Annotated in this window: 47 protein-coding genes (1 of these 47 running past the window's edge); 15 read left to right on the top strand and 32 right to left on the bottom strand. The window is 71.3% G+C overall.

Annotated features, from left to right (window positions below):
- From OG485_RS14350 to OG485_RS14340, 3 genes are all read left to right on the top strand, one after another.
- On the top strand, positions 1-205 hold the final stretch of the coding sequence (locus OG485_RS14350; RefSeq protein ID WP_328668707.1) for a carbohydrate ABC transporter permease. It extends 800 nt beyond the left edge of the window; the window shows 205 of its 1,005 coding nt (coding positions 801-1,005); its start codon lies off the left edge, out of view; its stop codon occupies positions 203-205.
- A gap of 13 nt (positions 206-218) precedes the next feature.
- On the top strand, positions 219-1,127 hold the full coding sequence (locus OG485_RS14345; protein ID WP_328668706.1) for a sugar ABC transporter permease: 909 nt from the start codon (positions 219-221) through the stop codon (positions 1,125-1,127).
- Positions 1,128-1,363: 236 nt separating this feature from the next.
- The gene (locus OG485_RS14340; RefSeq protein ID WP_326788176.1) at positions 1,364-3,043 is read left to right on the top strand and encodes a glycoside hydrolase family 13 protein; all 1,680 of its coding nucleotides are present in this window, start codon (positions 1,364-1,366) and stop codon (positions 3,041-3,043) included.
- A gap of 278 nt (positions 3,044-3,321) precedes the next feature.
- Here OG485_RS14340 and OG485_RS14335 read toward each other — a convergent pair whose 3' ends face one another.
- Positions 3,322-4,107 carry a hypothetical protein gene (locus OG485_RS14335; RefSeq protein WP_328668705.1) on the bottom strand — a complete coding sequence of 262 codons (786 nt, stop codon included), beginning with the start codon at positions 4,105-4,107 and terminating at the stop codon, positions 3,322-3,324.
- 310 nt (positions 4,108-4,417) lie between these two features.
- Between OG485_RS14335 and OG485_RS14330 the strand changes: the two genes are divergently transcribed.
- The 3 genes from OG485_RS14330 (at position 4,418) to OG485_RS14320 (ending at position 11,844) form a co-directional block, all read left to right on the top strand.
- Entirely contained in the window at positions 4,418-5,800 is a 1,383-nt protein-coding gene (locus tag OG485_RS14330; RefSeq protein ID WP_328668704.1) for an alpha-amylase, read from the top strand.
- A 144-nt stretch (positions 5,801-5,944) separates the two neighbouring features.
- Positions 5,945-11,344 (top strand): pullulanase-type alpha-1,6-glucosidase, encoded by a 5,400-nt coding sequence (gene pulA / locus OG485_RS14325; RefSeq protein ID WP_443048914.1) that lies wholly within the window; start codon positions 5,945-5,947, stop codon positions 11,342-11,344.
- A 143-nt stretch (positions 11,345-11,487) separates the two neighbouring features.
- Positions 11,488-11,844 (top strand): 5-carboxymethyl-2-hydroxymuconate Delta-isomerase, encoded by a 357-nt coding sequence (locus OG485_RS14320; RefSeq protein WP_328668702.1) that lies wholly within the window; start codon positions 11,488-11,490, stop codon positions 11,842-11,844.
- Positions 11,845-11,868: 24 nt separating this feature from the next.
- On the opposite strand, the gene OG485_RS14315 is transcribed toward OG485_RS14320, so the two are convergent.
- From OG485_RS14315 to OG485_RS14295, 5 genes are all read right to left on the bottom strand, one after another.
- On the bottom strand, positions 11,869-12,570 hold the full coding sequence (locus OG485_RS14315; RefSeq protein WP_328668701.1) for a TetR/AcrR family transcriptional regulator: 702 nt from the start codon (positions 12,568-12,570) through the stop codon (positions 11,869-11,871).
- Positions 12,571-12,627: 57 nt separating this feature from the next.
- Positions 12,628-13,677, bottom strand: a complete 1,050-nt coding sequence (locus tag OG485_RS14310) for a PDR/VanB family oxidoreductase (protein ID WP_328668700.1) — start codon at positions 13,675-13,677, stop codon at positions 12,628-12,630.
- Entirely contained in the window at positions 13,677-14,588 is a 912-nt protein-coding gene (locus OG485_RS14305; protein WP_328668699.1) for a metal-dependent hydrolase, read from the bottom strand. The genes OG485_RS14310 and OG485_RS14305 overlap by 1 nt, the downstream gene beginning before the upstream one ends.
- Before the next feature lie 111 nt (positions 14,589-14,699).
- Positions 14,700-16,628 (bottom strand): hypothetical protein, encoded by a 1,929-nt coding sequence (locus OG485_RS14300; RefSeq protein ID WP_328668698.1) that lies wholly within the window; start codon positions 16,626-16,628, stop codon positions 14,700-14,702.
- Between the two features lie 63 nt (positions 16,629-16,691).
- Complete coding sequence (locus OG485_RS14295; protein WP_328668697.1) at positions 16,692-17,201, bottom strand: tetratricopeptide repeat protein; 510 nt, start codon at positions 17,199-17,201, stop codon at positions 16,692-16,694.
- A gap of 156 nt (positions 17,202-17,357) precedes the next feature.
- Between OG485_RS14295 and OG485_RS14290 the strand changes: the two genes are divergently transcribed.
- Positions 17,358-17,819 carry a hypothetical protein gene (locus OG485_RS14290; RefSeq protein WP_328668696.1) on the top strand — a complete coding sequence of 154 codons (462 nt, stop codon included), beginning with the start codon at positions 17,358-17,360 and terminating at the stop codon, positions 17,817-17,819.
- A gap of 85 nt (positions 17,820-17,904) precedes the next feature.
- On the opposite strand, the gene OG485_RS14285 is transcribed toward OG485_RS14290, so the two are convergent.
- From OG485_RS14285 to OG485_RS14260, 6 genes are all read right to left on the bottom strand, one after another.
- Positions 17,905-19,461: a DUF1996 domain-containing protein gene (locus OG485_RS14285; RefSeq protein ID WP_328668695.1), complete on the bottom strand. Its 1,557-nt coding sequence runs from the start codon at positions 19,459-19,461 to the stop codon at positions 17,905-17,907.
- A gap of 460 nt (positions 19,462-19,921) precedes the next feature.
- Positions 19,922-20,908, bottom strand: coding sequence for an NAD-dependent epimerase/dehydratase family protein (locus tag OG485_RS14280; RefSeq protein WP_328674437.1), 987 nt, complete (start codon positions 20,906-20,908; stop codon positions 19,922-19,924).
- Between the two features lie 130 nt (positions 20,909-21,038).
- A complete protein-coding gene (locus tag OG485_RS14275; RefSeq protein ID WP_328668694.1) occupies positions 21,039-21,644 on the bottom strand; it encodes a winged helix-turn-helix domain-containing protein in 606 nt (201 codons plus the stop codon).
- A gap of 453 nt (positions 21,645-22,097) precedes the next feature.
- The gene (gene glnII, locus OG485_RS14270; RefSeq protein WP_326788189.1) at positions 22,098-23,126 is read right to left on the bottom strand and encodes a glutamine synthetase; all 1,029 of its coding nucleotides are present in this window, start codon (positions 23,124-23,126) and stop codon (positions 22,098-22,100) included.
- Positions 23,127-23,563: 437 nt separating this feature from the next.
- On the bottom strand, positions 23,564-24,250 hold the full coding sequence (locus OG485_RS14265) for a hypothetical protein (RefSeq protein ID WP_328668693.1): 687 nt from the start codon (positions 24,248-24,250) through the stop codon (positions 23,564-23,566).
- Positions 24,251-24,388: 138 nt separating this feature from the next.
- Positions 24,389-24,748: an arsenate reductase family protein gene (locus OG485_RS14260; RefSeq protein ID WP_328668692.1), complete on the bottom strand. Its 360-nt coding sequence runs from the start codon at positions 24,746-24,748 to the stop codon at positions 24,389-24,391.
- Between the two features lie 156 nt (positions 24,749-24,904).
- On the opposite strand from OG485_RS14260, the gene OG485_RS14255 reads away from it, so the two are divergent.
- Positions 24,905-25,219: a hypothetical protein gene (locus tag OG485_RS14255; protein ID WP_328668691.1), complete on the top strand. Its 315-nt coding sequence runs from the start codon at positions 24,905-24,907 to the stop codon at positions 25,217-25,219.
- Between the two features lie 164 nt (positions 25,220-25,383).
- On the opposite strand, the gene OG485_RS14250 is transcribed toward OG485_RS14255, so the two are convergent.
- Positions 25,384-26,634 (bottom strand): winged helix DNA-binding domain-containing protein, encoded by a 1,251-nt coding sequence (locus OG485_RS14250; protein WP_443048692.1) that lies wholly within the window; start codon positions 26,632-26,634, stop codon positions 25,384-25,386.
- Positions 26,635-26,777: 143 nt separating this feature from the next.
- On the opposite strand from OG485_RS14250, the gene OG485_RS14245 reads away from it, so the two are divergent.
- The gene (locus tag OG485_RS14245; RefSeq protein ID WP_328668689.1) at positions 26,778-27,308 is read left to right on the top strand and encodes a hypothetical protein; all 531 of its coding nucleotides are present in this window, start codon (positions 26,778-26,780) and stop codon (positions 27,306-27,308) included.
- Positions 27,309-27,313: 5 nt separating this feature from the next.
- A complete protein-coding gene (locus OG485_RS14240) occupies positions 27,314-28,672 on the top strand; it encodes a DUF2252 domain-containing protein (RefSeq protein WP_328668688.1) in 1,359 nt (452 codons plus the stop codon).
- Positions 28,673-28,684: 12 nt separating this feature from the next.
- Here OG485_RS14240 and OG485_RS14235 read toward each other — a convergent pair whose 3' ends face one another.
- From OG485_RS14235 to glnA, 5 genes are all read right to left on the bottom strand, one after another.
- The gene (locus OG485_RS14235; protein ID WP_328668687.1) at positions 28,685-29,458 is read right to left on the bottom strand and encodes an alpha/beta hydrolase; all 774 of its coding nucleotides are present in this window, start codon (positions 29,456-29,458) and stop codon (positions 28,685-28,687) included.
- Positions 29,459-29,555: 97 nt separating this feature from the next.
- Positions 29,556-30,200 (bottom strand): DUF1269 domain-containing protein, encoded by a 645-nt coding sequence (locus OG485_RS14230; protein WP_328668686.1) that lies wholly within the window; start codon positions 30,198-30,200, stop codon positions 29,556-29,558.
- Between the two features lie 143 nt (positions 30,201-30,343).
- The gene (gene pspAB, locus OG485_RS14225) at positions 30,344-30,928 is read right to left on the bottom strand and encodes a PspA-associated protein PspAB (protein ID WP_328668685.1); all 585 of its coding nucleotides are present in this window, start codon (positions 30,926-30,928) and stop codon (positions 30,344-30,346) included.
- 4 nt (positions 30,929-30,932) lie between these two features.
- Complete coding sequence (gene htpX, locus OG485_RS14220) at positions 30,933-31,877, bottom strand: zinc metalloprotease HtpX (protein WP_328668684.1); 945 nt, start codon at positions 31,875-31,877, stop codon at positions 30,933-30,935.
- Between the two features lie 212 nt (positions 31,878-32,089).
- On the bottom strand, positions 32,090-33,499 hold the full coding sequence (glnA, locus tag OG485_RS14215; RefSeq protein WP_326788200.1) for a type I glutamate--ammonia ligase: 1,410 nt from the start codon (positions 33,497-33,499) through the stop codon (positions 32,090-32,092).
- 199 nt (positions 33,500-33,698) lie between these two features.
- On the opposite strand from glnA, the gene OG485_RS14210 reads away from it, so the two are divergent.
- Positions 33,699-34,166 (top strand): RDD family protein, encoded by a 468-nt coding sequence (locus tag OG485_RS14210; protein WP_328668683.1) that lies wholly within the window; start codon positions 33,699-33,701, stop codon positions 34,164-34,166.
- A 771-nt stretch (positions 34,167-34,937) separates the two neighbouring features.
- Here the strand turns inward: OG485_RS14210 and OG485_RS14205 are convergent.
- The 4 genes from OG485_RS14205 to lipB all read right to left on the bottom strand — a co-directional run bounded on the left by OG485_RS14205 (position 34,938) and on the right by lipB (position 38,161).
- The gene (locus tag OG485_RS14205) at positions 34,938-35,636 is read right to left on the bottom strand and encodes a DUF4191 domain-containing protein (protein WP_328668682.1); all 699 of its coding nucleotides are present in this window, start codon (positions 35,634-35,636) and stop codon (positions 34,938-34,940) included.
- Between the two features lie 102 nt (positions 35,637-35,738).
- Positions 35,739-35,933, bottom strand: coding sequence for an SCO2195 family GlnR-regulated protein (locus OG485_RS14200; RefSeq protein WP_326788203.1), 195 nt, complete (start codon positions 35,931-35,933; stop codon positions 35,739-35,741).
- Between the two features lie 291 nt (positions 35,934-36,224).
- Complete coding sequence (gene lipA, locus OG485_RS14195; protein ID WP_328668681.1) at positions 36,225-37,190, bottom strand: lipoyl synthase; 966 nt, start codon at positions 37,188-37,190, stop codon at positions 36,225-36,227.
- Between the two features lie 164 nt (positions 37,191-37,354).
- Positions 37,355-38,161, bottom strand: a complete 807-nt coding sequence (gene lipB, locus OG485_RS14190; protein ID WP_328668680.1) for a lipoyl(octanoyl) transferase LipB — start codon at positions 38,159-38,161, stop codon at positions 37,355-37,357.
- Positions 38,162-38,491: 330 nt separating this feature from the next.
- On the opposite strand from lipB, the gene OG485_RS14185 reads away from it, so the two are divergent.
- Positions 38,492-39,964 (top strand): regulator, encoded by a 1,473-nt coding sequence (locus OG485_RS14185; RefSeq protein ID WP_328668679.1) that lies wholly within the window; start codon positions 38,492-38,494, stop codon positions 39,962-39,964.
- 233 nt (positions 39,965-40,197) lie between these two features.
- Here OG485_RS14185 and OG485_RS14180 read toward each other — a convergent pair whose 3' ends face one another.
- Both OG485_RS14180 and OG485_RS14175 read right to left on the bottom strand, forming a co-directional pair.
- Positions 40,198-41,592 (bottom strand): NAD(P)/FAD-dependent oxidoreductase, encoded by a 1,395-nt coding sequence (locus OG485_RS14180; RefSeq protein WP_328668678.1) that lies wholly within the window; start codon positions 41,590-41,592, stop codon positions 40,198-40,200.
- 254 nt (positions 41,593-41,846) lie between these two features.
- The gene (locus OG485_RS14175; RefSeq protein WP_328668677.1) at positions 41,847-42,764 is read right to left on the bottom strand and encodes a TIGR01777 family oxidoreductase; all 918 of its coding nucleotides are present in this window, start codon (positions 42,762-42,764) and stop codon (positions 41,847-41,849) included.
- Positions 42,765-42,834: 70 nt separating this feature from the next.
- Here OG485_RS14175 and OG485_RS14170 point away from each other — a divergent pair, with 70 nt between their 5' ends.
- Positions 42,835-43,326 carry a GNAT family N-acetyltransferase gene (locus OG485_RS14170; RefSeq protein ID WP_328668676.1) on the top strand — a complete coding sequence of 164 codons (492 nt, stop codon included), beginning with the start codon at positions 42,835-42,837 and terminating at the stop codon, positions 43,324-43,326.
- A gap of 58 nt (positions 43,327-43,384) precedes the next feature.
- Here the strand turns inward: OG485_RS14170 and OG485_RS14165 are convergent, their stop codons facing one another.
- Positions 43,385-44,569 (bottom strand): MarP family serine protease, encoded by a 1,185-nt coding sequence (locus OG485_RS14165; protein WP_328668675.1) that lies wholly within the window; start codon positions 44,567-44,569, stop codon positions 43,385-43,387.
- Between the two features lie 428 nt (positions 44,570-44,997).
- On the opposite strand from OG485_RS14165, the gene OG485_RS14160 reads away from it, so the two are divergent.
- Positions 44,998-45,690, top strand: coding sequence for a peptidoglycan recognition protein family protein (locus OG485_RS14160; RefSeq protein WP_328674435.1), 693 nt, complete (start codon positions 44,998-45,000; stop codon positions 45,688-45,690).
- 182 nt (positions 45,691-45,872) lie between these two features.
- The gene (locus OG485_RS14155; protein ID WP_328674433.1) at positions 45,873-46,109 is read left to right on the top strand and encodes a hypothetical protein; all 237 of its coding nucleotides are present in this window, start codon (positions 45,873-45,875) and stop codon (positions 46,107-46,109) included.
- A gap of 21 nt (positions 46,110-46,130) precedes the next feature.
- Here the strand turns inward: OG485_RS14155 and OG485_RS14150 are convergent, their stop codons facing one another.
- The 7 genes from OG485_RS14150 to OG485_RS14120 form a co-directional block, all read right to left on the bottom strand.
- Positions 46,131-46,652, bottom strand: a complete 522-nt coding sequence (locus OG485_RS14150; protein WP_326790983.1) for a DUF4240 domain-containing protein — start codon at positions 46,650-46,652, stop codon at positions 46,131-46,133.
- 217 nt (positions 46,653-46,869) lie between these two features.
- On the bottom strand, positions 46,870-47,841 hold the full coding sequence (locus OG485_RS14145; RefSeq protein ID WP_328668674.1) for a helix-turn-helix transcriptional regulator: 972 nt from the start codon (positions 47,839-47,841) through the stop codon (positions 46,870-46,872).
- 134 nt (positions 47,842-47,975) lie between these two features.
- Positions 47,976-50,675 carry a pyruvate dehydrogenase (acetyl-transferring), homodimeric type gene (gene aceE / locus OG485_RS14140; protein ID WP_328668673.1) on the bottom strand — a complete coding sequence of 900 codons (2,700 nt, stop codon included), beginning with the start codon at positions 50,673-50,675 and terminating at the stop codon, positions 47,976-47,978.
- A gap of 295 nt (positions 50,676-50,970) precedes the next feature.
- Positions 50,971-51,594 (bottom strand): GntR family transcriptional regulator, encoded by a 624-nt coding sequence (locus OG485_RS14135; RefSeq protein WP_328453254.1) that lies wholly within the window; start codon positions 51,592-51,594, stop codon positions 50,971-50,973.
- A 444-nt stretch (positions 51,595-52,038) separates the two neighbouring features.
- A complete protein-coding gene (sucB, locus tag OG485_RS14130; protein WP_328668672.1) occupies positions 52,039-53,844 on the bottom strand; it encodes a 2-oxoglutarate dehydrogenase, E2 component, dihydrolipoamide succinyltransferase in 1,806 nt (601 codons plus the stop codon).
- Between the two features lie 148 nt (positions 53,845-53,992).
- Positions 53,993-55,381, bottom strand: a complete 1,389-nt coding sequence (gene lpdA / locus OG485_RS14125) for a dihydrolipoyl dehydrogenase (protein WP_328668671.1) — start codon at positions 55,379-55,381, stop codon at positions 53,993-53,995.
- A gap of 320 nt (positions 55,382-55,701) precedes the next feature.
- Complete coding sequence (locus OG485_RS14120; RefSeq protein WP_328668670.1) at positions 55,702-57,228, bottom strand: leucyl aminopeptidase; 1,527 nt, start codon at positions 57,226-57,228, stop codon at positions 55,702-55,704.
- Between the last annotated feature and the right edge of the window lie 284 nt (positions 57,229-57,512).

Here is a 57,512-nt window from a genome sequence, read left to right as displayed (position 1 = left end):
CGCCGTGATCTTCCTGCTGTTCGGCAGCACGGCACCGGACGCGCAGATCCTCGTCACCTGGGCCTACTACCTCGGCTTCGGACAGCAGCCGCGTGACTTCGCTCAGTCGGCGGCCTACGGCATGCTGCTGCTGGCCATCCTGATCGTCTTCACCTCCTTCTACCGCCGCTGGCTGAACCGCAATGACCAGCAGCTCGCGATCTGAGGCAGGAGTCTCCATGAGTACCACCACACTTCAGACGCCTCCGGCCGACCAGGCCACCAGGTCCGTCGAGCCGCCCCGCCCGGCGCGCCAGCGGGGTCGGCGCAGCCTTGCCGGCTCGCTCGTCTCCCACGGCATCCTGACCGTCGCGAGCCTGGTCGCGCTGTTCCCGATCGCCTGGCTGGTCTACCTGTCCCTCGGTCCGGACAAGGACGACTACCTGCACCCCGGACGCATCTGGGACACGATGACGTTCGACAATTACACCTTCGTGCTCCAGAACACGAACTTCTTCGAGTGGATGAAGAGCTCGCTCATCGTGTCGCTCGGCACCACGGTCGTCGGCGTGATGGTCGCGGCCACCACCGGCTACGCGGTCTCGCGCATGCGCTTCCCCGGCTACAAGAAGTTCATGTGGGTCCTGCTGGTCACCCAGATGTTCCCGATCGCCGTACTGATCGTGCCGATGTACCAGATCCTCTCGGACCTGCAGCTCATCGACAGCTACTTCGGTCTGATCCTCGTCTACTGCTCGACGGCGGTGCCGTACAGCGCCTGGCTGCTCAAGGGCTACTTCGACACCATCCCGTTCGAGATCGACGAGGCCGGCCGGGTCGACGGACTGAGCCCCTTCGGCACCTTCTTCCGGCTGATCCTGCCGCTCGCCAAGCCGGGTCTCGCGGTGGCGGCCTTCTACAACTTCATCACCGCGTTCGGTGAGGTCGCCTTCGCCTCGACGTTCATGCTGGACGACTCGAAGTACACCTTCGCCGTCGGACTCCAGAGCTTCGTCAGCGAGCACGACGCGCAGCGCAACCTGATGGCGGCCACCGCCGTGCTGGTCGCGATACCCGTCTCCGCCTTCTTCTACCTCGTGCAGAAGAACCTGGTGACCGGACTCACCGCGGGCGGCACGAAGGGCTGATCCGCCAGGACGCCCCAGAACGCCCCAGACTCCCGCGCGCTCCTCGCGCGCGGGTGGCGGCCGCGGTGCCCATCCGACCCCGCCGGTACCGCGGCCGCCTCATCTCTTCCCCCGCCCCGAAGCCTTCCGCCCCGTGCTTCCGGCCTCGCGCGAGCAGGGGTCTGCCCCCACAGCCGATTTCCTCCCCATGCCCGGCAGCGCCCGGACGCGGGGACCCTCATCGCATCAAGGACGCCATGAGCCAGCACTCCGCCGACCAGGCCCCGAACTCCGTTCTCGCCACCGTCGCCGCGCATCGCGACTGGTGGCGCGACGCGGTGATCTACCAGGTCTATCCGCGCAGCTTCGCCGACAGCAACGGCGACGGCATGGGCGACCTGGAGGGCGTACGTTCCCGACTCCCGTACCTGCGCGACCTCGGCGTGGACGCCGTGTGGCTCAGCCCCTTCTACGCCTCGCCGCAGGCCGACGCCGGCTACGACGTGGCGGACTACCGGGCCGTCGACCCCATGTTCGGCAACCTGCTGGACGCCGACGCCCTGATCCGCGACGCCCACGGTCTGGGGCTGCGCATCATCGTCGACCTCGTGCCCAACCACTCCTCGGACCAGCACGAGTGGTTCAAGCGCGCGCTGCGCGAGGGCCCCGGCTCCTCGCTGCGCGACCGCTACCACTTCCGTCCCGGCAAGGGCGAGAACGGCGAACTGCCCCCCAACGACTGGGAGTCCATCTTCGGCGGCCCGGCCTGGACCCGGGTCACCGAGCCCGACGGCACCGCCGGCGAGTGGTACCTGCACCTCTTCGCGCCCGAGCAGCCCGACTTCAACTGGGAACACCCGGCCGTGGGCGACGAGTTCCGCTCGATCCTGCGGTTCTGGCTGGACATGGGCGTCGACGGCTTCCGTATCGACGTCGCGCACGGCATGGTCAAGGCGGAGGGTCTGCCGGACCTCGGTGACAGCGACCAGCTCAAACTGCTGGGCAACGATGTCACGCCGTTCTTCGACCAGGACGGCGTCCACGACATCTACCGGCAGTGGCGCACGATCCTCGACGAGTACTCGGGCGAGCGCATCTTCGTCGCCGAGGCGTGGACGCCCACCGTCGAGCGCACCGCGAACTACGTGCGCCCCGACGAGCTGCACCAGGCCTTCAACTTCCAGTACCTGGGCTCCCACTGGGACGCGGCCGAGCTGCGTGCGGTGATCGACCGCACGCTCGACGCGATGCGCCCGGTCGGCGCCCCCTCCACCTGGGTGCTGTCCAACCACGACGTGACCCGGCACGCCACCCGGTTCGCCAACGAGGCCGGCCTCGGCACCCAGATCCGCACCGCGGGCGACCGGGAGCTCGGGCTGCGCCGGGCCCGGGCGGCGAGCCTGCTGATGCTGGCGCTGCCCGGCTCCGCCTACGTGTACCAGGGCGAGGAGCTCGGCCTGCCGGACGTCGTCGACCTGCCGGACGAGGTGCGTCAGGACCCGGCCTACTTCCGGGGCGCCGGACAGGACGGCTTCCGCGACGGCTGCCGGGTGCCGATCCCGTGGACCCGTGCCGGCTCCTCGTACGGCTTCGGCGACGGCGGCAGCTGGCTGCCGCAGCCCGCAGAGTGGGCCGAGCTGAGCATCGAGGCGCAGACCGGCGTGGCCGGTTCCACCCTGGAGCTGTACCGCGACGCGCTCGCCGTCCGGCGTGAGCGTGCCGACCTCGGCGCGGGCGACGGCGTCACGTGGCTGACCGCACCCGAGGGCGTTCTCGCCTTCCGGCGCGGTGACTTCGTCTGCACCGCGAACACGGGGAACAAGGCCGTGACCGTTCCCGCGTACGGCCGGGTGCTCGTCTCCAGCGGCGAGGTGACCCTGTCGAAGGACGGCGAGGCGAAGCTGCCCGCCGACACGACCGTGTGGTGGGCCGTCTGACATACGCCTGAGCGGTGCTCCGGTCCTGACCACCGGAGCACCGCTCGTCCGACGGGCGGTCGGCACACGTACGGAAAGCGGTGCTCCGGGACCTGACGGCCGGAGTACCGCTTCCGTGTGTCCGCCTGCTTCCGGGTCGCTCATGACGTACTCGGCGCCCGAGCCCGTGGTGTGGGCGCGGTTGCCCCCGGACTCCCCGTCGTACGCGGACGACGTGCCGCGCCCGCGGAAGTCGCCGCCGTCATCGGCCGAAGGCATCAAGAAGACATCGGAACGCGTCAGATCCGCCGGTGACCAGGGTCGCCCGCCGCCGGGCCGCCCTCCAGCACCGGGCGCCCGTGCAGCTGTACGGCGTTGAGTATGTGTTCGCCCATGGGATCGGAGTCCAGGTGGGGATGGGCGTCGATCCGGAGGCGGCGCCCGCCATGGGAGATCACGTGGTAGGCGAGCACCTTGCCGCCGAAGAGCTTGGTTCCGTGGATCTGCCGTGAGAGCACGAGGCGGTCGACGTCGCCCCAGGTCACGGCGAGAGGACGGCCGTAGGAGGTGTACACGACACCGTTGGTGTACAGATGCGTGCGGACGAACCCCTTGGGCATTCTCCACAGCATGACCGGAAGCGCGATGATCGACAGGAAGAGCGCCGCGAGCAGGCAGAGCACCAAGGTGGTCACCAGCTTCTGAAGGCCCGGGATGCCGGTCCCGGTCTTGCTCAGGACCCAGTTCACGCCCCACAGCGCTCCTACGATCAAAGCGCCGACGGCCACCGTGGCGACCACGATCTCCAGCGGGCTGGTGTTCTTGCGGGTGAGGACGTGATCGCCCAGGGAGCGCTCAGCCGCAAGGCGGGTGACGCGGGCGGACGGGGCGTACCCCTTCATCTCCGCGGCATCGGGGAACCGCTTGATGACGGCGACACCCAGGACCGTGACGGCCAGACCCGCGAGAAGGACGGTGGCGGCGGACAAGGCCGGGGTGTCGCCGAAGACCAGCACTCCCAGGCCGTACAGCATCGTTGCCAGCCCGCCGCACACCACCAGCAGCATTAGGCAGCCCAAGTTCAACAGGGGCCCCTCGGAGTGTTGTTGCGCTTCGTCCGTCATGGCGCCCCCAGGGAAATCGTGGATGTCGACGCCGAATGTAGCCGTTCTCCGGCGGCCGGCCGGGCTTCCTTCCCCTCGGCGACAGTGGCTCCGGCACCGTCCGCTGTTTGGCCGCGGGGGCGCGGGGAGGTGACCTATGTGGAGCGTGGGACCGCTGAAGGGGGCGCGTCAATAAGGGAGTTGGAAGTTCTTTCGACATCTTGCTGAAACATGATTGCAAGCGGTACGTTCCGATCCCCCCACCCGCACGACGAAGTGCAGGAGTACACACATGGCAAGGAAGACGCTTGCCGCCTCGTTCGCCCTCGTGGCGGGCCTGGCGGTCTCGGTGACCGTTCCCCCCGGTTCGGCGGCGGCCTCGCCGCCCGGCACCAAGGATGTCACCGCCGTCCTGTTCGAGTGGAAATTCGACTCGGTCGCCAAGGAATGCACCAACACACTGGGCCCCGCCGGATACGGCTACGTCCAGGTCTCCCCGCCCGCCGAGCACATACAGGGCTCGCAGTGGTGGACCTCGTACCAGCCCGTGAGCTACAAGATCGCCGGACGGCTCGGCGACGCCACCGCCTTCAAGAACATGGTCACCACCTGCCATGCGGCCGGTGTGAAGGTCGTGGCGGACACCGTCATCAACCACATGGCGGCCGGATCCGGCACCGGCACGGGCGGCTCTTCGTACACGAAGTACAACTACCCGGGCCTCTACTCCTCGGCCGACATGGACAACTGCACCTCCTCCATCAGCGACTACACCAACCGCGCCAACGTCCAGAACTGCGAACTCGTCGGACTCGCCGACCTGGACACCGGCGAGGAGTACGTCCGCTCGGCCATCGCCGGCTACATGAACACCCTGCTCGGCTACGGCGTCGACGGCTTCCGCGTCGACGCGGCCAAGCACATGCCGGCCGCCGACCTCGCCAACATCAAGTCCCGGCTGAGCAACCCGTCCGTCTACTGGAAGCAGGAGGCCATCTACGGCGCGGGCGAGGCCGTCCAGCCCACCGAGTACACCGGCAACGGTGACGTCCAGGAGTTCCGCTACGCCTACGACCTGAAGCGGGTCTTCAACAACGAGAACCTCGCCTACCTGAAGAACTACGGCGAGGGCTGGGGCTACATGAGCAGCTCGGTCTCGGCCGTCTTCGTCGACAACCACGACACCGAGCGCAACGGCTCGACGCTCAACTACAAGGACGGGGCGAACTACACCCTCGCCAACGTCTTCATGCTCGCCTACCCCTACGGCGCCCCCGACATCAACTCCGGCTACGAGTGGTCCGACGCGGACGCCGGACCGCCCAACGGCGGCACGGTCAACGCCTGCTGGCAGGACGGCTGGAAGTGTCAGCACGCCTGGCCGGAGATCAAGTCGATGGTCGCCTTCCGCAACGCCACCCGGGGGCAAGCGCTCTCCAACTGGTGGGACAACGGCAACGACGCGATCGCTTTCGGCCGGGGCGGCCAGGGCTTCGTGGCCATCAACCACGAGACCTCCTCGCTGAGCCGGACGTACAGCACCTCGCTGGCCGCGGGAACGTACTGCAACGTCCAGAACAACACGAGCATCACGGTGAACAGTTCGGGCCAGTTCACGGCGACGCTGGGTGCCAACACGGCACTTGCCATCTACGCGGGCAAGTCCAGCTGCTGAAAAGCCTTTCCGTATGTTGCAAGACTCTTGCTGTAAACCTTGCGTGAGCGATACGGTCACGCGGGCGTTCGGCATCGTGGCCGAAACGCTGCGCGGGGTCGGACCCGAGTACGCCGTAATCGCTAGGAGTTCACGACTGTGGACCTGATACCGAGAGGGTCGGCGAGCCGCTCCAGCCGTCCCAGGCTGCGTGCAGCCGTCCTCGCCGCCGCACTGGCCGTATCGCTTGCGCAACCCCTTGTGGCGCGGGCCCAGACCCCGCCCGCACCGCCGTCGGACGCGAAGCTCGCCGCCGAGCCGTCACGGCACGACTCCACCCGTGACCAGTTCTACTTCGTGATGCCGGACCGCTTCGCCAACGGCGACACGTCCAACGACAAGGGCGGACTGACCGGTTCGAGGCTGTCGACCGGGTACGACCCCACCGACAAGGGCTTCTACCAGGGCGGCGACCTCAAGGGCCTGACGAAGAGGCTCGACTACATCAAGGGCCTCGGCACCACCGCCATCTGGATGGCGCCGATCTTCAAGAACCAGCCCGTCCAGGGCACCGGCAAGGACGCCTCGGCCGGCTACCACGGTTACTGGATCACGGACTTCACCAAGGTCGACCCGCACTTCGGCACCAACAAGGACCTGGAGACGCTGATCTCCAAGGCCCACGCCAAGGGCATGAAGGTCTTCTTCGACGTCATCACCAACCACACCGCCGATGTCGTCGACTACGAGGAGAAGTCCTACAACTACCTCTCCAAGGGTGCCTTCCCGTATCTGACCAAGGACGGGAAGCCGTTCGACGACGCGGACTACGCGGACGGCCGCCACGGGTTCCCGTCGGTGGACGCCGACTCCTTCCCCCGCACGCCGACGGTTCCCGCCGCGAAGAAGAACGCCAAGGTCCCGTCGTGGCTCAACGACTCGACCGTGTACACCAACCGCGGTGACTCCACCTACGCCGGCGAGTCCACCACGTACGGCGACTTCTCCGGCCTCGACGACCTGTGGACCGAGCGTCCCGAGGTCGTCAGCGGCATGGAGAAGATCTACGAGAAGTGGGTCGAGGACTTCGGCATCGACGGCTTCCGGATCGACACCGTGAAGCACGTGAACATGGAGTTCTGGACGCAGTGGGCGACCGCCCTCGACGCGTACGCCGCCAGGCACGGGCGCAAGAACTTCTTCATGTTCGGCGAGGTCTACTCCGCCGACACGTCGATCACCTCCCCGTACGTGACCCAGGGCCGCCTCGACGCCACGCTCGACTTCCCGTTCCAGGACGCCGCCCGCTCCTACGCCTCGCAGGGCGGCAGCGCCCAGAAGCTGGCGTCCGTCTTCGGCGACGACTACAAGTACACGACCGACAAGGCCAACGCCTACGAGCAGGTCACCTTCCTCGGCAACCACGACATGGGCCGCATCGGGTACTTCCTGGACCAGGACAACCCGAAGGCGACCGACGCCGAACTGCTGAAGAAGGACAGGCTCGCCAACGAGCTGATGTTCCTCAGCCGCGGCAACCCCGTCGTCTACTACGGCGACGAGCAGGGCTTCACCGGCTCCGGCGGCGACAAGGACGCCCGGCAGACGATGTTCGCCTCCGAGGTCGCCGACTACCTCGACGACGACGAGATCGGCACCGCCCGCACCCACGCGAGCGACGCCTACGACACGAGCGCGCCGCTGTACAAGACGATCAGTGCTCTCTCCAAGCTGCGCAAGGACAACCCGGCCCTCACCGACGGCGTCCAGACCGAGCGGTACGCCGCGGACGGCGCCGGCGTGTACGCCTTCTCCCGCACGGACGCCAGGACCGGCACCGAGTACGTCGTCGCCGTGAACAACGCCGACGAGGCGAAGTCGGCCACCTTCGCGACGGGCTCGGCGGACATGAGCTTCCGCGCCGTATACGGAACGTCGGACCCGGCGAAGAGCGACGCGGACAAGAAGGTCACGGTCACCGTGCCGGCCGGTTCGGCGATCGTCCTCAAGGCCGCGGGCAAGCTCGCCGCCCCCGCGACCAAGCCCACGCTGACGCTGAAGGCCCCCGCCGCGGGCGCCACCGGCACCGTCGAACTGTCGGCGGACGTCACCGGCGGACAGCTCGACCGGGTCGTCTTCGCCGCCCAGACCGGCAACGGCGCCTGGCGCACCCTCGGCTCGGCCGACCACGCCCCGTACAAGGTCACCCAGGCCATCGGCGAGGACGTACCGGCCGGAACCGCCCTGCGCTACAAGGCCGTCGTCGTCGACTCGGCCGGACGCACCGCGAGCGCGACCGCGGAGTCCACCACCGGCACCGCGCCCGCCGCGGAGATCCCGACGGCCTCCTCGCGCGACTACGCGGTCGTCCACTACAAGCGCACCGACGGCGACTACACCGACTGGCGCCTGTACACCTGGGGCGACATCGCCGACGGCGAGTCCACCACCTGGCCGGCCGGCCACGACTTCATCGGCCGCGACGCCTACGGCGCCTTCGCCTACGTCAAGCTGAAGCCCGGGGCCTCCAGCGTCGGCTTCCTGGTCATCGACAAGGACGGCAACAAGGACGTCGCGAGCGACCGCACGATCGACGTCACCAAGACCGGCGAGGTCTGGGTCGAGCAGGGCAAGGACACCGTTCTCACCGAGCAGCCCGACCTGCCCGCCCAGGACAAGGCCAAGGCGGTCATCCACTACCACCGCGCCGACGGCGACTACACCGGCTGGGGTCTGCACACCTGGACCGGGGCCGCGACGCCCACGGACTGGACGAAGCCGCTGGAGCCGGTGCGCACCGACGCCTACGGCGCCGTCTTCGAGGTGCCGCTCGCCGAGGGCGCCGGCAGCCTCAGCTACATCCTCCACAAGGGCGACGACAAGGACCTGCCCACCGACCAGTCGCTGGACCTCACGGCCAACGGCCACGAGGTGTGGCTGCTCGGCGGCCAGGAGAAGTACCTGCTGCCGCAGCCCAAGGGCAGCGCGGCCGCGCTCGACCTGACCACCTCCAAGGCGGTCTGGATCGACCGCTACACGGTCGCCTGGAACGGCTCCGACGCCGCCGTCTCCACCCAGCTCCTCTCCTCCCGCGACGGCTCGATCGCCGTCAAGGACGGCGGGCTGACCAGCGACGACGAGCGCTGGCTGCGGCTGGGGAAGACCACCCTCACCGACGCCCAGAAGGCGAAGTTCCCGCACCTGAAGGCGTACACCGCCTGGTCGATCGACCCGCGCGACCGCGACCGGGTGCGCTCCGCTCTCGGCGGCCAGCTCGTCGCCTCGCAGCGGGCCGCGAACGGCGCCGTGCTCGCGGCGACCGGCGTGCAGATCGCCGGAGCCCTCGACGACCTGTACCCCGCGACGAAGGCGCACCTCGGGCCGGTCTTCCACGACGGTGTCCCCACCCTCTCGGTGTGGGCCCCGACCGCGCAGTCGGTCGGCCTCGACCTCGACGGCTCCACCGTCGCCATGAAGCGCGACAGCGCCAGCGGCGTCTGGTCCGTCACCGGCAAGCGGTCCTGGACGGGCAAGCCCTACCGCTACGTGGTGAAGGTGTGGGCGCCGACCGTCCGGAAGATCGTCACCAACAAGGTGACCGACCCGTACTCGGTGGCCCTGACCACCGACTCGAAGCGCAGCCTGGTCGTCGACCTCGGCGCCAAGTCCCTCGCCCCGTCCGGCTGGTCCTCGCTCAAGAAGCCCAAGGCCGTGCCGCTCAAGGACGCGCAGATCCAGGAACTGCACGTCCGTGACTTCTCGGTGGCGGACAAGACCGTCCCCGCGAAGGACCAGGGCACCTACCTCGCCTTCACCGACAAGAACAGCGACGGCTCGAAGCACCTGAGGAAGCTGGCCGCGTCCGGTACCTCGTACGTGCACCTGCTGCCCGCGTTCGACATCGCCACCATCCCCGAGAAGAAGGCGGACCGGCAGAGCACCGACTGCGATCTGGCCTCCTACGCCGCCGACTCCGAGAAGCAGCAGGAGTGCGTGGCGAAGACGGCCGCCAAGGACGCCTACAACTGGGGCTACGACCCGTACCACTACACGGTCCCCGAGGGGTCCTACGCCACCGACCCCGACGGCACCGGGCGCACGGTCGAGTTCCGCAGGATGGTCAAGTCGCTGAACGAGGACGGCCTCAGGGTCGTCATGGACGTGGTCTACAACCACACCGCCGCCAGCGGCCAGGCCGACACCAGCGTCCTCGACAAGGTCGTCCCCGGCTACTACCAGCGGCTCCTCGCCGACGGCAGCGTCGCCAACTCCAGCTGCTGCTCCAACACGGCGACCGAGAACGCCATGATGGGCAAGCTGGTCGTCGACTCGATCGTCACCTGGGCCAAGGAGTACAAGGTCGACGGCTTCCGCTTCGACCTCATGGGACACCAGCCCAAGGCCAACATCCTCGCGGTCAGGAAGGCCCTCGACGGGCTGACCATCGCCAAGGACGGCGTCGACGGCAAGAAGATCATCCTGTACGGCGAGGGCTGGAACTTCGGCGAGGTCGCCGACGACGCCCGTTTCGTCCAGGCCACCCAGAAGAACATGGCGGGGACGGGCATCGCGACCTTCTCCGACCGTGCCCGTGACGCCGTCCGCGGCGGCGGCCCCTTCGACTCCGACCCCGGGGTCCAGGGCTTCGGCTCCGGCCTGTACACCGACCCCAACTCCTCCACCGCCAACGGCACCCCGGCCGAGCAGAAGGCCCGCCTGCTGCACTACCAGGACCTCATCAAGGTCGGTCTGACCGGCAACCTGGCGGCGTACCGCTTCACCGACACCGCGGGCAAGGAGGTCAAGGGCTCCGAGGTCGACTACAACGGTCAGCCCGCCGGCTACGCGGCCGCGCCCGGCGACGCGCTCGCCTACGCCGACGCGCACGACAACGAGTCGCTGTACGACGCGCTGACGTACAAGCTGCCCGCGACGACGAGCGCCGCCGACCGGGCCCGGATGCAGGTCCTGGCGATGGCGACGGCCACCCTCTCGCAGGGGCCGTCCCTCTCCCAGGCCGGCTCCGACCTGCTGCGCTCCAAGTCGCTGGACCGCAACTCCTTCGACAGCGGCGACTGGTTCAACGCCGTCCACTGGAACTGCCAGGACGGCAACGGATTCGGGCGCGGGCTGCCGATGGCCGCGGACAACACCTCGAAGTGGCCGTTCGCCAAGCCGCTGCTGACCTCCGTCACGGTGGGCTGCGAGCAGATCGACGGCACCTCGGCCGCCTTCCAGGACCTCCAGCGGATCCGTACGGGCGAGAAGGTCTTCTCGCTCTCCACGGCCGCCCAGGTGCAGTCGCAGCTCTCCTTCCCGCTGTCGGGCAAGGACGAGACCCCCGGAGTGATCACGGCGCGCCTCGGCGACCTCGTGATCGTCTTCAACGCGAGCCCGGAGAAGCAGAAGCAGACCGTCGGTTCGCTGGCCGGTTCGGCGTACGCGCTGCACCCGGTGCAGGCGAAGGGCGCGGACGCGGTCGTCAAGTCCTCGTCCTACGCGAAGGACACGGGCTCCTTCACCGTTCCGGCCCGCACCGTGGCGGTGTTCACCCGGACCCCGTGACAGCGACCCCGTGACAGGGGCCTGACCCGATGGGGCGGCCCCGGACACCCTGAGCACGACGGGTGTCCGGGGCCGCCCTCATCAGTCTGCGGGGCCGGCGCTGCGGCTAGGGTGATCACGACTGTCCCTGAACAGGAGTGCTCATGCCGCAGATCACCGTCGACTACTCCGCACCGCTCGAAGACGCCTTCGACCGGCGCGGATTCGCCCTGGCGCTGCACGCGGAGGTGGTCGAGACGGCCGCCGCGAAGATCGGCGCGTGCAAGACGCAGTTCCGCCCGACCGAGGACACCGTCGTCGGCGCGGACACCGGCGGACACGCCGTCGTCCATGTCACCCTCGGCCTGCTCGCCGGGCGGACCGAGGAGGTCAAGGCGAAACTGACCGAGGCCGTACTGGAGCTGCTGAAGACTCATGTGAAGCCCGCCGAGGGGCTGGAACTGCACGCCTCGGCCGAGGTGCGCGACCTCGACCCGTCGTACCGCAAGTTCGAGGCGTAACGCCCTGGCCCCTGGCCTCGGGTCTCAGGCCTCGGGCGGCGCGGCGAGCGCGAGCAGCCGGACGACGAGGTCGGTGAACGGCCCGTCGCCCGGCTCGCCGCTGAGGCCCTTGCGTAGCAGCGCGGCGACCTCCGGGTCGTAGGCGGCGCTCACCGACGCCAGGGCCGCGAAGTCGTGCACGAGCTGCACCTCCAGCTCGCCGCGCGGAATCCGCCGGCCGTCCAGCCAGATCAGGGCGGTCGACTCGACGAGCGAGATCCAGGAACGGATCACCAGCTCCAGCCGGGCGGGCGGGTCCTCGACCTCCAGATGCGACAGGATCTGGAGGTAGGCCGCCTGCCGTACGGCGTCCACGAGCGCGTTGGTGGTCGACGAGCCGACGGCCGGGCCGCCCCGCATCAACGCGGCGAAACCGGGCCCGTGGTCGTCCACGAAGTCGAAGAAGCGGCGCATCACCCGCAGCAGCCGCGCCCCCAGCGGACCTTCGCGGGACTCCACGAACCGGCCCGCGAGGTCGTCCGCCGCGCGCTGCAACGCCGCTTCGTACAGGCTGAGTTTGCCCGGGAAGTAGTGGTACACCAGCGGTCGGGAGATGCCCGCGGCCGAGGCTATCTCGTCGATGGAGACCTCGTCGGGCGAGCGTCGGCTGAACAGGTCGAGGGCGACGCCGATGAGCTGCTGCCGTCGCTCCTCGACACCCATCCTGCGGCGTACCCCGGTTGTCATGCGGACACTTTACCGATCGGATCCGGCCCGGATCGGGCCGGGACGGGCGGCGGATGTTCACATGTCCAGCACGATTCGCTCACCTCGTGTCCGCGAGACGCAGATGAGCATCGAGTCGTCACGTTCCGCGTCCGTCAGCAACTCGTCCCGGTGCTCGATCTCCCCCTCCAGGACCCGCTGCCGGCAGGTTCCGCAGAATCCCTGCTCGCAGGAGTAGAGCGTGCCGGGCAGCTCGGCGCGGACCGCGGCGAGGACCGTCGAGCCGGCGGGCACGGTCACCGTGCGTCCGCTGCGCCGCAGTTCGACCTCGAAGGCGGTGTCGCCCCCGTCCGGCGCGCGGGCGGTGAACCGTTCCAGGTGCAGCGTCGCGTTCGCCGGGATCCGTGCCTCGACCGCCGCCGTGAGCCCGTCCGGTCCGCAGCAGTAGACCGCCGTGCCCGGGACGAGATCCGCGAACAGCGCGTCCAGGCCGGGCAGTCCGTCCTCGTCCTCGGCGACGACGGTGACCTTCGAGCGGTCCAGTTTCCGGATCTCCTCCAGGAACGGCATCGAGGCGCGTGTCCGGCCGCCGTACAGCAACCGCCAGTCGGTGCCCTCCGGGAGGGCCCGCAGCATCGGCAGGACCGGGGTGATCCCGATCCCGCCCACGACGAAGACGTACGCCGGCGCGTCCACGAGCGGGAAGCGGTTGCGCGGTCCGCGCACCTCGACCCGCATGCCCTGACGGAGATGTTCGTGCACCTCGCGCGATCCGCCCCGGCCGTCCTCGACGAGCCGGGTCGCGAGGGTGTAGGAGGAGCGGTCCTCCGGGTCCCCGCACAGGGAGTACTGCCGGACGAGTCCCGAGGGCAGCACCAGATCGAGATGGGCTCCCGGCTCCCAGGGCGGCAGCCCGGCTCCTTCCAGGCGCAGCAGGACGACACCGTCGGCGACGCGCTCGTGCCGGGCGACCAGCAGCCGCAGGGCCCGGGTGCGGGGCCGGCCGGAGCGGGGATCCTCCAGGGCGGGCAGCGGCCACAGCGGTGACGCCCCGATCCGGCGGCGCAGCGCACGCCGAGCGAGCACGGCCGCGCCGGCGACGGCGACGACGGTCCCCAGCCTGGGCATCACGCGGCACCCGTGTTCTTCTCGGCGGCCGTCGCGGCCGGGGAGGAGGCCAGGTAGGCGACCGCCTGCTCGGTGGAGGCCTCCTGCGAGGGGTGGTAGGTGCGGCTGAGATAGCGGGGGACGGACCTCAGCAGGTCCCCGGTCGGCGGCAGCACGCCCCGTTTTCCGCTGGTGTAGAAGTCCTTGAAGCTCGCCCTGCCGTTCACGAGCGTCGGATCGTTCTCCATGAAGAACCGGGCGCCGCGCTGCCACAGGAAGACGAGGACGGTGAAGGCGGTCGCCCAGGTCCGCGCCCGCCGCCGGTAGCTGCCGTCGACGTGCAGGAACAGGTCGAAGGCCACCGAGCGGTGCTCGACCTCCTCCGCGCCGTGCCAGCGCATCAGGTCCAGCATGACCGGATCGGCGCCGCGCCGGTCCAGCTCCTCGGCGTTCAGGATCCAGTCGCCGAGGAAGGCGGTGTAGTGCTCGATCGCGGCGATCAGGGCGACGCGCTCCAGCAGCCACCAGCGGCGCGCCCTGCCCGGGGGCAGCGTCCGGTCGCCGAGCAGTTTCTCGAAGAGCCAGTCGACCTGCGCGGTGTACGGCGTCGGGTCGAGCCCCTGCTCCGCCAGGTGGGGCAGCACCTCGTCGTGCGCCTGCGAGTGCGTCGCCTCCTGCCCGATGAACCCGATGACGTCCTGGCGCAGCCGCTCGTCACGGATGAGGGGCAGGACCTGCCGGTAGACGTGCACGAACCACCGCTCGCCGGCCGGCAGCAGCAGGTGCAGCACATTCATGGTGTGCGTGGCGAACGGTTCGTCCGGCACCCAGTGCAGCGGTGTGTCCTCCCACGAGAACGACACCTTCCGTGCCTTGAGAGCCGTCCGTTCGGACTCGACCGGCCGGGGCTGCCGGGCCTGCGTGTTGGACATGGCGTCAATGTACTGACGGGTAGGCGCCCGGAGAAGCCCTGTGCGCCCACTTGTTTACGTCCATGTCAGCAATCCGCGCCGGGTGTCCGGTCCATTGTGGCGTACGGGCGTTCAGCGCAGCCCGCTGATGCGCCGGCCGTCCGTCAGGGTTCCCTTCAGCTCGGCCCGCGCTCCTTGCGCCGCCCGAACGGTGAGCAGGGGCCCCGTGGCGGAGCCGCGCACCCCGCCCGTCGAGGCGACCGAGGCCGTCCCCTTGCCGCCGGCCGCGAGGAGGTACCACGTCCCCGCACCGGACTTCCACAGCACGCCGGCGAGCACATGCGGATCGCGGGAGCCGCAGGCCGGGGAGTTCTCGGCCTGCGCCACGACCGCCCCGTACCTCCCGCCGGGGGTGCGGAACTGGGCCAGCACCCGGGGACCGCCGCCCCGCCAGGTGTCGGCGCGGGTGCACAGCCAGGTGGCCGGTCCGCTCCCGTCCGGCAGTGGCTGGCTCGCGTACCGCCAGGCGTTCACGGTCCGCACGCCCTGCGAGCGCATGGAGGCCAGCGAGCACGCGAAGGGCGCCCAGTCCCGCAGGTTCTGCGCTCCCGCCGCCTCCCGGGGCGCGGCCGGCCGGCCCGCGGTGAGATGGGCCGGGATCAGCTCGCCGAGGTCGGAGAGCAGCCGGGTGCCCGAGGCGTCCTCGACCTGGAGGACGTTCCACGACGTGCACGCGCCGGTTCCCGGCGCTCCGGCCAGCGGAGAGGTGGAGCCGTCCGCGGACAGGGTGAGGTCCATCGCCCCGGCGGAGGGCTTCAGCAGGTCGCGCTCGGCGGTCCTGGTCACCCAGGGGGCGGTCAGATAGCGGACGTTGCCGTCGGTCCGGCTCAGTACCACCGCGCTCGCCTCCGCCCCGGTCGCGCCGTCGGCCCGCGCGAAGTCGAGGGCCGCGCCGCCCGTGCCGTCCTTCGGCTCGGCGTAGCGCGCGATGCGCAGACCGTCGTAGAGGAGCACCACGTGGGCTTGGTCGACATCGCCCGCGTACAGCAGGTGGGGAGGTCCGGGCGGAGGGCCGGAGGGTGTGCCGGGCGCCGCCGAGACGTGGACGGACTCGCCGGGCCGGGCCCAGACGGCGAGCGCGCGGCGCAGCAGGGCGGTGTCGTCGACGAGGCCACCGCGCGCGGGCCAGACGGAGAAGTCGGTGCGGGCGGAGGACTCCCAGGCCGCGGGCGCCACCCGCGCCAGCCGGGCCGGGTCGAGCGCGGCCTCGGCGGCCGGGTTCTGCGCGTAGGAGGGGGCCGCGGCGCCGTCCGGGCCCCAGCCGTCGCCAGGCAGCGCGAGGAGCGCGCCGCACACGGCCACGGCGGCGGTGGCGGCGAGCGCGGCCTTCAGGTGCTGCCTGCGCCGCATCAGATCGGTGGGCCGGGCCTGAAGGGAGCAGGCGTCGAACTCGGGGGAGTCGAGCAGCGCGTCCCGTGTCTCGACGCCCGAGGCCTCCTTCAGCGCCGCGGCCGGGTCCTCGACTCCCGCGGCCGCCAGCACCTGGCGCAGCCGCGGGTCGGACAGCTTCTCCAGACCGCGCAGCACATACGCGGCGCGAGCCGGCCCCGAGAACGCGGACAGCCGCTGTTCCAGGGCGAGTTCGTCGGCGCCGCCCGAGCGGGGGAAGAGCCGCAGGCCCCACACCAGGGGGAGGAACGGCGGAAGCTGGGACCGCTTGGGCCACGCCCGCCGCCTGAGCGGCAGTCCCGCCTCCAGCGCCGTACGCACCACCTGGAGGCGTACGAAGGCGTAGCCCGGGTCGCCGTCGCGGCCTCCGCCGCCCTGCTGGGCCGGGATCACCGACGCGTCGCCCGCCGCCCGGCCCCGTGGCAGGGCGCGCTGGGTGAGGGCGTGCGCGGTCAGTACGCGCCGGTTGCGGCCGAGGCCCGGCGGAAGCATCAGATAGGCGAGCCGGACCAGCCGCGGGTAGTGCTCGACGAGGGCGGCCTCGGCCTGCTCGACGTCGACGACGGCTCCGGAGGAGGGTGCGGGGCGCGGGGCTACATCCTGTGACTGCACGTTCAGCAGAACGAGCGAATCGCCGGATGGTCACCGGACCCGCCGAGGACCCGGTCCGGGGACTCAGTCCGAGGATTCCCCGGGTTCCACGAGAAGGCGCGCGTAGTTCGCCATCGACCGCTGGTAGCGCGGCAGATGGGGGGCCAGCGCGCCGATCACCAGGGCCAGGCCCTCGCGTTCGCGGCCGAGGTCGGCGAGACAGAGCGCCAGACAGGCCCGCACCGCGTCGTCCAGCTCGTCCGAGGGTCCGACCAGTTCCGGGGTGAGGAGCTTGACGCCCTCGTCCGCCTGTCCGATGTTCCGCAGCGAGCTGGAGAGCTGGATCTTCGCCCGGCGGCCCTTGTACCCGCTCAGGCCCCGGGCGAGTGCCTCCCGGTACAAGGGGACGGCCTTGTCGGAGTGGCCGGTCGAGTCCCAGGCGCAGGCCTGCTCGAAGGGGCCGAGGGGGCTGTCCGCGGGCAGTTCGGCGGCCAGCGCGTCGATCACGGCCCGGAAGTCCGCCGCCCGCTCTTCCTCGTAGTCGTCGAAGCCGGCCCAGGCCGCCGTCGTACGCTCTTCCCAGTCTTCGTTCACGGGTGCCACCCTCGCACAGCCGTGTCCTGGGCGGTACCGGGTTCCCCGTCCGCCGAAGGGGCGGATTGAGCACCGGGCGGCCCGGAGCCGTATCGAAGACAGAGCCCCTGCCGGGGCTCTTCTCGGCGTGAAGGCCGACAGGTACCGGAGGAACGTATGAGGTTGACACGCGGGAAGCTTCTGGCCGGGGCCGCAGCGGCCGCCCTGCTGGCACTGACGGGCTGCGGCGGATCGGACGGCAAGGACGCGGCGGCGAAGGAGACCGTCCCGGCCACGGCGACCGGCAGTCTGGAGGAGCTGGCCGCCGAGGTGAAGTGCAAGCCGAGCATCCAGACCGACGCGGACGAGATCCGCCAGGGTGTCTGCAAGATCAGCACCGGCAAGTTCATCCTGGCGACCTTCGCCACCGACCGTGGCCAGCGCGAGTGGCTCGACGGGGCCAAGGACTACGGCGGCTCGTACCTCGTGGGCGCCAAGTGGGTCGCCGTCGGGGACCAGAAGATGGTCACGACGCTGCGTGGCCGGCTCGGCGGGAACCTGGAGCAGGGGACCTCGCACCACGCGGGAGGCAGCGGTGCCGGGGGAACCGGGACAGGGCACTCCGGTCACAGCGGCTGACCGCGCGGGACCCGGGAACGAGAAGAAGGCCGGTGGCGGGAGATCCCGCCACCGGCCTTCTCAGGTGTTGCTCACAACTCAGGTGTTACTTGCAACGCTGACCGTTGTTGATGCAGGTGACCATCTTGTTCATCGTGGCGTCGTCGAAGACGTTGATGAAGTCGTCGTGGTCGGTGGTGGCCTTGTGCAGCTGCTCCGGGAAACCGTCCACCGCGTAGGCGTTCTTGATCTGCCCGTTGGTGAGGGTCGGGGCCCGGAAGCCGTAGACCAGGCGCATCGTGAGCTGCGGGATCGCCTTGAAGCCGTTGGCGCAGTTGCCCTGGGCGTCGGCGAAGGCCACGTGCGTACGGTGGTTCGCGCTGTCGGCGTTCACCCCGTCCCAGCAGCTCTGGAAGGCGAAGGTGCGGACCACGGTGCTGCCGCGCGGGCAGATCGGGTACTGCGCCGTGAGCTGCACCTTGTTCTCGAAGCCGGTGCAGCTCCAGTGGGCGTTGGCGTTCGCGAGACCGTTGGTCGTGGTCTTCGCGTCACCGGTGATGATGCGCATGAACTTCGGCATCGCGACGACCTTGCTGGTCGGGCTGCCGACGAACTTGATCTGCGCCTGCCTCACCTGCTGGATCGCGCCGACGTTGAGTTCCTTGCCGCCGCCCAGGTTGTTCTGGTCGAAGTCCTGCGTACCGTTCTGGATACGCACGACCGGCCAGAAGTACGACGACTTGTCGCCCTGGTTGGCGCAGGACGTCTGGGCCGCCGCGAAGGTGTCGTTGGTGGCGAAGGCGTCGTTCGACTGGTTGCCGACGTAGTCGTGCAGGTGGTGCGCACCGTTGGTGACACCGGGCGCCACGATCACGTTGTCCGTGTTGAACTTCTTGTTCGCGTTGACACCGCAGGACGTGCTGAACACACCGGACGAACCGGCCGCCCCGGTCTGCGGCTTGCGGGCGACGTTCGGCTGGACCTTCGTGATGTCGACGAAGTCGGCCGCGACCGGACCGTTGCCGGCCTGTCCGCCGTTGCCCGCCTGCGCACCGCCGCCGGCGGCGGGGGCGCTCGCACTCGCGGAGGCACCGGCGCCCGCACCGGCACCCGCGCCCGCACCGGCACTCGCGCCGGCGGACGGAGCGGCCGTGGCGCCGCCGTTGTTCTGCCCGCCGTTGTTCTGTCCGCTCGCGGGCTGTCCCGTGCAGGTGGAGAGACCGTCGAGCCAGCCCGGAGCCTTGCCGCCGACGCGGTTGATCTCCAGCTTGATCCGGTCGATGATCACCGACCGGTTCTGCTTGAGCGGCGTGAGGATGGAGTTCTGGACGAAGCTCGCGTCTCTCGTCTGCGCGTCACGCGTGGTCGCGAGCCGCTGGTAGGCGGCGGTGATCTGCTGGTCGAGCGTCGCCAGTTCCCCGTCGACCTCGCCCCGCGCCTGCTTCGGGACGTTGGACAGCTTCTGGCCGACGTCCGGACACTGGATGGTGGCCACCTGCGCGCCCGCGGCCTTGGTGGTGTTTCGGCCCGAGTTGTTGCTCTCGTGTGCCGAGGCGTAGAAATTCGCCCAGACCAGCCCACCCCCGCCGATCGCGAGCGCTGCCGACGCGGCAACGGCGCGAATGGCCAGCGGCGAACGTCGTTTTCGAATGTTGCGTCCCATGGAACTCCTCTGACTTCCTTGCGGGGCAGCGAGGCGCCCGACAGGAGTGAAGCGGCTCCTTTCCATACGCGGGAGGTGCGTGAGGTGTTCAGGGGTCTCGAAAGAATCTTAGAAAGTCGTGAGGCCAATTCGGTCACAATGGCCCCAGAAGCCCGCGAATTAACGAGAGTTGATCTCGAAATTCAGGTTTGAGGGCGATTCCTTGACTCATATTCAGTAGCCGTCGGGTTCGGGGAGCGCACCCCGCCGGTCGTCGGGGGACTCCGGCCGGCGACCTCAACTGCCTCACCGAACAGCCAAGTTCATGGCCGGCTCCGCCCGCCGGGTGAGCCGAGGACGCCTGTCGGCGGACAGGAGCGGTTCGCCGTGCCGAATCCCTCAGGGGAACACGGCGATCCCGTCCGCACGACGGGCCCGGAATGTCCGGGCCCGGAATGTCCGGCCCGGGGATTTCCGGGTTTCACATTCCGAGGACCTTCGCCTCCACCACCGGATCCAGTCCCACCTTCGGCCGGTCGGCGCGCCGGGGTTCGGGGCCCCCGAGCGACCGGAGCCAGCTCCATGTGTCCTCGACGGTCTCCTCGACGGGCCGGCACCGCAGGCCCGTCCGCAGCGCCCGTGAGACGTCGCCCGAGTACACCGAGGTATGCAGCTCGGTCCCGGGCGGCACCCACACCGGCAGCTGCGTCCACGGCTCGATCCCGGCCGCGAGCACGGTCTCGGGGTCCGTCCAGCGGAGCTCGGCCCGTGCCCTGGTGGCCCGGACACACGCGTCGAGCAGCGCCCCCATCGTGCCGTGCCCCGGTGGCCCGGCCAGGTTGTACGCCCCGCCGAGTTCCGCCTCCACCGCGCCGAGCGTCCACTCCGCCAGGTCCCGGACGTCGATGTACTGGAGGGGCAGGTCCCGTGGCCCCGGAGCGAGCACCGGACCCCCCTCCGCGATCCGGTTCAGCCACCACGGCAGCCGCCCGATGTTCTCGTAGGGCCCGAGGATCAGCCCGCACCGCACGAGCAGCGAACGCCCGCTGCCGAAGGCCTCGACGGCGGCCAGTTCCCCGCCGCGCTTGTCCCGGGCGTAGTCGCTCGCGTCCGCGCCGGCCGACGCGCCCTCCACGAGCGGCGTGTTCTCGGTGTACCCGGCGGCACGGGGCCAGGCGTACACCGAGCAGCTCGACACGTACACGAGGCGGGACGCCCGTCCCGCCAGCAGGCGGGCCGCGTCCCGGACGGCCCGCGGCGCCGCCGACCAGGTGTCGACGACGGCGTCCCAGGTGTCCGTGGTGCCGGCGAGCGCCGCGAGCCCGTCCGGCGAGGTGCGGTCGCCCAGCAGCGACCGCGCCCCGGCCGGGGGTTCGTGGCGGCCGCGGTGGAAGACGGTGACGTCCCACCCCCGGGCGAGCGCGGCCTCCACGACCGCGCGCCCCACGAACTCCGTACCGCCCAGCATCAGAAGTCTCCGTGTCATACGGACGACTCTGCCCGCACGGCCCGCCCGGAGGCACGCGAATCTGCCGACAGAAGATTCGCGGGGCGGGCCGGCACCCGGCATCAACCGGGCCGTTCGTCTGTCGGACGGGTCAACGGCCCATCGGCGGCGTGTACTTGTACCCCACCCGGCGCACTGTCTGGATCGCCTGCCGGTGCTGGGTGCCGAGCTTGCGGCGCAGCCGCGCGACATGGACGTCGACGGTCCGTCCGTCGCCGACATGTCCGTAGCCCCACACCGTGGAGACCAACTGGTCGCGGGTGTGCACCCGGTGCGGATGGCGGACGAGATGCGCGAGCAGCTCGAACTCCAGGTACGTGAGGTCCAGGACCCGCCCGTCGACCTCGGCGGTGCGCTGCACGGCGTCGACGCGCACCAGCGGGTCGGCGGAGCCGTCGCCGGTGGCCTCGGTGAGGTCACCGGCGACGGCCGGGAGTTCGGCCGGGCCGGTCACGGCGACCGGCAACAGGGGCTGCTGGTCGGCCGGTACGAGGACCAGGTAGCCGATCATCGGCGGCTGTCCCGGCAGGACGGGCAGCGCGTTCTGGGGGGCGGGCAGCCAGGTGGTGCCCGGCGGAAGGAAGTTGGCCACGTCCGGGACCTCGTCCCGGTCGACGGCACGCAGGCGGTGCCGTCCCGGGGCGGTCGAAGGGACGGGGGACGTCGCGACGGAGGAGAAGGATCGAGTGGTCGCCATGAGAGGTCAGCTCTTTCGCGCGAGAAGTCGTCGGGAGGTTCGACGGCCGCGAGTTCGTGGTCGGGCTCGTCGAGGACGTACGTCGTGCGCGCTGGCCGAAGGCCGGGGTGTACGGCTTTAGAGGGCCGGCGCGTTCGTCGCGCGACAACACACCCGGTCGAAGTCGTGGTGCTGACGGGAAGGCCAGAAGGGCTCGAGGTCATGGCGACCCGTCGCGATGCACTTCTGGAAGATGGCCATGAACCTATTGAAGCAGACACGGCCCCGTGACAGGAGCCTCCTCTCACTGCTCGGACGCTTCCTGGCGTGAAGCCGACGTCGGCCGCGGACCAACCCGTCAGGCGTTTGCGCCGGATCAGGGGTGGCACCTCGATCGCCTGGTCCGGATCGCCGTCAACGCGAGGGGGCGCCCACCGTGACGGTGGGCGCCCCCTCGGGACAGGCTGGGCGGGATCAGACCTGGCCGGCCTTCTCCAGGGCGGTGCAGCAGGTGTCGACGATGAGACGCGTCACGACGTACGGGTCGACGTTCGCGTTCGGACGACGGTCCTCGATGTAGCCCTTGCCGTCCTTCTCGACCTGCCACGGGATGCGGACCGACGCACCGCGGTCGGAGACGCCGTAGCTGTACTCGTTCCACGGGGCGGTCTCGTGCAGGCCCGTCAGACGGTCGTCGATGCCGGCGCCGTAGTTCTTGACGTGGTCCATCGGCTTGGAGCCCTCGCCGAGGGACTCGCACGCGGTGATGATCGCGTCGTAGCCCTCACGCATGGCCTTGGTGGAGAAGTTGGTGTGCGCGCCCGCGCCGTTCCAGTCGCCCTTCACCGGCTTCGGGTCCAGCGTCGCGGAGACACCGAAGTCCTCGGCGGTGCGGTAGAGCAGCCAGCGGGCGACCCAGAGCTGGTCCGAGACCTCGAGCGGCGCGAGCGGGCCGACCTGGAACTCCCACTGACCCGGCATGACCTCGGCGTTGATGCCGGAGATGCCGAGACCCGCCTTGAGGCAGTTGTCCAGGTGCGCCTCGACGACGTCACGGCCGAAGATCTCGTCGGCGCCGACACCGCAGTAGTAGCCGCCCTGCGCGGCCGGGAAGCCGCCCTCGGGGAAGCCGAGCGGGCGCGCGCCCTTGAAGAAGGTGTACTCCTGCTCGATGCCGAAGATCGACTCCTGCGCGGCGAACTTCTCCGCGACCTCGGCCAGCGCGGCACGGGTGTTGGACTCGTGCGGCGTCATGTCGATGTTCAGCACCTCGCACATGACGAGGATGTCGTCGCCGCCGCGGATCGGGTCCGGGAAGCTGGCCACGGGCTTGAGTACGCGGTCCGAGGCGTGACCCTCGGCCTGGTTCGTCGAGGAGCCGTCGAAGCCCCAGATCGGCAGCTCCGCACCCTTGGCGTCGTCGGCCAGGATCTTCGTCTTGGAACGGAGCTTGGCCGTCGGCTCGGTGCCGTCGATCCAGATGTACTCAGCCTTGAAGCTCACGGGCCACATCCTTCGGGGTGGGTCTTGATCGCACTTGCGGGTGCTGCGGCGCTGCGGCACTGGGGCGCCGCCGGGGATGTCCGGAAGCCTGTCAACCAGCGGTTTCCCGATCATTGCCCGAATGTGAACCCCGTGTTACCTGGGCCGTATGTGCCCGGTCTCACACGGCCCGTTCCGGCGCGGCCGCCCGCGTGTGATTGTTCGCGGCCGCGATCGTCCGCCCCGCCGTCCGCCCTGGACCCGGCGGTCCCCCGGGGGCTGCTCGTATGCGATCCGGGTGAGGACGGCATGGGCGGTGTGCCCCCTTGCCGTCCGGTTCGGGCGCCCCGGCGCGCGCCGCCCATCCTTGAGGAAAGCCGCCCCGCGCATGCGAAAGCCCCGCCGCCCCCGACCCGTGACAGGTCGGCGACGGCAGGGCTTTCGATCCGTTCTGCCCGTTATCCCACCTTCTCGATGAGGGCTCGGCGGATCAGGAACTTGCCCGGCTCGCGGACCTGCTCGAAGGCCGCGTTGTTCAGCAGGGCGCAACTGCCGGACACCGAGGTGACCTCGACGGTCGTGGACTTGTTGTTGTCCAGGTTGGTGACCTTCAGCTTCGTTCCGGCCGGGAACTGGTTGCTGGACGCGGCCGGCGCGCCGCCCTCGCCGGAGAGCGTGACGGTCGAACCGTTGCAGACCTGCTGACCGGTGGCGGCGCCACCGCCCGCGTTGTTCGCGGGGGCGCTCTGCGCCGGAGCCGCGGGGGCGGCCTGGGCCGGTGCGGACTGCGCGGGCTGCGCGGGCTGCGAGGCGTTCTGCTGGCCGGTCTGGGAGTCCTGAGCCGATTCCCCGACAGCGCAGCCCGACGCCTGCTGCTGAACCTTGATCTGCGCGATGACCGCTTCGCGGTTCGCGATTCTGGCCGCCGACTGGGAGTCGGGGTGGGCCTTCTGGTCCGCGATGAAGCTCTGGTTGTTGCCGAGCGCGGTGGCCAGGCCCTGACATGCCACCGAGGTCTGAGCGGTCTGCACGGACGCCGCGTTCGAGGTGGCGGCCAGGGCGAAGGCCCCGCCGCCGGCCACGGTCGCCGCGCTGACCAGCAGAGCGATCTTCTTCTTGGTGCTGAGAGTTCTCCTACGCGACATGCGCGCCTCCAGAGAGTGGGGGAGCGTTACGCCGCTATGTACGAGATGCCGAACGTAGTTACTCAACGGTTACGGCATTCACTTAAGTAACCTGGATCACACGGTAGTTGAGGAGGCCCGGGGCGCGGACCCGGCCGGCTACCGGGACATGGCCTCCCGTACGGCCTCCTCCGTGCGGCCCACCAGCGCGGTCCCGTCGTCCGCCGTGATGATCGGCCGCTGGATGAGCTTCGGGTGCTCGGACAGCGCCTTGATCCACCGGTCCCGTGAACCGGCGTCCCGCGCCCACTCCTCGATCCCCAGCTCCTTCGCGTCGGCCTCCCCGGTCCGCGTGATGTCCCACGGTTCGAGGCCGAGACGGTCGAGGACGTCGCGGATCTCGTCCTCGCCGGGCACGTCCTCCAGATAGCGGCGGACGGTGTACTCGGTGCCCTCGGCGTCGAGCAGGCTGATCGCGCTGCGGCACTTCGAACAGGCCGGATTGATCCAGATCTCCATGCCCCACACGTTACGGCAGACCCCTTCGGGCACGGCTGCCACGGCATCCCCGAAGCCCTTGTGGCCAGCGGCTTTGTCAGTGCCCGGCGGTAGAATAGAAGCAGTGTTCGAGGGTGTCGCCGGGGGTCCGGACGGCGCCCTGACCGCGACAGGAGGATGCCCGTGCCCGCTGCCTCACTGAAGCCGCCGCCCACCCAGTCCACATCGAAGACGGCGGTCCCGCTGGATCTGCCGTACCAGCCCGTGGCGAAGTGCCCGCTGCCGCCGGGGCGCCCCCGCGACTGGTACGTCACGCACAACCGCCGGCTCAAGGCGATGCGACTCGCCATAGCCCTGCTCGACTCCGGTGTGTACGTGCCGAACCAGGCCCGTGACGAGAAGATCCGCAGCACCGCGCAACTCATCGGCGTGCACCCGCCGTCGGACAGCACGTGCCACATGGTGCGTGCCCTGATGAGGTACGCGCGCTGACAGTCCGGGCGCGCCGTTCACCGGTGCCGGGTGTCCCCGCCCCGTAGCGGGGACACCCGGCACCGGCCCGGACCGATCCCGGCGCCGGCACCGACCGAGGTGCCGGCGCCGGCCCGTGGTCCCGGCGCCGGTCCGTCGTCCGGGCCGGGCCACTTCACCTGACCTCACCGCGCCGACAGCTCCCGCTCCAGGGGCGTCCGGAAACGTGGGGTGATCCGGGTGTCGCCCACCCAGGCGCCGAGGCGCTCGGCCTCGGCCGAGATCGCGTCCAGGGCCTCGCGGCCGACGCCCCCGGTGTCCAGAAGCCGCCAGACGATGTCGCCGTCGGGCCGCTGCGCCCACCCCCCGACCACCCGCCCGTCCCACCACACCGTCGGCCCCACATTGCCGCTGCGGTCGAAGAGGGCGGGCCGCAGGGACGGTTCGAGGAACCAGTCCCGCTCCGGCCGGCTCATGGGCGCCGGATCGAGGGCGGGCAGCAGGGCGGCCCAGGGCGCGTCCGGCCCCTCGACCGGGCCCTCGTCGCCCGCCGCCACGTACGCCGTGACCCCGTCGTCGAGCGAGACGGTCACCGCCCCGCCCGCGGCCAGTGCCCGCCGTACGTCGGTGACCTTCCACCCCGTCCACCACTTCAGGTCCGCCTCGGTGGCGGGCCCGCAGGCCGCGAGCCAGCGGTTCAGCAGCGCGGAGCGGGCCTCGGCGGGCGGGAGCGGGGGATGTGACGGCGCGACCGCCCAGCGGAACTGGCTCGACGTCCAGGACCCGAGCGGACGCCCCCGCACCACCCGGCCCTCGATCCCCAGCAGGCGCATCAGGCGGGACGACACGGTCTGCACGCTCTCGTAGCCCTTCCCCGCCGCGTAGACGAACGGCTCCTTCAACCGCGGCTCGTCCACGGTGAGTTCGTTCACCGTGGCCTGTCCGCGCCGGGCCAGCGCGGCGAGTACGGACGCCTCGACCTCGTCGAGCCACGGCCCGGTCAGCCGCCCGTCACTTCCGGCGGCCATGTCCTTGACCAGTCCGGCACGGGTCTTCGGGGCGATGTCGAGCGCCGTCGAGGCGTGCACGACGGCCGCCAGGCCGGTGGGGAACACGAACACGGTGTTGCGCATGCCGTGCATCCGTACGAGTGAACGGTCCTCGTACAGGGCCCGCTCCAGCCGCGCCACCGTCGTCCGGGCGTCCCTGAGCCGCGTGCCCACCGCCAGGTACACCGTCGCCGGGTCGGTGCCGTGCAGCGCGACCAGGGAGTCCGCCACCTCCTCAGGGGTCTTCGCCCGCGCGGCGACCACGAGCCGCTGCCGCAGCCCGAGCCGCGCCCGGCGCTCCGCCACCCCGATATGCCGCGGCTTCCCCGTCACGTCGTCTCCGTCCCCTCGCTCCGTGCTCCGTGCTCCTTGCTCCGCGTTCCTCATCCTCTCGGACGTCCGCCCCTCGCGGGACGACGTTCACCCGTTGGGCGCAGCCGGGCATGCGGCGGCCCCGCCCGCGGCCTTGACTGGGGCCACCGCGAGGAAGCGGGATCCGGAGGCGCACCAGGACCACGTGGGGAGAGACGATGCAGCAGAGGGACGGCATACGAGGACCGGTCCGACTCGTCCTGGCCGTGTCCGTGGTGGCGGCCCTGGCCACGCAACTGGCCGCCTGCTCGGACGACAGCAGCCCCTCCGACACCGCCTCCAAGGCCGCGTCCGCCGCTTCCAAGGCCGCGTCCGCCGTCTCGGAGGCCGCGTCCGCCGCCACCGAGGCCGGTGACGCCCTCGCCTCCGCGACCGCCGAGGCCGGCCGGAAGTTCGACGAGTTCAAGGGCGGCGTGGACGCCAAGGGCGAGGTGAAGCTCGACGGAACCGCGAGCCCCGACTCCGACGGGCGCGCCACGGTCAAGGTCACCGTCACCAATCCCACCTCCTCGGCGAAGTCCTACGTCGTCCAGGTCGACTTCACCGACACCAGCGGCAACCTCCTCGACACGACCGTCGTGACGGTGGACGACGTCGCGGGAAGCGCCTCCAAGGACGGCACCGCCCGCAGCAACCGCTCCCTCACCGGTGACGTCAAGACCGACGTCGCCCGCGCCGTGAGGCACTGACGGCCGTGCTCCGCAACAGCGTCACGGCAACCACGGCGGACCGGGCCGCCCGGGGCAGGGCGGCCCGCAAACTGGTGCCCCGTTCCGCGCACGGCAGCTGGATCCCCGCCGCCGACCGCCCCGATCCCGTCGGCCTCCTCCAGGCGCAGGGCAGGGACCGGCTTCCGGAACTGCTGCCGATCCGGTATGCGCGGATGGCGGCGTCGCCGCTCGCGTTCCTGCGCGGGGGTGCCGCCGTCATGGCGGCCGACCTGGCCGCCCAGCCCCACACCGGGCTCACCGTCCAGCTGTGCGGCGACGCCCACCTGCTGAACTTCGGCCTGTACGCCGCCCCGGAACGCTCCCTGCTCTTCGACCTCAACGACTTCGACGAGACCTTCCCCGGCCCCTTCGAGTGGGACGTCAAACGGCTCGCGGCCAGCGTCGCGGTCGCGGCCCGGGAGAACGGGCACAAGGAGGAGCACGTCTTCGGCGCGGCACGAGCCGCGGCCGGGCAGTACCGCGAGGCCGTGCGACGGCTGGCCCGGCAGGGCGAACTGACCGTCTGGTACCAGCACATCGACGCCGACCTGCTGCTGCCGCTGGTCCGCTCGGGACGCCGGCGCCGGCGCGCGGAGGCCACCCTCACCCGGGCCCGCCGCCGCACCAGCCTCCAGGCTCTCGGCAAACTCACCGAGACCGTCGACGGACGCTGCCGTATCGTCCACGACCCGCCCCTGCTGGAACCGGCCGGAGCCATGGACATGGCCTCGCTCCGCAAGATCTTCAGCGACTACCGCTCCACACTCCCCGAGGAACGCCGTCTGCTCCTGGACCGCTACCGGTTCGTCGACGCGGCCCGCAAGGTCGTCGGCGTGGGCAGTGTCGGCACCCGCTGCTTCATCGTGCTGCTCGCCGGGCGGGACGCCGACGACCCGCTGCTTCTCCAGATCAAGCAGGCGGGACGGTCCGTACTCGAAGAACATCTGCCGAGCGGCCCGTACGTCCATCCCGGGCGCCGGGTCGTCGCGGGCCAGAGGCTGATGCAGGCCGCGGGCGACGTCTTCCTCGGCTGGACGACCGGCCCCGAAGGGCGCTCGTTCTACTGGCGCCAGCTCCACGACATGAAGGCCGGCGCGGACGTCGGCGGCATGAGTCCGGGCGAACTGCGCGCCTATGCCCGGCTGTGCGGCACCGCCCTGGCCCGCGCGCACGCCCGCTCCGGTGACCGCGTGGCGATCGCCGCCTATCTCGGCGGCGCCGACACCTTCGAGCGGGCCGTCGCGAACTTCGCGCTGCGCTACACCGACCGCAACGCCACCGACCACGCGGCCCTGGGCGCGGCGGTCATCGCGGGCGTGGTCCCGGCGGCTCCGGGGGTGTGAGGCGCCGGCCGGTCAGGCGCCGACGGCCGCGCGCACCGGGACGCCGAGGCCGGAGAGGGCGAGGTCCACGAGCCGGCGCCGGTCCTCGGCGTGGTCGCGGAACCAGAGGCCCAGCAGGTGATCGGCGTCGGGCAGTTCGAAGCGGATGAAGTCGGAGCGAGCGGTGAGCGCGTGCTCGACGGCCTCCGTCACGGCGGGCGGGATGATCGTGTCCTCGGCGGGTACGGCGAGCACCGCGCGTCCCTCGTACGCCCGCAGCACGTCGAACGCGGGAGCCCGCCGCCAGCTGTCCGGGGTGCGGATGATCCGGCTGAAGCGGCTCTCCGCCTCCGGGCCGTCCTGCCCCGAGGGGCTCTCAGGGTCCTCGAACGGAAGGGGCCAGGCCTCGGCGGCGTACACCGCGGGCGCGCACAGCACGAGCGCCACCACGCGTTGCCCGTAGTGCCGTGCGAGGTCGGCCGCCGTCTGGCCGCTCATGCTGAACCCGACCAGGATCAGCGGGGCGCCCGCCGGGACCGTCGCGTCGATCACGGACACGGCCTGACCGAAACGCAGCCGAAGGCTCAACTCGCCCAGTGCGCCGGTGCTTTCGCCATGTCCGGAGAAGTCGAACGCGAGTCCCGCGCAACCGCGGGCGGCGAACTCGCCGAGCAGGGGGAGCAGCCGCTCCTTGCTGCCGTTGCCCGCGCCGTGCAGCAGGACGGCGGTCGCCGCGCCGTCGCCACCGCCGCCGCCGACGCAGCTCAGTCGTTCACCGTCGTGGTCGTGTGCGAAGGCAGAGAGCATCTCCCCATTCACGCACACGGACGGAGCCGCTCCCGAGGCGGCCGTGGCTGGATAACTCCCTTTCGGGGAGGCGGGCCGGCGGCGGAGTCCGTTCGGTTCAGGAAGCGGCGGAAGCGCCGTTCGCGTCCGGTTCGGAGGCGCCGGCCGGTTCGGGCGTGCCCGCGGTACCCGTCCCGGAGGCGGCCGTCGGCGCGTCCTTCGCGGGTGCGGCCGTACCGCCCGCCTCCGCCGGCGCGGTGGCGCCGGCCGCCTTCGCCCGGGCCGCGGCGACCGCCTCGCGCAGGTGGTCCTCCTGGTCCTGGCTCAGCGAGGTCTGCACCAACTGGCCGCCGAACTCGGCGATCTGCGGGATCACCTTGTCCCCGGCCGCCTGCTTGACCAGGACGAACAGCGCGGCCGCGCCCGGCCGCAGATTCTGGCTGAGATCCTTCATGAACTTGTCGTCGATGCCGGTGTCCGTGACCGCGCCGCCGGCGGCACCGGCCGCCGCGCCCACCGCCGCACCGAGCAGCGGCGCCAGGAAGAGCAGCCCGATGACACCGCCCCACAGCGCGCCGCCGGCCGCGCCGACGGCCGTGTGGCTGACCGCCTGATGCAGCTTGATCCTGCCGTCCTCGCTCCGCTCGACGACGACCGCGTCCTCCAGCTCGACGAGATGCTGCTTCGACAGCTCGAACAGCTTGTCGCGCACCCGGCCGGCGGTGGCGACATCGTTGTAGGCGACGACGAACAGATTGCTCATGAGGACACCCCTTGTGTCGATTTCGTACGACTTTATAGCGATACGGGGTGGGGTGCAGTCGGGAAAAGTGCGTCCGCCACGGCCGCACCGGGGGAGCGCACGCGCCGCCGAGAACGCCGGAAGCAGTCACGGCCCCGGCGCGGTCACAGTCCCGGGGCGCCCCAGATCGGGAACCAGCGGGCGAGGTCCTGCTCGATGCGCAGGTCGTCGGCCAGGGCCGCCTTGATCTGGAGTTCGAGCGCGTTGTCGCGCCGCTCGCCCCCGCCGGCGAGCGGCGCGAAGGGAAAGAAGGTCCCGCGCTTGTACAGATAGACCAGACCGAGCCGCCGCTGCCCGGTGTCCTCGAAACCCACCACGGAGCAGAGGAGCTGGGGACCGAAGCCGGTGCCCTCCAGGGAGCTGTTGACCGCGTGCAGATCGCTCACCAGCGCCGGCAGGTCGTCGGGCGCGCGGCGGGAGACCAGCCACGAGTAGCCGTACTCGTCCCGGATCGGTTCCACCCCCGGGCCCGTCCGCCCGGTGTCCGCGTCCAGCAGGTCCTGTGCCTCCTGACGGGCCTGGGCGAAGGCCCCGCCCTCGACGGAGGTGAAGCACACCGCTCCCGTGCCGGTCGGGACGAACCCGGTCGCCGCCTGGAGGGTCACGGCCGCCGACGGCAGGGCGAAGAGCCGGTCGAGGTCGGGCGCGGCGGGCTTGCTGCGGCCGAGCAGGATGTCCAGGAACCCCATGCGGTCAGAGAACCTCTCCGGGAGCCGGGGCGCCCGTGTCCGGCACCGCGGGCTCGCCCAGCTCGGCGGAGATGCGGGCCAGCTGTCCGAGCCGCTGCTCCAGGCTCGGGTGGGTCGAGAACAGGTTGGCGATGCCCGGCTGGGCGCCGAGCGCGGGGGTGAAGTAGAAGGCGTTGAAGGCCTGAGCGGTGCGCAGGTCCTTCGTCGGGATCCGCCCGATGTCACCGGTCACCTTGGTCAGCGCGGACGCCAGCGCCGAGGGGCGGCCGGTGAGCAGGGCCGCGGAACGGTCGGCGGCCAGTTCGCGGTACCGGGAGAGCGCCCTGATCAGCATGAAGCTGATGGCGTACACGGCCGCGGACACCGCCATCACCACGGCGAAGACGGCCACGGTGTTCTGGTCCTTCTGGCCCCGGCCGCCGAAGAGCTGCGAGTAGAACGCGAACCGCACGATCAGCCCGGCGAGGACCCCGAGGAACGACGCCACGGTGATCACCGCGACGTCCTTGTGCGCCACGTGCGACAGCTCGTGCGCGAGGACGCCTTCGAGCTCGTCGGGCTCCAGGCGGCGCAGCAGCCCCGTGGTCACGCAGAGCACGGCGTGATCGGCGTTGCGCCCCGTGGCGAACGCGTTCGGCATGTCGAGGTCCGACACGGCGACGAGCGGCTTGGGCATGTCGGCCACGGCGCACAGCCGGTCGACGACGCCGTGGAGCTGGGGATACTCCTCCCGCTCCACGATCCGTCCGTGCATGGCGTACAGCGCGATCCGGTCCGAGAACCAGTACTGCGCGACGAGGAGCCCGGCCGCGATCACGACGACCAGCACCCACGACTTCAGCAGCACGATCAACGCGGCGACGAAGGCCACGTACAGCAATCCGAGCAGGAACAGCGTGACCGTCATCCGCACGGTCAGCTGCCGGTCGTTCCGGAATCGGCTCCGCATCTCGCACCATCCCGCAGTCGGGCACTCGTCCCGCTCTCCATTGTGCGCCCGCGGTTCCCCATGAACAGGTGCCGATAGGCCCCGCGGTGGGCAAAGGAATTCTCCCTCGGCACGCGGCCCCGCGCCCGTCGCCGGCGGGGGAGAAACGCGTCGGCCGCGCCCCTCCCGGAGGAAGGACGCGGCCGAGGACGTGTGCGGCTGGAGCGACGGGTTTACACGTCGAAGTACAGCTCGAACTCGTGCGGGTGCGGACGCAGCTGGAGCGGCGCGATCTCGTTCGTGCGCTTGTAGTCGATCCACGTCTCGATCAGGTCGGACGTGAAGACGTCGCCCGCGAGCAGGAACTCGTGGTCGCGCTCCAGCGAGTCGAGGACGGCCGGGAGCGAGGTCGGGACCTGGGCGACGTTCGCGTGCTCCTCGGGAGCCAGCTCGTAGAGGTCCTTGTCGATCGGCTCGGCCGGCTCGATCTTGTTCTTGACGCCGTCCAGACCGGCCATCAGCAGGGCCGCGAACGCCAGGTACGGGTTGCCGGAGGAGTCGGGCGCGCGGAACTCGACGCGCTTGGCCTTCGGGTTCGAGCCGGTGATCGGGATACGCATGGCCGCGGAGCGGTTGCGCTGCGAGTACACCAGGTTGACCGGGGCCTCGAAGCCGGGGACCAGGCGGTGGTACGAGTTCACCGTCGGGTTGGTGAAGGCGAGCAGCGACGGGGCGTGCTTGAGGATGCCGCCGATGTAGTAGCGGGCCATGTCCGACAGGCCCGCGTAGCCGGCCTCGTCGTAGAACAGCGGGGAGCCGCCGCTCCACAGGGACTGGTGGACGTGCATGCCCGAGCCGTTGTCACCGAAGATCGGCTTCGGCATGAAGGTCGCGGTCTTGCCGTTGCGCCAGGCGACGTTCTTCACGATGTACTTGAAGAGCTGGAGGTCGTCGGCCGCGGCGAGCAGCGTGTTGAACTTGTAGTTGATCTCGGCCTGGCCGGCGGTGCCCACCTCGTGGTGCTGGCGCTCGACCTGGAGGCCGGACGCGGCCAGCTCCAGGGAGATCTCCGCACGGAGGTCGGCGAAGTGGTCGACCGGCGGGGTCGGGAAGTAGCCGCCCTTGTAGCGGACCTTGTAACCGCGGTTGTCCTCGATCGCGCCGGTGTTCCAGGCGCCGGCCTCGGAGTCGATGTGGTAGAACGACTCGTTCTCGGCGGTCTTGAAGCGCACGCTGTCGAAGACGTAGAACTCGGCCTCGGGGCCGAAGTACGCGGTGTCGGCGATGCCGGTGGACGCGAGGTAGGCCTCGGCCTTCTTGGCCACGTTGCGCGGGTCACGGGAGTACTGCTCACCCGTGATCGGGTCGTGGATGAAGAAGTTGATGTTGACCGTCTTGTCGCGGCGGAAGGGGTCGACGCGCGCGGTGGACAGGTCGGCGCGGAGCGCCATGTCGGACTCGTGGATGGCCTGGAAGCCGCGGATGGAGGAGCCGTCGAAGGCGAGCTCCTCAGCCGGGTCGAAGGCCTCGGCCGGGATCGTGAAGTGCTGCATCACACCCGGCAGGTCGCAGAAGCGGACATCGACGAACTTGACGTCCTCGTCCGCGATGAACTTCTTGGCCTCGTCGGCGTTCTGGAACATCCAGCTCCTCCTACTCCCGCCCACTGTGGACCGGGGTGGTAGTTCGTTCGTGCGGCCAGTGCGGTGGCACACGCTGGGGCCGACCATAGGGACGGGGGATTTCTCCAGCGTGACCCATTTGTTTCGCCCAAGTTAACCGACCACGGCCCTCCGGGCCCCTCCTGTCCGTATGGCAAAACGGGCACAGTACCTTGGACGGGTGGACAACAGGCAAGCAATCGGATCGTGGCTCTCCGGCCCCCGCGCGGCTGCGGAGGAAGCCGGTGTCGACTTCGGCTATCGGGGCGAACAGCTCGGTCTCCCGGAGCACGGACCGGGCTCGATCGCCCGCCCCGGCCGCCGTATGGGCGCCCTCGCCGTCGACTGGGGCCTGTGCCTCCTGATCGCATACGGGCTGCTCACCGACGGCTATGACCAGGCTACGGGCAACTGGGCCCTGCTGGTCTTCTTCGCTCTCGGTGTCCTCACGGTCGGTTCCGTCGGCTTCACTCCGGGCAAGCGTCTGCTGGGTCTGCGTGTCGTGGCCGAGGGCGGCGGCCGGCTGAACCCGCTGCGCGTCCTGCTGCGCACCGGGCTCCTGTGCGTGGCCGTTCCGGCCCTGATCTGGGACCGCGACGGCCGAGGCCTCCACGACCGCCTGGCCCACACGATCGAAGTCCGCACCTGAAGCCCGAGCCCACCCCACCCCGGTGAGCGGACGACCGGTCCGGCGACGGGCCACCGGTGACGGGCCCCGCCCCTGTATGGAAACGTCCGGCCCGACGATGGGGAACCGGCCACGGCGGGGGCCCGCCCGGCAAGGGAGCGACCGGCCCCGGCGAAGGGGCACCGTCCCTGGCGAAGGCCGCCCCGCCCCGGTGAGCGGACGACCGGCCGGCGAGGCTGCCCGTCCCGGCTAGGGCCCCGCTCCGGTAGGGAAACGTCCGTCCCGGCGATGGGCACCTGCCCCGGCGATGGACACCTGCCCTGGCGAGGGCCGCCCGTCCCGGCGAGGGACCTGCCCTGGCGCAGGGCCACCTGCCCCGGCGGGGCACACCGTCCCTGGCGAAGGCCGCCCTGTCCCGGTGAGCGGACGACCGGCCTGGCGAAGGCAGCCCGTCCCGGCGAGGGTCCCCCGCTCCGGTAGGGAAACGTCCGGCCCGGCGAGGGACCTGCCCCGGCGAAGGCAGCCCGTCCCGGCTAGGGGCCCCGCTCCGGTAGGGAAACGTCCGGCCCGGTGATGGGGCACCTGCCCCGGCGAAGGCTGCCCGTTCCGGGGAAGGGCCACCTGCCGCGCTGGGGGCACCTGCCCCGGCGAGGGAACGATCGCCCCCGGCGAAGGCCGACCCGCCACGGGGGAACGACCTGCCCGGCGGAGGGGGCGTCCGCAACGACGATGGGGCGCCCGGAGAGTTCCGGGCGCCCCATCGTCGTAGGACTGGTCAAGCCAGCGCGAGCGTCACCGCTTGGGACCGCCCCGAGGCATCCGCATGCCCTTGGGCATCGGACCCTTCGGCAGCGGCATGTTGCTCATCAGGTCGCCCATCGCGCGCAGCCGGTCGTTGGTCGCGGTGACCTGGGGGCCGGCGAGCACACGCGGCAGCTTCAGCATCGTCGTGCGGAGCTTCTTCAGCTCGACCTGGCCCTCGCCGGTGCCCACGAGGATGTCGTGCACCGGGACGTCCGAGACGATCCGCGCCATCTTCTTCTTCTCGGCGGCCAGCAGGGTCTTGACCCGGTTCGGGTTGCCCTCGGCGACCAGCACGATGCCGGCCTTGCCGACCGCGCGGTGCACCACGTCCTGGCTGCGGTTCATCGCGACCGCCGGGGTCGTGGTCCAGCCTCGGCCCACGTTGTCGAGCACCGCCGCGGCCGCGCCCGGCTGGCCCTCCATCTGCCCGAAGGCGGCCCGCTCGGCCCTGCGTCCGAAGACGATCGCCGTCGCGAGGAGGGCGAGCAGAAGCCCGAGAATGCCGAGATAGACCGGGTGGCCGATCAAGAAGCCGATCGCGAGGAAGACACCGAGGGTGAGAATTCCGACAGCCGCGAGTACAAGACCGATCTTGGAATCGGCCTTGCGGGTCATTTTGTACGTCAGAGCGATCTGCTTGAGCCGCCCGGGGTTCGCAGCGTCCGCTGCGGGTTCCTTCCTCGCCATGTCCACGAGTCTACGTGGCCCGCGGAGTGCCGACGACGGCAGTACCGGGCGAGCGGGGCCGCGGCTGCCGTGACCGGATCGATCGGCGCTGACCGGCGCCGATCAGGAACGGGTGACGGATTCCAGCACGCGCTGCGCCTCGACCCGGTCCTTGGCGCGGCGGCGGTCCTCCAGGACGGAGGTCCAGGCGTTGCGGCGGGCGGTGCGCTGCCCGCTGCTCATGAGCAGCGATTCGACGGCACGCAGTGCATCGGTGAACGACGGAATCGCGGTGGCGCGTACGGGCGCGGCCTGCATGATGGAGATCCCCCCTAGGGATCGACGGCTCGGACGGGGACGTGTGTGACGTGGAACCAGAGTCACTGACTGGTGTTACCAGTACGTGACCGAGCGGTCAAACACCAATGAAACCTTGATACCGCGGGTCGCTTTCCTGTCCCCTTCCTGACGTCGCGTTCAGCTGCGGGGACACCGTGAGGGGTGTGAACGGGCCGTTGTGAAGGGCGAGTTGCTTGTGCGCGGATTCACACGAAAGCGGTGGCACTCGGTGCCACCGCTTTCCTTTCGCAACGTATGCCGTTCGGGGGATCAGACCGCCTGGGAGGCGACGTATGCGCCCCGCTTCTCGATGGCCATCTGATACAGGCGGCCGGCCCGGTACGAGGAGCGGACCAGCGGGCCCGACATGACGCCGGAGAAGCCGATCTCCTCGGCCTCCTCCTTGAGCTCCACGAACTCCTGCGGCTTGACCCAGCGCTCCACGGGGTGGTGGCGCACGGAGGGGCGCAGGTACTGCGTGATCGTGATGAGCTCGCAGCCCGCCTCGTGCAGCTGCTGGAGCGCCTCGCTGACCTCTTCGCGGGTCTCGCCCATGCCGAGGATCAGGTTCGATTTCGTGACCAGACCGTAGTCACGGGCCTCGGTGATGACCTTGAGCGAGCGCTCGTAGCGGAAGCCCGGCCGGATCCGCTTGAAGATCCGGGGGACCGTCTCGACGTTGTGCGCGAAGACCTCGGGGCGCGAGGAGAAGACCTCGGCGAGCTGCTCGGGCTCGGCGTTGAAGTCCGGGGCGAGCAGTTCGACCTTGGTGCGTCCGGCCTCGCGGCCGGCCGTCTGCGCGTGGATCTGGCGGACCGTCTCGGCGTACAGCCACGCTCCGCCGTCCTCCAGGTCGTCGCGGGCGACGCCGGTGATGGTGGCGTAGTTCAGGTCCATCGTGACGACGGACTCACCGACACGGCGCGGCTCGTCCCGGTCCAGGGCTTCCGGCTTGCCGGTGTCGATCTGGCAGAAGTCGCAGCGTCGCGTGCACTGGTCACCGCCGATGAGGAACGTGGCCTCGCGGTCTTCCCAGCACTCGTAGATGTTGGGACAGCCCGCCTCCTGGCAGACCGTGTGCAGGCCCTCGCCCTTCACGAGTGCCTGCATCTTCGTGTACTCGGGACCCATCTTCGCCCGGGTCTTGATCCACTCGGGCTTGCGCTCGATGGGGGTCTGGCTGTTCCGGACCTCCAGGCGCAGCATCTTGCGTCCGTCGGGTGCGACTGCGGACACATCGGCTCCCTGTAACTTCGATTCTTCGGCGTACACCAGGGTACGCCCGTGCGGTGCTCGGCCCCCGAGGTGGGCAACCTTCGGGAGCGGGGGTGCATTCCCGAGGGGGTCTCCGCCGTGGAGGCACGGGCTCCGGCCCGGTGTGCCTTCCGCGACGCGCGGTTCTAGGCCGGGGTGCGTTCCACGACGCGCGGCTTCAGGTCCGCGTTCGTCAGGATGTCCCCGAGGTGCTTCTCGGCCACCGGCAGGACCTCGTCGATGGTCACGTCGCGGCCCAGCTCGCCCGCGAGCGAGGCGACGCCCGCGTCGCGGATGCCGCACGGGATGATCCGGTCGAACCAGGCGTTGTCCGGGTTCACGTTCAGCGCGAAGCCGTGCATGGTGACGCCCTTGGCGACGCGGATGCCGATCGCGGCGATCTTGCGGTCCTCGCGGCGCTGGCCCGCGTTGGACGGGGCGTACTCCGGGCCGTTGAGCCGCGGGTCGAACTCCTCGTCCTGGAGCCGGGGGTCGAAGTCGAGGGAGAGACCCCCGAGCGCGGGGGCCCCCTGGGCGGGATCCTTGGCGTCACCGAGGATCCAGACGCCGCTGCGGCCCTCGACCCGGCTCGTCTCCAGGCCGAACTCCGCGCAGGTGCGGATGAGCGCCTCTTCCAGACGGCGTACGTGGGCTACGACGTCCACGGGACGCGGGAGCTTCTGGATGGGGTAGCCGACCAGTTGGCCCGGACCGTGCCAGGTGATCTTGCCGCCGCGGTCCACGTCGATGACGGGCGTGCCGTCCAGGGGCCGCTCGTTGTCCGCCGTGCGCCGGCCCGCGGTGTACACCGGCGGGTGCTCCAGGAGCAGACAGGTGTCGGGGACCTCGTCCAGGAACCGGGCCGCGTGCACGCGGCGCTGCTCGTCCCACGCCTCCTGGTACTCGACGGCCTCGGCACCGAATCCCATGCGGACGAACCGCAACTCACTCACGGTAAGCGCCTCCCTAGAAGCTTCCTCGGGCACGTGGTGGTCCCCGTGCGGGGGACGCGGAGGAACCTTTCGTCAGGTCCGTCGCGCGCCCACGCCACTGTACGTCCGCCGGATCCGCGTCAGCCCGACAGCTAATCCTCACACGATCGGATGAATGAATGTCGATGTGTGCGATGACGTGCTCACGCTCCGCTACATTCGCGCCGTTCACTAGGCCATAAGGGCTGCTCACAGGCAATCCGGGCACAGGGGGCCTCGGGGGAGGCGCAAGAACGTTCCACGCCGCCCCGAGGCCCCCTGGAGACCCGAAGGCAGGAGACCGCACCGCAGATGACGGAACGACCCGCGCAGCGCACGCCCAATCGACAGCTCGCCGCGCTCATCGCAGAAGCGGGGTTCTCCAACGCAGGTCTCGCCCGTCGCGTGGACCAGCTCGGACTCGAACACGGACTGGACCTGAGATACGACAAGACCTCGGTGACCCGGTGGCTGCGCGGCCAGCAGCCCCGCGGGACGACCCCCGCGCTCATCGCCGAAGTGTTCACCCGCCGCCTCGGCCGGCGTCTGAGCGCGCAGGACCTCGGGCTCGACGCCTGCGCGCCCGTGTACGCGGGGCTGGAGTTCGCCGCGACCCCCGAGGAGGCCGTGGACATCGTCAGCGGCCTGTGGCGCAAGGACTCCGGGAGCCACGCGGAGCTCCGCAAGATCGCCTTCACCCCGGCCGGGCTCGTCGTGCCCAGCCGGGACTGGCTGATCGGCCGGGCCGACGACCGGGTCGCCCGCGGCGAGCAGCCCTCCCGCATCCCCGCCCAGGGCCGCCCGGCCGCGCCCAAGGTCACGGCACCGCCCGAGCCGGGGGGATCCGCCTTCCGGCGCGGCCGGACCGAGCGGGGCCCCGGCCAGCGGGTCAGCGGCGGGGACATCGCCGCGCTCCGCTCGGTCGGCGAACTCTTCCGGGCCCTCGACCACGCCTACGGCGGCGGTCACGCCCGCCAGGCACTGGTCCGGTACCTGGAGCACGAGGCCGAGCCCATGCTGCGCGGCGCGTACGGCGAGCAGACCGGCCGCCACCTGTTCGCCGCCGCCGCCGACCTCACCCGGCTCGCCGGCTGGACGTCGTACGACATCGGCGCGCACGGACTCGCGCAGCGGTACTTCGTCCAGGCGCTGCGCCTCGCGCAGGCCGCGGGCGACCGGGTGTACGGCTCCTACGTGCTCATCACGATGAGCCGGCAGGCCGTCTACCTCGGACACGGGCGCGAGGCCGTGCAGCTCGCACGGGTCGCGCAGCAGGGCCTCGGCTCCGGGGGGCCGCACGTCGTGCAGGCGCTGCTGCACGCCGTCGAGGCGCGCGGCCACGGGGTGCTCGGCGAGGTGCGGGCCTGCACGGCCTCGCTGGTCCGGGCCGAACGCGCGCTGGAGGCGTCCCGGACCGGCGACGAGGTCCCGCACTGGGCCCGGTACTTCGACGAGGCGCAGCTCGCCGACGAGTTCGGGCACTGCCACCGGGACCTTCAGCAGTTCCGGGCGGCGGCGCAGCACGCCGAACGCTCGCTCCAGCTCCGGGCGCCCGGCTACGCGCGCAGCCGGCTGTTCTGCCGGGTGGTGCTCGCCTCGGCGCGGCTCGGGCTCGGAGAGCTCGACCAGGCCTGTCTGCTCGGGGCGGAGGCCGCGGGGCAGGCGGCGGAGATGCGGTCGGCGCGGGCCGTCGAGTACGTACGGGACTTCGAGAAACGGCTCGAACCGTACAAGGACGCCGCACCCGTCCGCGGCTACCGCGACAAGGTGGCCGCGCTGAGCTGAGCACGCGGGCGGGAACGGCCGGACGGGCCCCGGGCCGGGGCGTCCCCGGTCTCCGGCCTGGGGTACCGGAGACCGGGGAGCTCGATGCGCGCGCCGGGGCGGGGGCGCCCGCCCTCGCGCGGTGGGTCCGCCGGGAGCCGGGTCCGGCCTCCGGGAGCGCCCGGAGGCCGGAGGGCCCGCGCGCCGGGGATCCGGAACTCCGGAGCCCCGCGCCGGAGTTCCGGAGTCCGGGGTCAGGCGGCGGCGGACTCCAGCGGCTCGGCCGACGGGGCGGCCGCGCGGACGTCCAGGTCCGTCAGGAGGGCGTGGGCGGCCCGCCGGGCCGAGTGCAGCGCGCCCTGCACCGCGCCGGTGTCCCGGTGGTCACCGCACACGTACAGGCCCGCGAGCAGCCGTACGGGACGGCGCGGATCGTGCGGCGGCGGCATCGCCGGTACCGCTTCCGGCTCGTGATGGACCGCCAGCAGTTCCCAGCGGGTCGTCGACGTGCCGTAGACACGGGCGAGCTGGGCACGGACCGTCGCGTCCAGGTGGGGCGCGGCGGGCGGTGTGCCGAGCACGGTCGAGGAGATCAGGGCGCGGCCCGCGGGTGCCCGGGTCGGGTCGACCTGGCTGACGACCGCCGTGTGCGCCACCGGGCCGCCGCGGTCGGCGTCCAGGAGCAGCGCCGGCTCGGTGAGCGGCGGTTCGTCCGTGGTGTGGTGCAGGACGGTCACCGGATGGAAGGCGGGGACGTGCAGCCCGGGCAGGAACCGGGCGGCGGCACCCGCCCCGGTCGCCAACACGATGGCCCGGCACCGGAGTTCGCCGTGGTCCTTCGTCGTGACGCGGGTCGTGGAGACGGCGGTGACCTCGACGCCGGTGTGCACGGTGCCGGGCGGAAGGGCGGCCGCCAGCAGCTCGGGGAGCGCGTCCGCGCCGCCTTCGGGCAGACACAGCCTCCCCGTCGCGAAGGAGTGCAGCGCGAGGTCGGCCAGGCGGCTCGACGTCCGTAGCTCCGGGTCGCACAGCAGGGCCGCGAGAAGGGGGCGCAGAAAGGCCTCGACCGTACGGGCCGGGAGCCCCCGGGCGGTCAGCGCGTTCGCCGCGGTGAGGTCGGGGCGGGCGAGCAGGCGCTCCGGTGGAGTGGCGGCGAGGCGCGCGAGGGCGGCGCCGAGACGGGACTGGTCGAGGGGGCTGCCGAGCGGGCCGGGGCGGGTGGTTCCGCGCGCGGGCCGGGGCAGCGGAAGCCGGGGGGCGCTCGCGAGGGCGCGCGCGGTGGTGAGTGCGCCCCTCGCGCTCCGGGATGTGCCGAGCGTGCCCGTGGGGTGGCGCCGGCCGTCGCTGTGCAGCAGCACGCCCGGCGAGAACGGGCACAGGACGAGGCCGTCCAGGCCCGGGGTGTGGCGCAGTTCCGGGTACGAGGTGGACAGGAGCCGGCCGATCCGGTCCAGCCGGAAGCCGTCGATCTTCTCCGTGGACATACGGCCGCCGACGTGGGGGGCGGCCTCGAGGACGGCGGTCCTCAGCCCCGCCCCGGTCAGATGCCGTGCGGCCGCGAGGCCGGCGACACCGGCTCCCACGACGACGACGTCGACGTCTTCCGTGATCTGTGCCGTGTGCGCGGCGTGGCGTGCGGGCTCTAGCACGTGCCCCTCCTCGAGGTTGCGCGGCCGGTGGGGACGTCATGCCCCCAACACGCTTCTGGAATGCCCCAGTTCGGATCGAGGGTGCGAGGTTCGGCCGCGCGGCGGAAGCCGCGCGGCGGCCGGGCACGGAAGCATGGGGGGTGCATGTACCCGCCCGGCGGGGGCGGCCGAACCCGCCCGGGCCGGGCCCACGAGCCTCGGGCCCACCCACCCGTCCGGGCGCCGGGAGTCCTCGCCTCCCCGGGGAACGTTCCTCAGCCGAGTGCCGCCCGCAGGGCTCCGTCGATCGAGGGGAACGCGAAGGTGAAGCCCGATTCCAGGAGGCGGGCGGGCAGGACGCGCTGGCTGCCCAGGACGTCCTCGGCCATGTCGCCGAGGGCGAGGCGCAGCAGCGGGGCGGGCGTGGTCAGCAGGGTCGGGCGGTGCAGGACCCGGCCCATGGCCTCGGTGATCTCCCCGTTGGTGAGCGGGTCGGGGGCGGTCAGGTTCACCGGCCCGGACAGCGACTCCGTGTCGATGAGATGCCGGATCGCGGCCACCTCGTCGTGCAGCGAGATATAGCTCCAGTACTGGCGCCCGTTCCCCATCCGCCCCCCGGCACCCGCCTTGAACAGCGGAATCAGCCGCGCCCAGGCCCCGCCCTCGCGGGCCACCACGAGCCCGGTCCTGGGAAGCACCGTGCGCACCCCCGCCTCCTGCGCGGGAGCGGTCGCCTCCTCCCACTCCACACAGACGGACGGCAGGAACCCGTCCCCGGGCGGTGCGGACTCGTCCACCGCCCGGCCGTCCGTGTCGCCGTAGAACCCGATCGCGCTCCCGTTGACGAAGACCCGCGGCGGTTCGTCGAGCGAGGCCACCGCCTCCGCGAGCGTGGCCGTCCCGAGCACCCGGCTGTCGCGGATCATCCGCTTGTACGCACGCGTCCAGGGCCGCCCCGCCACCGGCGCTCCCGCCAGATTGACCACGGCGGCACAGCCGATGAGCCCCACCGCGTCGATCCGCTGCCGCTGCGGATCCCACCGGATCTCGTGCGGCGAACGCGGCTCACGGCGTACGAGCCGGACCACCTCGTGCCCCTCGGCGCTCAGGGAGCGTGTCAGCGCGGAGCCGATCAGGCCGGACGCGCCGGCGATCACGATGCGGGAACCCGGGGACAGCGGTGAGTCGTTCATGGGTCCATCCTGCCCCCGCCGCCCAGGACTTCACGGAAGGCCGCAGCGCGGCGGCCGTACAGTGACCGGTATGTCAGCTGCTCCGCGGATACGCCACGCCACCCTGGACGACGAGGACGCGCTCGGCCGGATCGACCGCGACACCTGGTCCACGCTGCACGCGGTCATGCCGCGTCCCCGGCCGCCGTACGAGCCCTTCTACAGCGAGCGGTTCGGTCCCCGGGACCATGTCGTCGCCGAGCTCGACGGCCGTCTCGTGGGGTACATCCGGCTGGGCTTCCCGACCAGGCTGGCCTGCAACGCGCACGTCCGGCAGATCCTCGGACTGGCCGTCGCCGACGAGGCCCGCGGCGCCGGGGTGGGCCGCGCGCTGCTGCGGGCGGCGGGCGAGGAGGCCCGCCGCCAGGGCGCCCGGCGCATCACCCTGCGCGTGCTCGGCCACAACACTCCGGCGCGCGCTCTCTACGAGTCCGAGGGGTTCGTCGTCGAGGGGGTCCTGCCCGGGGAGTTCCTGCTGGACGGCGCCTATGTGGACGACGTCCTGATGGGACGCCCGCTCTGATCGGCTCTCCCCGTCGGAACCGTGGTCCGTTCAGGACCGTGTTCCGTGAGGCGCTCGCTCAGGAGGTGACGAGGTCGCCCGTGTCCACCCGTGCGGTGGCGTGTGCGGCCTTCTTGGCGTCGCTCGCGACCTCGTGCGCCGTCAGGACGTAACCGGTCTCGTCGTCCGAGGTCGAACGGGCGAAGACCACGCCGTACACCTCGCCGTCGGTGGTCAGGAGCGGACCACCGGAGTTGCCGGGCCGGACGGTCGAGCGGATCGAGTAGATCTCGCGGGTGACCGTGCCCGAGTTGTAGATGTTCTGGCCCGTCGCGTTGATGCGGCCCGCGACGGTGGCGGCCTGGAGGTCGAGGCCGCCGTCCTGCGGGTAGCCCGCGACCACGGCGGAGTCCCCGCGCGAGGCGACCCCGTCGAAGTGGAGGACCGGGGCCCGGAGCGCCGGCACGTACAGGACGGCGACGTCCTTCTGCGGATCGAAGAGGACCACCCGCGCCTGGTACGGGCGTCCGACCCCGCCCACCCGCACGGTCGGCCGGTCGATGCCCGCCACCACGTGCGCGTTGGTCATCACACGGTGCGGGGCGTAGACGAAGCCGCTGCCCTCCCGGCCCTGGTTGCCCGAGACGCCCTCGACCTTCACGGTGCTCTGCTTGGCGGCGTTCGTCGCGGACGGCGTGACACTGTCCCCGGAGGGCTTGGCGACACCGGCCGCCGGTTCGTTCTCGAACGGGTTGAAGACCTGGGGGAAGCCCGCCTCCGTGAGTGCCGAGGTCGCGCGCGAGAACCAGGTCGGGGTGGTCTCCGGCATCGTGTTCTGCACGGCGCCCAGCAGCGCCGAGTTGCGGATCGACTGCGTCACCACCGTCGAGGAGGACGCGCCCAGGACGCTCGCCGCCACCCAGGCCACCAGCAGCACGGCCAGGGTGTTCGCCGCGGCTCCGCCGATCCCGTCGGCCACCCGCAGCGGCCCCTGGTCCAGCTCGCGGCGCAGCTTCAGCGCCAGCCGCCCGGCCAGCTCGTGGCCCACGACGCCGGGCACCAGCACCGTGAGGACCGCCGTGACCGTCGCCGCCGGTGTCCCCGCCGTGACCAGCTCCATCATCCACGGCAGCACCCATACGCCGATGACGGCGCCGCCCACGAAGCCGGCCAGGGAGACACAGCCGGCCACCAGGCCGCGGCGGTAACCGGACGCCGCGTAGACCAGGATGACCAGCATCAGCAGGAGGTCGAGAACGTCCACGGAGCCGCCTTTCTCTAGGGCCCCTTAGTACGCGTCGGGCGGGCCCTGTGATCAGCCACGCGCGTTCGGTGCCGCGGAAACGGCCACACACCCGTGGACCTGTAGGAACGTCCCGGACACGCTCGATGGTTCCACCAGGTGGCACACCACACATCGCGGCCCGCGAGGATCCGGGTCAGGGTGGCTCCATGCGTGTCTTCCGGAAGCCGCGGGGACCTCGAATACGGAGCGGGGAGCGAGCGTCCCGGCACGGGCGCCACGGACGCCCGGGGCCCCGGACGTCCGGGAGGCTCACCCGCGGAGCGGATCGAGCTCCCCGGACGACTGTGCCACCCCGTGTGCGCCGGCGTACGCCGGTGGGGCTGCCGAAACCGGTCCTCGTCGCCTTCGGGTGCGTGCCGGGCCTGCTCGCCGTCCTGGCGCTGGTGATGTGCGCGGCCGGGGTGGACCGCTCGGCGGCCCGCGGCACCGCCCCGCCCCCGCTCGCGGCCCGGATCACCGTTCCCCGTCCCGTCGCCAGGCCGCCCATCGTGCCGCGGACGGCGTGGCTGGACGCCACGAGCACCCGCGAGCAGCCGCCGCCCCGCTACGACGACCGCGTCGTGGCGGTCTTCATCCACCACACCGACTCGCCGAGCGACTACGACTGCGCCGACGTGCCCCGCATCATCCGTGACGTGTACGCGGGCCAGACGGGCGCCAAGGACTGGGACGACATCGGCTACAACTTCCTCGTCGACCGCTGCGGCACGATCTACGAGGGCCGCGCGGGCGGGATCGACCGGCCCGTCACCGGGGCGCACACCCAGGGCTTCAACCACCGCTCCGCCGGGATCGCCGCGATCGGCACCTTCACGGCCGGATCACCGGTGCCGAAGGCGATGACCGACGCGATCGCCCGTCTCGTGGCCTGGAAGCTCGGGCTCAGCGGCGTGGACCCCCGGGGCACGGTCCGACTCGTCTCCAGCAACAGCCTCAGCCGTTACGCCGCGGGCACCGCCGCCGTGCTCTCCACCGTCTCCGGCCACGACGCCGCCTTCATGACGAGCTGCCCGGGCGCCGCCCTCAGCGCCCGCCTCCCCGGGATCCGCGACCGGGCGGCCCGCATCCAGGGCCGCTGAGCGCCCGGCGCCACCGGTCACAGGAACACCCCGCCCGGCTCACAGGGTCCCCAGAGCCGGGCGCCCTACCGTCCGCGTACGGCGCCGCACGGCGTCGTACGCGCTGACCGGAGGCGGGGATCATGAGGATCAGTCGGACGGGGAACGGGGCGCACGCGGGGCGCACCGGGGGCGGACAGGACATACGGACCGTGGAGCCGTCCGGTGGCCGGACGACGGCGGCGCGGGGGCCGTGGGCGGTGGTGTGCGCCGTGGCCGCGGTCGTCCTGGGCCCGGCGGCGGTGACGGCGTCCGCGCTGGACCAGGCCAACGCGGCCCCGCAGCACCACACGGCGCGAGCTGACGGTCCGCAGGCGTACATCCCCGCGGACCGGACGCGCCTGCCGGCCGCACCCCGCAGCCGCGCGGGCACGCCCTGACGCACCGGCCCGGCCGGCCCGTCAGTCCTCCCTGAAACGCTCCCACAGCTTGGGGTAGCGCCCCGCGATGACGGACTCGTTCTCGAACTCGAGCGGGGTGCCCTCGGGCTCGGCGGGGGCGGCCGGGATGCCGAGGGCGGGGGCGACGGCACCGGTCAGCTGCTCGTAGGCCTCGTCGGCCGCGTACCCCAGCTCCTCGCCGTCGCCGTCGATCTCCTCGTCGAAGTCGTCCAGGAGCTCGGCGAGCGTGTCGGGGTCGTGCATCGCCCCCTCGAAGACCTCCCGGCCCTGGCCGATCAGCCAGCACCGGAAGAAGTCGAAGGCGTCGTCGCTGGCCCCGTCGAGCAGCACCCAGGCCGCGCCCCACAGATCCCAGCGGTACGCGCGGTTGTAGCGGGACTCGAAGTGCCGGGAGAAGTCCAGGACGGAGTCCGGGTCCAGCTGGACGAGCCGCTCGACGAGCAGATCCGCCTGTTCCTCGGGATCTCCCTCGGCAGTCTCGCGGGTCGTGTCCACCAGCTGCCAGAACTCCGTCTCGTCCATCACGGGTCCAGCATCGGGCCTGGGCGGGAGGGACGCACGTGGAGCGGCGCAGATTGTTATGCATGCACATGCCGAAGGTAAAACCGCCGGGTTCATACGGATTTCAAGCGGTCGGAGGCAAACGATTCCCCCAGGCCGTCCCCTGGGTCCGCGATCACCGGCGCGGCACCACCGACCGGCCCGCGATCACCGGCGGAGCACGGCCGACCGGCCCGTGTCACCCGTAGAGCGCCGCCGCCGCGGCCGCGTCCTCGGCGCAGCGCTTCCGCAGGGCCTCCGGAGCGAGCACCTCCACCTCGGGCCCGAGGCCCCGCAGTTGTATACGGGCGACCTCCTCGGACTCGACCGGCAGGGTGAGGGTCACCCAGCCCCGCCCGTCCGGGGTGCCGGAGGCGGCGAGTCCCTCCTTCGCCGACGTGGGATCGAGGGCGTACGGCAGCAGTCGTACGCCCTCCGGGGACAGCCGTACGACCGCCTCGGACCGCAGGACGGACCGGGCGAACTCCTCGGCCCGCTCCTCCCAGAACGCCGGCAGATCGAAGCCCTCGTCCCGCCGGAAGCGCTCCGGGCCGGGGTCGACAGCGGTGAACCGGTCGATCCTGTACACCCGGAAGGCCTCCGCGTCCGGCACCCGCGCGCACAGGTACCAGAGCCCCGCCTTCAGGACGAGCCCGTACGGTTCGAGGGTCCGCTCCGACTCCGACCCGCGGCGCCGGTAGCGCGCGAGGACCGGGCGGTCGTCCCACACCGCGTCCGCGAGCGCGGGCAGCAGCTCGGGCGTCCGCGGCTCGCTGAACCAGGCGGGCGCGTCCAGATGGAAGCGCTGCGCCGCCGATCGCGAGGCGCCTTGCGCGGAGGGCGTCAGTGCCGCCGACACCTTCAGCCGGGCCGCCGACGCCGTGTCCTGAAGGCCCATGTCGCGCAGCGCCCCCGGCACCCCGCTCAGGAACAGCGCCTCCGCCTCGCTCCGCGCGAGTCCCGTCAGCCGCGTGCGGTACCCGCCGACCAGGCGGTAGCCGCCGGCCCGGCCCCGGTCCGCGTAGACCGGAATTCCCGCCTCCGACAGCGCCTGCGCGTCCCGGGCGACCGTACGCTCGGACACCTCCAGCTCCCGCGCCAGCTCGGCGGCGGTCATCGACGCGCGGGTCTGGAGCAGCAGCACCATCTTGATCAGACGAGCGGCACGCATGTCCTCATGATGCCGGGCGCCACTGACAACGACGGGACGGGCGCCCACCCCGCGGGGTGCGCCGGAAGGAACCGGGAAAGCGAGAAGGGGTACGGCGGCCGCCGTACCCCTTCTCCGTGTTCAGCTCCCGGGCCCTACAGGCCGTAGCGCTCCCGGGCCTCCTTCACCGCCGACGCCTTGACCTCGCCGCGGCGGGCGAGCTGCGCCAGCGCGGCGACGACGATCGACTGGGCGTCCACGCCGAAGTGACGGCGGGCCGCCACGCGCGTGTCCGAGAGACCGAAGCCGTCGGCACCGAGCGAGGACCAGTCCTGCTCGACCCACTGCGCGATCTGGTCCGGGACCTGGCGCATGTAGTCGGAGACCGCGAGCACCGGGCCCTCGGCGCCCTGCAGTGCCTGGCGGACGAACGGCACCCGCTCCTCGCCGCGCAGCAGGGCCGCGTCGGCCTCCAGCGCGTCACGGCGCAGCTCGGTCCAGGAGGTCGCGGACCACACGTCGGCGGCCACACCCCACTCCTCGGCGAGCAGCTTCTGGGCCTCCAGGGTCCAGTGGATCGCCGTGCCGGAACCCAGGAGCTGGATGCGCGGGGCGTTCGCTGCGGCCACGTTCAGGCCCGCCGACTCGGCCGTGTTGAAGCGGTACAGGCCCTTGAGGATGCCCTCGTCGACACCGGCCGGCTTGGCGGGCTGCGGCATCGGCTCGTTGTAGACGGTCAGGTAGTAGAAGACGTCCTGGTCCTCGCCCGGGGCCGCCTCTCCGTACATCCGGCGCAGACCGTCCTTGACGATCGCCGCGATCTCGTACGCGAACGCCGGGTCGTAGGACAGGGCCGCCGGGTTGGTCGCCGCGATGACGGGGGAGTGGCCGTCGGCGTGCTGCAGGCCCTCGCCCGTCAGGGTCGTCCGACCGGCGGTGGCGCCGACCAGGAAGCCGCGGCCGAGCTGGTCGCCGAGCTGCCACATCTGGTCGGCGGTGCGCTGCCAGCCGAACATCGAGTAGAAGATGTAGAAGGGGATCATCGCCTCACCGTGCGTGGAGTACGCGGTGGACGCGGCGATGAAGTCCGCCATGGAACCGGCCTCGGTGATCCCCTCGTTGAGGATCTGGCCGTCCTTGGCCTCCTTGTAGTACATCAGCTGGTCGCGGTCGACCGGCTCGTACGTCTGGCCCTTGGGCGAGTAGATGCCCAGCGACGGGAAGAGCGACTCCATACCGAAGGTACGGGCCTCGTCCGGGACGATCGGTACCCAGCGGCGGCCGGTCTGCTTGTCGCGGACCAGGTCCTTGACGAGCCGGACGAACGCCATCGTCGTCGCCAGGTTCTGCGTGCCGGAGCCCTTGTCGAAGGACGCGAACGTCTTGTCGGCGGGGGCCGGCAGCGGGGCCAGCGCGTGCGTACGGCGGGCCGGGGCCGGGCCGCCGAGGGCCGCGCGGCGCTCCTGGAGGTAACGGACCTCGGGGGAGTCGGCGCCCGGGTGGCCGTAGGGCACCACACCGTCGACGAACTGGCTGTCGGAGATGGGCAGTTCGAGCAGATCACGCATCTGCTTGAACTCGTCCGTCGACAGCTTCTTCATCTGGTGGTTGGCGTTCTTCGACGCGAAGCCCGGACCGAGGGTGTGACCCTTGACCGTCTGGGCCAGGATCACCGTCGGCGCGCCCTTGTGGGCGAGGGCGGCGCGGTAGGCCGCGTACACCTTGCGCGACTCGTGGCCACCGCGGGAGAGGTGGAAGCACTCGAGGATCTTGTCGTCGCTCAGCAGCTTCGCCATCTCGGCGAGCGCCGGGTCTCCGCCGAAGAAGTCCTGGCGGATGTAGGCGGCGTCGCGGGTCTGGTACGTCTGCACCTGCGCGTCGGGCACCTGGCGCAGGCGACGGACGAGCGCGCCCGTGGTGTCGAGCTGGAACAGCTCGTCCCAGGCCGAGCCCCACAGCGACTTCACGACGTTCCAGCCGGCGCCGCGGAACTGCGCCTCCAGCTCCTGCACGATCTTGAAGTTCGCGCGGACCGGGCCGTCGAGGCGCTGCAGGTTGCAGTTGATGACGAAGGTCAGGTTGTCCAGACCCTCGCGTGCGGCGAGCGCGAGTGCCGCCGTCGACTCCGGCTCGTCCATCTCGCCGTCACCGAGGAACGCCCACACGTGGGACGCGGAGACGTCCTTGATGGCGCGGTTGGTGAGGTAGCGGTTGAAACGGGCCTGGTAGATCGCCGACAGCGGGCCGAGGCCCATGGAGACGGTCGGGAACTCCCACAGCCAGGGCAGCCGGCGCGGGTGCGGGTACGACGGGAGACCGTTGCCGCCCGCCTCCTGGCGGAAGTTGTCCAGGTGGTGCTCGTTCAGGCGTCCGTCGAGGAAGGCGCGGGCGTAGATGCCCGGGGAGGCGTGGCCCTGGATGTAGAGCTGGTCGCCGGACCCGTCACCCTCCTTGCCCTTGAAGAAGTGGTTGAAGCCGGTCTCGTAGAGCCAGGCCGCGGAGGCGAAGGTGGCGATGTGGCCGCCGACGCCGTGCTTCGCGCCCCGGGTCACCATCGCGGCCGCGTTCCAGCGGTTCCACGCGGTGATCCTGGCTTCCATCGCCTCGTCGCCGTCCACGGTGGGCTCGGCGGCGGTGGGGATGGTGTTGACGTAGTCGGTCTCGAGCAGCTTGGGCAGCGCGAGACCGTTGCCCTCGGCGCGCTCCAGCGTGCGGCGCATCAGGTACGCGGCACGGTGCGGCCCGGCCGCCTGGGTGACGGCGTCCAGGGAGGCCTGCCATTCGGCGGTCTCCTCGGGGTCGCGGTCCGGGAGCTGGTCGAGCTCGCTCGGCTGGATTGCGGTGGGGTCGGTCATTGCGCCGCCTTCCGGATGCGGAGGGGGGTTCCCTCATCGGCAAGGGGTTTTCGGGTGTGCCCTTGGTCTATGGCAGGACAGGGCGATGGGCTCTTGTGGGAGCCCGTCGAGGACTGTAACCCCCTGATCGATGATCGATCAAAGGATTCCGGAGGAAATCCTCTTCAGATCGGAAAGTCGGCACGGGGTGCCTTGAAGCCAGGCACCGGGTGCCGTGAAAGTCGACGGTTTTCGCAGGTGGGAGCACGGTTGAGCGCGGGTGTGCTCCCCTGCGCCGATGTCGTCGGCGCGTCCCTCAGGGGCGCGGGGCGCAGCCGAGGACGTGGGCCTTCACCAGCTCGGCGATCAGCGGATCGCGCCGCCGGAAGGCGTCCACGAGGGCCTCGTGCTCCTCCGCGTACGACTGCTGCACGGTTCCGAGCCAGCGGATGGACAGGGCCGTGAAGACCTCGATGCCCAGGCCCTCCCAGGTGTGCAGGAGCACGGAGTTCCCGGCCGCCCGGACCAGCTCGCGGTGGAACCCCACGGTGTGCCGCACCTGGCCGGTCCCGTCGGCCAGCCGGTCGGCCTCGTACAGCGCCGTCACATGGGGTTCGAGGGCCGAGCAGTCCTCCGCCAGCCTGCCGGCCGCCAGCTCCGCCGCGATGGCCTCCAGGCCGGCTCGTACGGGGTAGCTCTCCTCCAGGTCGGCGGCCGTCAGGTTCCGTACCCGCACGCCCTTGTTCGGCGCCGACTCGATCAGCCGCAGCGACTCCAGCTCGCGCAGCGCCTCGCGCACCGGGGTCTGGCTGACCTCCAGCTCGGTGGCGATCCGCCGCTCCACGATCCGCTCGCCCGGCTTCCAGCGCCCGCTGACGATCCCCTCCACGATGTGCTCGCGGATCTGTTCGCGCAGCGAGTGGACGACGGGCGCGGTCATGAAGGCTCCTTTGACAGGGGTGGCGGGACCCCGAGGGCGTTTGACCTTTAGACAATAAGGCCGTGGCTCGGTCGGTGAGGGGCGCATGGCGGCGCTTTCCCGCAGGTGAGACGAGGCTTACACGCTCTCGGAGTGTTCCCGTCCGTAGGGGCTCGTACCGGGTGAAGTCCGGATTCGTACCGCCGATGTGATCGCCGGACGCGGGCCCCGGCGGAAGAACGGCGGCCGCGGGAACCCGGCCCCGGGGAAACACTGCACCTCCGCCCGGAGATCCGGGGCGGGGAAACGCTGCACCTCCGCCCGGAGCGGGGCGGGGGAACACGGCACCGCCGCCCCGGAAGTTCCCGCCCCCGCCCCGGAAAGTCCCCGCAGGAAACACGGCACCCCCGCCCGGAAGTCCGGACGGGGGTGCCGTGTCAGCGTGCCGCGTGCGAGCGGTGCGGGTTACAGGCCGAGCTCGACCTCGAACTCGCCCGCCTCCAGGATCGCCTTGACCGCGGTCAGGTAGCGGGCGGCGTCGGCGCCGTCCACCAGACGGTGGTCGTAGGAGAGCGTCAGGTAGGTCATGTCGCGGACACCGATGACGGTGCCCTCTTCCGTCTCGATGACGGCCGGACGCTTGACCGTGGCGCCGATGCCCAGGATCGCGACCTGGTTCGGCGGCACGATGATCGTGTCGAAGAGCGCGCCGCGCGAGCCGGTGTTGGAGATGGTGAAGGTCGCGCCGGACAGCTCGTCCGGGGTGATCTTGTTCGCGCGGACCTTGCCCGCCAGATCGGCGGTGGCCTTCGAGATGCCGGCGATGTTGAGGTCGCCCGCGCCCTTGATGACCGGGGTCATCAGGCCCTTCTCCGAGTCCACCGCGATACCGATGTTCTCGGCGTCGAAGTAGGTGATCGTGCCCTCGGCCTCGTTGATCCGGGCGTTGATGACCGGGTGGGCCTTCAGCGCCTGGGCCGCCGCCTTCACGAAGAACGGCATCGGGGAGAGCTTGACGCCCTCGCGGGCCGCGAAGGAGTCCTTCGCCTGCGCGCGGAGCCTCATCAGCTTGGTGATGTCGACCTCGACGACCGAGGACAGCTGCGCCTGCTCGTGCAGGGCCTTCACCATGTTGTCGCCGATGACCTTGCGGATGCGGGTCATCTTGACGGTCTGGCCGCGCAGCGGGGAGACCTCCAGGACCGGGGCCTTCTTGGCGGCGGCTGCCGGGGCGGCGGCCGGAGCCTGGGCCTTGGCGGCGGCCTTCGCGGCCTCGGCGGCGGCGACGACGTCCTGCTTGCGGATACGGCCGCCGACGCCGGTGCCCTTGACGGCGGCCAGGTCGACGCCGTTCTCGGCGGCGAGCTTGCGCACCAGCGGGGTCACGTACGCGCCGTCGTCACCGGTGGTCGCGGCGGGCGCCGGAGCAGGGGTGACGGGGGCGGGAGCGGCCACCGGCGCGGGGGCCGGGGCAGGGGCGGCGGGCGCGGCCGGAGCGGCCGGCTGGACCGGAGCCGGGGCGGCGGCGGCCGGGGCGGCCGGAGCAGCCGGGGCCGGAGCCGGGGCGGCCGGGGCCGGAGCGACGGGGGCGGCCGGAGCAGCGGCGGGGGCAGCGGGGGCGGCCGGCGCGGCAGCGGCCGGAGCCGCGCCCGGAGCGCCGATGACGGCCAGCTTCGCGCCGACCTCCGCGGTCTCGTCCTCGCCGACGACGATCTCCAGCAGCACGCCGGCGACCGGCGCGGGGATCTCGGTGTCGACCTTGTCCGTGGAGACCTCGAGCAGGGGCTCGTCCTCCGCGACCTCCTCGCCGACCTGCTTCAGCCAGCGGGTGACGGTGCCCTCGGTGACCGACTCGCCCAGCGCGGGCAGCACGACGTCGGTACCGGAGGCGCCACCGGCCGGAGCGGCGGGAGCGGCGGCGGGAGCGGCCGGGGCCGGGGCCGCGGGGGCCTCGGCGACCGGGGCGGGGGCGGCCGGGGCCGGGGCCGGAGCCTCGGCGGCGGCGGGAGCAGGGGCGGCGGCGGGCGCGCCCGTGCCGTCGTCGATGACGGCCAGCTCGGCGCCGACCTCGACGGTCTCGTCCTCGGCGACCTTGATGGACGCCAGGATGCCGGCGGCGGGGGAGGGGATCTCGGTGTCGACCTTGTCCGTCGACACCTCCAGCAGCGGCTCGTCGGCCTCGACGCGCTCGCCCTCGGCCTTCAGCCAGCGGGTGACAGTGCCCTCGGTGACGCTCTCACCGAGTGCCGGAAGGGTTACGGAAACCGGCATGGTTTCTGTTGCTCCTTATTGGGGTCTCCCCTGCCCGACCGGGATCGAGAGCTCGGGGAAGTGCGGAAGTCTGTGGTCGTCGTCGAGCCCTGCTCGACGCGGTGACTGGGAACGGCCGGTGGCCGGGGAGTCCCCCCGGCCGGGCCGATCAGTCGTGCGCGTGCAGCGGCTTGCCCGCGAGCGCGAGGTGGGCCTCGCCGAGCGCCTCGTTCTGCGTCGGGTGGGCGTGGATGAGCTGGGCGACCTCGGCGGGCAGCGCTTCCCAGTTGTAGATCAGCTGGGCCTCGCCGACCTGCTCGCCCATGCGGTCGCCGACCATGTGGACGCCGACCACGGCACCGTCCTTCACCTGGACGAGCTTGATCTCGCCCGAGGTGTTGAGGATCTTGCTCTTGCCGTTGCCCGCGAGGCTGTACTTCAGGGCGACGACCTTGTCCGCGCCGTAGATCTCCTTGGCCTTGGCCTCGGTGATGCCGACGGAGGCGACCTCGGGGTGGCAGTACGTCACGCGCGGCACGCCGTCGTAGTCGATCGGGACGGTCTTCAGACCGGCCAGCCGCTCCGCGACCAGCATGCCCTCGGCGAAGCCGACGTGGGCGAGCTGGAGCGTCGGGACGAGGTCGCCCACGGCGGAGACGGTCGGCACGTTCGTGCGCATGTACTCGTCGACCAGGACGTAGCCGCGGTCCATCGCGACGCCCTGCTCCTCGTAGCCGAGACCGGCCGAGACCGGGCCGCGGCCGACGGCGACGAGCAGCAGCTCGGCCTCGAACTCCTTGCCGTCGGCAAGGGTGACCTTGACGCCGTTCTGGGTGTACTCGGCCTTCGAGAAGAAGGTGCCCAGGTTGAACTTGATGCCGCGCTTGCGGAACGCGCGCTCAAGAAGCTTGGAGGAGTTCTCGTCCTCGAGGGGCGCAAGGTGCTTGAGACCCTCGATGATCGTCACGTCGGCGCCGAAGGACTTCCACGCGGAGGCGAACTCCACGCCGATGACACCGCCGCCCAGGATGATCGCGGACTGCGGCACGCGGTCCAGGACGAGCGCGTGGTCCGAGGAGATGATGCGGTTGCCGTCGATCTCCAGGCCCGGCAGCGACTTCGGCACGGAACCGGTCGCGAGGAGCACGTGGCGGCCCTGGACGCGCTGCCCGTTCACGTCGACGGAGGTCGGGGAGGACAGACGGCCCTCACCCTCGATGTACGTCACCTTGCGGGACGCGATGAGACCCTGCAGACCCTTGTACAGGCCGGAGACGACACCGTCCTTGTACTTGTGGACGGCGGGTACGTCGATGCCCTCGAAGGTGGCCTTGACGCCGAACTGCGAGCTCTCGCGGGCCTGGTCGGCGATCTCGCCCGCGTGCAGCAGGGCCTTCGTGGGGATGCACCCACGGTGCAGGCAGGTACCGCCGACCTTGTCCTTCTCGATCAGGGCGACGTCCAGGCCCAACTGCGCTCCGCGCAGCGCCGCGGCGTAACCGCCGCTACCGCCGCCGAGGATCACTAGGTCGAAAACGGTGCTGGCGTCGTTCGCCACGTCACGTCCTCCATGCATGTGCGCCGTTACGCCGGGCACCTTTGTCCCTTACGGGCGGTTGACCGGTCGGTCGGCTGGTGTCCGGCCGCTCTTTCTACGGCCCTGTGGTGGGGGCCCTGTCCTGCCGAGAACCCATCTTCGCACTTGTCGAGGGCGAGCGAGACGCCGGGCCGGTGTGTGGGACGTCTGATCCATCACGTCGACGGGGTGCGGAGCCGGGTGAACCTGCGGATTTCGTCGAGGGCGAAACCTCCGTTCGGCCATACGAGCGGCCCCGGGCGCGCGGACGCCCGGGGCCGTATGCCTTTTCGTACGAGGGCTCAGCCCAGATCGCCGGCCGCGGTCAGCTCGGCGAGACGGACCAGGGTGCGGACCGCGGATCCGGTGCCGCCCTTGGGGGTGTAGCCGAACGGGCCGGCCTCGTTGAACGCGGGGCCCGCGATGTCCAGGTGCGCCCAGGTGATGCCCTCGCCGACGAACTCCTGCAGGAACAGGCCGGCGACGAGGCCGCCGCCCATGCGCTCGCCCATGTTGGCGATGTCGGCGGTGGGGGAGTCCATGCCCTTGCGCAGGTGCTCGGGCAGCGGCATCGGCCAGGACTCCTCGCCGACCTCGTCGGCGGCCTCGACGATCGCGGCACGGAACGCGTCGTCGTTGGCCATCACGCCGAAGGTGCGGTTGCCGAGCGCCAGCACCATCGCGCCGGTCAGCGTCGCCACGTCGACGATCGCGTCCGGCTTCTCCTCGGACGCCTTCCACAGCGCGTCCGCCAGGACCAGCCGGCCCTCGGCGTCGGTGTTCAGGACCTCGACGGTCTTGCCGCTGTACATGCGCAGCACGTCACCCGGACGGGTGGCGGAGCCGGACGGCATGTTCTCGGCGAGCGCGAGCCAGCCGGTGACGTTGACCTCCAGGCCCAGGCGCGCGGCGGTGACCACGGCGGCGAAGACCGCGGCGGCGCCGGCCATGTCGCACTTCATCGTCTCGTTGTGCCCGGCGGGCTTGAGCGAGATGCCGCCCGAGTCGTAGGTGATGCCCTTGCCGACGAAGGCGAGGTGCTTCCTGGCCTTCGAGGAGGTGTACGACAGCTTCACCAGGCGGGGGCCGGCGACCGCTCCGGCGCCGACGCCGAGGATGCCGCCGAAGCCGCCCTTGGCCAGGGCCTTCTCGTCGAGCACCTGCACCTTGATGCCGTGCTCCTTGCCGGCCGCGGTGGCGACGGCGGCGAAGGACTCCGGGTTGAGGTCGTTCGGCGGGGTGTTGACGAGGTCGCGGGCGCGGTTGAGCTCCTCGGTCACGGCGGTGGCGCGCGTGAGGGCGGCCTTGAACGCGGCGTCGCGGGGCTTGCCGCCGAGGACGGTCGCCTCGCCGAGCGGACCCTTGCGGCCCTTGGCGGCCTCGTTGCGGCCCGTCTCCTTGTAGGCGTCGAAGCCGTACGCGCCCAGGCGGGCGCCCTCGGCGACGGCGCCGGCGTCGGCGGCGTCCGAGACCGGCAGCGCGAACACGGCCTTCTTGGCGCCGGCGAGCGCGCGGGCGGCGACCCCGGCCGCGCGGCGCAGCGCCTCGGCGTCGTAGCCGGCCTCGTCCTCGGGGACGGCTCCCAGGCCGACGGCCACCACGACGGGGGCCTTGAAACCGGACGGCGCGGGCAGCTTGGTCACCTCGCCCTCGGATCCCGAGGCCCCGAGGGTCTCGAGGATCCCGGCGAGCCCGCCGTCGTAGGCGTTGTCCACGGACTCGGCGCCCGGTGCGACGACCGGGCCCTTGGGGCCCTTCGCGACACCGACGACGATCGCGTCGGCCCGCAGACCGGACGCTGCGGCGGTGCTGAGAGTGAGAGCAGTCACGGTGGTGAGATCTCCGCTTCCGTTGAAAGGTTCGTGTGTGGCCGAGAAGGGGTGGGTCGACCGGGCCCGACGGCTGACCCTAGATCCGTCCTCGGGGGCGGTCCTTGCCGGGGCCCCTGGCAGGGCGGGCGAGTACCCGGGACGAGCCTACGCTCGGGGTCGGGTTTCGCTCATTCCTGCGGACGTTCACCCACAGGTGGCGCTTGTCGGATTTTCGCCCCTCACTCCCGGTGACCTGAGACACACTCATCGTGTTCAGTGGGCACATCGCCCACTGCTTTGCA

The sequence above is a fragment of the Streptomyces sp. NBC_00328 genome (assembly GCF_036139655.1).
GTDB lineage: Bacteria > Actinomycetota > Actinomycetes > Streptomycetales > Streptomycetaceae > Streptomyces.
This window is presented reverse-complemented; position numbering and strand designations above follow the sequence as displayed.

What these genes read in the sequence shown, in the direction of transcription:
- OG485_RS14265 (WP_328668693.1), bottom strand. Translation starts at nt 24,250, where the DNA reads ATGTCGCGTAGGAGAACTCTCAGCACCAAGAAGAAGATCGCTCTGCTG.
- OG485_RS14175 (WP_328668677.1), bottom strand. Translation starts at nt 42,764, where the DNA reads ATGAACGACTCACCGCTGTCCCCGGGTTCCCGCATCGTGATCGCCGGC.
- OG485_RS14205 (WP_328668682.1), bottom strand. Translation starts at nt 35,636, where the DNA reads ATGGCGAGGAAGGAACCCGCAGCGGACGCTGCGAACCCCGGGCGGCTC.
- OG485_RS14310 (WP_328668700.1), bottom strand. Translation starts at nt 13,677, where the DNA reads ATGCCCAGGCTGGGGACCGTCGTCGCCGTCGCCGGCGCGGCCGTGCTC.
- OG485_RS14250 (WP_443048692.1), bottom strand. Translation starts at nt 26,634, where the DNA reads ATGAGGAACGCGGAGCAAGGAGCACGGAGCACGGAGCGAGGGGACGGA.
- OG485_RS14150 (WP_326790983.1), bottom strand. Translation starts at nt 46,652, where the DNA reads ATGGACGAGACGGAGTTCTGGCAGCTGGTGGACACGACCCGCGAGACT.
- glnA (WP_326788200.1), bottom strand. Translation starts at nt 33,499, where the DNA reads ATGTTCCAGAACGCCGACGAGGCCAAGAAGTTCATCGCGGACGAGGAC.
- OG485_RS14260 (WP_328668692.1), bottom strand. Translation starts at nt 24,748, where the DNA reads ATGGAGATCTGGATCAATCCGGCCTGTTCGAAGTGCCGCAGCGCGATC.
- OG485_RS14290 (WP_328668696.1), top strand. Translation starts at nt 17,358, where the DNA reads ATGAGGTTGACACGCGGGAAGCTTCTGGCCGGGGCCGCAGCGGCCGCC.
- OG485_RS14200 (WP_326788203.1), bottom strand. Translation starts at nt 35,933, where the DNA reads ATGCAGGCCGCGCCCGTACGCGCCACCGCGATTCCGTCGTTCACCGAT.
- OG485_RS14305 (WP_328668699.1), bottom strand. Translation starts at nt 14,588, where the DNA reads ATGTCCAACACGCAGGCCCGGCAGCCCCGGCCGGTCGAGTCCGAACGG.
- OG485_RS14315 (WP_328668701.1), bottom strand. Translation starts at nt 12,570, where the DNA reads ATGACAACCGGGGTACGCCGCAGGATGGGTGTCGAGGAGCGACGGCAG.
- OG485_RS14170 (WP_328668676.1), top strand. Translation starts at nt 42,835, where the DNA reads ATGTCAGCTGCTCCGCGGATACGCCACGCCACCCTGGACGACGAGGAC.
- OG485_RS14275 (WP_328668694.1), bottom strand. Translation starts at nt 21,644, where the DNA reads ATGGCGACCACTCGATCCTTCTCCTCCGTCGCGACGTCCCCCGTCCCT.
- OG485_RS14285 (WP_328668695.1), bottom strand. Translation starts at nt 19,461, where the DNA reads ATGGGACGCAACATTCGAAAACGACGTTCGCCGCTGGCCATTCGCGCC.
- aceE (WP_328668673.1), bottom strand. Translation starts at nt 50,675, where the DNA reads ATGACCGACCCCACCGCAATCCAGCCGAGCGAGCTCGACCAGCTCCCG.
- htpX (WP_328668684.1), bottom strand. Translation starts at nt 31,877, where the DNA reads ATGCGGAGCCGATTCCGGAACGACCGGCAGCTGACCGTGCGGATGACG.
- OG485_RS14280 (WP_328674437.1), bottom strand. Translation starts at nt 20,908, where the DNA reads ATGCTGGGCGGTACGGAGTTCGTGGGGCGCGCGGTCGTGGAGGCCGCG.
- OG485_RS14255 (WP_328668691.1), top strand. Translation starts at nt 24,905, where the DNA reads ATGCCCGTGCCCGCTGCCTCACTGAAGCCGCCGCCCACCCAGTCCACA.
- OG485_RS14160 (WP_328674435.1), top strand. Translation starts at nt 44,998, where the DNA reads ATGTGCGCGGCCGGGGTGGACCGCTCGGCGGCCCGCGGCACCGCCCCG.
- pspAB (WP_328668685.1), bottom strand. Translation starts at nt 30,928, where the DNA reads ATGGGGTTCCTGGACATCCTGCTCGGCCGCAGCAAGCCCGCCGCGCCC.
- OG485_RS14145 (WP_328668674.1), bottom strand. Translation starts at nt 47,841, where the DNA reads ATGCGTGCCGCTCGTCTGATCAAGATGGTGCTGCTGCTCCAGACCCGC.
- OG485_RS14230 (WP_328668686.1), bottom strand. Translation starts at nt 30,200, where the DNA reads ATGAGCAATCTGTTCGTCGTCGCCTACAACGATGTCGCCACCGCCGGC.
- sucB (WP_328668672.1), bottom strand. Translation starts at nt 53,844, where the DNA reads ATGCCGGTTTCCGTAACCCTTCCGGCACTCGGTGAGAGCGTCACCGAG.
- OG485_RS14135 (WP_328453254.1), bottom strand. Translation starts at nt 51,594, where the DNA reads ATGACCGCGCCCGTCGTCCACTCGCTGCGCGAACAGATCCGCGAGCAC.
- OG485_RS14340 (WP_326788176.1), top strand. Translation starts at nt 1,364, where the DNA reads ATGAGCCAGCACTCCGCCGACCAGGCCCCGAACTCCGTTCTCGCCACC.
- OG485_RS14320 (WP_328668702.1), top strand. Translation starts at nt 11,488, where the DNA reads ATGCCGCAGATCACCGTCGACTACTCCGCACCGCTCGAAGACGCCTTC.
- OG485_RS14235 (WP_328668687.1), bottom strand. Translation starts at nt 29,458, where the DNA reads ATGCTCTCTGCCTTCGCACACGACCACGACGGTGAACGACTGAGCTGC.
- OG485_RS14185 (WP_328668679.1), top strand. Translation starts at nt 38,492, where the DNA reads ATGACGGAACGACCCGCGCAGCGCACGCCCAATCGACAGCTCGCCGCG.
- OG485_RS14345 (WP_328668706.1), top strand. Translation starts at nt 219, where the DNA reads ATGAGTACCACCACACTTCAGACGCCTCCGGCCGACCAGGCCACCAGG.
- OG485_RS14330 (WP_328668704.1), top strand. Translation starts at nt 4,418, where the DNA reads ATGGCAAGGAAGACGCTTGCCGCCTCGTTCGCCCTCGTGGCGGGCCTG.
- OG485_RS14245 (WP_328668689.1), top strand. Translation starts at nt 26,778, where the DNA reads ATGCAGCAGAGGGACGGCATACGAGGACCGGTCCGACTCGTCCTGGCC.